Here is a 41,924-nt window from a genome sequence, read left to right on the forward strand (position 1 = left end):
AAACTGGAAAGGCTGCGTGAGCCGCTTTGACCGCCAGATCGACGTCTGTCGCATCTCCCAGCGCAATCTGGCTGCACGGCCGTTCTGTTGCCGGGTTAATGACGTCAATAACGTGTGTTCCGTGAGGCTTGACCCACTGACCGTTGATATAGAATTCGAGAGAGTGTGACATGGACGCAGGAACTCCTTGTGGATCGTGATTCAAACCGGGTTTCAGCTTTGGGAAAAAATATGCCTCATCAGGCCCGACTGTGCGCTTTACTCACAAAATGGCGAACGATTGCAATCACAAGCATGATCCCCATCGTAAGCGTGCTGATGACCAGTTCGTGACGGGTATGGGGCACGAGCGCCATAGCGATCAGAGCGCCGAGCAAAAGTAGAAATGTGAGGATCGGAGTGATACCCAATCCACAGAGACGGACACGTGTGAAAACGATCAGAGCATTGTGAAAAATGACGAGGGCGCCCGTTGCACTGAGCAGAAACGCAAAGACCGCATTGGGCGACAATATGGCGACTGCCGCAATTATGAGAGCCGCCGCCGAGCTGAAAAGAACGGCAATCCGGGGAGCCTGAGTGCTGGGATGCAGCCGCATGAACGCCTTGGGCGCATCATCAACATCGGCCAGTTCAAAAAGAATGCGGGACGTTGCGTACAGCCCTGAATTCAGCGTGGAGAGCATGGCAGAAACAATCACGACTTCCATGGCTGCACTGGCAAAAGGAATGTGAAGCTGATTAAGAACGAACAGAAAGGGAGACTCTCCCGGTGTGAGAGAACTCCAGGGGACAAGACAGAGAATGAGTGCAACGGAAGTGAGATAAAAACCCACGATCCGTAGGCCAACCGAACGCGTCGCTTTTGCGATGTTTTTATCTGGAGTTTCAGACTCAAGAGCTGCGATCGTGATCACTTCGCTACCGGACATGGAAAACATGATCGCCGGGATTGCCGCCAGAAGCGCCAGCCATCCATGCGGCAGAAGTCCGCCCCCAAAAACGTTCTGCCGAATGGGGATGTGGCCTTGAAAAAGGGTTACAACACCAATCAGAATGAAAGCAGCGATGGCGCCAACCTTCAGCATAGAAAACCAGTATTCAAACTCGCCATAAGCACGGACAGCCATAAGATTGGCTCCCGTCATGACGGCCAGGATAATGCACTCAACCAGTGCATAAGGAAGATGGACAAGCGGCGTTAGAAGGGACGCTGCTGCCATGATCTCGATCCCGAGGGTCGTGACCCAGACGAGCCAGTAAGTCCATCCCGTCATGAAACCGGCGTGTCCTCCGAGCGCATGGCGTATCTGATTGACGAAAGACCCATGTCCAGGGGCACTCAATGCAACATCCCGGAGCATGAGATTTACCAGATAGGTCATCAGCCCTGACAGGGCGTAAGACAGCAAGGCTCCTGGCCCTGCGACCGAAATAGGAGCAGAAGCTCCAATGAAAAACCCGGCCCCGACCACGCCGCCGATCGAAATCATAGCGATGTGGCGTGGTTTCAGGCTTTGAGCAAGAACTGTATCTTTCATGCACAGACGGCCTTGTTACGGCAGCAATCTGTATAATCCGGAGACGGACGAAAAGGGCGTGAATCATTCGCCGGAAACATGATCAATTGCTGTTTCATGCACTTTTCCCTTTTTCAATCCGAATGATGCGCCTTGAGGTTTATGGATCTGCCAGAAAAGAGATTACCCCTGGAAGCCCGTCTTACGTTTTGGCAGGAAGAGGCAGCTCTCCTGTAAGGAACTGGCCCCGACCATGACCAAATGACCAATGAGCGTCCCCATTCTCAACAACGGATACCATCACGTCAGATGGCAGAATTCCACATTCTGCTTCGAGACGTTCCGTCAGAAGACGATAAAAACCGGCAATCTGCTCCTCACCGCGTGGGCGGCTGAAAACCTGAAGAAGCACGACTTTTTCGGTACGAGGAATATCAAGTCCTGTATCCTCAACGATCATATGCGAAGGTTTATGTTCTGAGACGAGTTGATAACGGTCACGTCGAGGTACTTGAAACGCTTCGAGCATGGCCTCGTGGGCGGCATCCAGAAGCGTCTTGACCTCGCTTTCTGACCGGCCTTCAAGAATATGGAAGTGAAGAAGCGGCATCGTTGTCTCCTGAGTGACGGAAAAGGACAGAATGCAGATTACTGCGTAACAGAAACAATCAATCGACGAACCGTTTCGACCATGTCCTGCAATTGTTCTGTTGTCGAGATAAAGGGAGGACCAAAAGACACCGTATCCCCAGTACACCGTAAAAGAAGACCATTTTTCAGGCCTAGTTCAAAGAGCGGCAGCCCACGGGCACCCGGAGCGTCGGAGGCAGGAACCAGATCAATAGCTGCTGTCAGGCCGATATTGCGGATATCTTTGATACCCTCTAGATCAGCAAGGGAATGAATGGCCTCTTCCAGAATGATTTCTAGACTACGAGCCCGAGAAATCAGAGACTCTTCTTCCATAATGTCCAGAACGGCATGACCCACAGCCGCAGCCAGGGGATGTCCCGAATAGGTATAGCCGTGGGCAAATTCAACGGCATTTTTCGGACCAGTCATGAATGTGTCGTAAATGTCCGAGCTGACAATGACACCACCCATCGGGACGATACCGTTGGTGACGGCTTTGGCAAATGTAATCATATCCGGCTTCACGTTAAAACGCTGGGATGCAAAATTGTCACCCATGCGACCAAAGCCAGTGATGACTTCATCAAAAATCAGAAGAATACCGTGCTTAGTGCAAATTTCGCGTAACCGCTGAAGATACCCGACTGGAGGTACCAGAACGCCCGTTGATCCCTGAACAGGTTCAACGATGACTGCGGCGATTGTTGAAGCATCATGGAGCCCGATCAGACGCTCCAGATCTTCAGCATACTCACCACCCCAGGCCGGCTGCCCTTTGGAGAACGCCATGTGCGCTGAATCGTAAGTGTGGCGCAAATGGTCAACGCCATTCATCATTCCATTAGCAAACATCTTGCGATTGGGAACAATGCCGCCAACCGACATGCCACCAAAGCCAACCCCGTGATAGCCACGTTCCCGACCGATCATGCGGAAACGGCCGCCTTCACCTCTGAGGCGATGATACCCAAGGGCAATCTTGAGAGCCGTATCCACCGCTTCTGAGCCGGAATTGGCAAAGAAAACATGATCCAGACCATTTGGAGCCATACCCGCAATACGCTCAGCCAGGCGCACGGTCACAGGATTGGCCATCTGGAAGGCCGTGCAATAATCCAAGGTCTCAGCTTGCGTCTTCAATGCCTCCACGATCCGCGGATGACCATGCCCCAGAGGGGTGCACCACAACCCGGACAGCGTATCAAATAGCGGCTTGCCTTCAGCCGTGTAGTAATAGGCTCCCTTCGCAGACGTGATGATGCGGGATGCCGGATGTTCCTTGACACGGCGGTTCGCCGTGAATGGCATCCAGTAAGTGCCATTTTTCAAGGTTCGCTCACAATCGAATTCATTGAGCAACTGTGCCATTCCGCAACCTTTGTCATTAAACGCTGCCGCGCCCGGAGAGGTGGGAATGCGGCGTTTCATGAATATTCTTCGTTCGGAACGAGATTGCCTATATACAGTTCCCTGGTTTATGAGTGAACCTGTACCGGTCAATCGAGCAGTACAGGTTCTTTTGACTTGGAAAATAGCCATGACTGCCCTTTCGAGGGCACTGGTTTAAAAATTTTCAGTGGCTCGTGCATCGATATGCTCAAACTTTCTATGGCCTCCCACCAGCCGCTTGTTGCCCAGATTGTCACCCAGATTGCAGAGCGGATCCGCACTGGAGACTGGCCGGAAGGCATGAGACTCCCTTCTATTCGACGGCTTTCTGCAGATTCCGGCGTCAGTCCCCTCACGGTTTCCAATGCCTACAACCGACTTGTTGCGGATGGCCTCCTGGAGGCTCGAAGAGCAAGTGGCTACTTTGTTACCCGGCAGGAAGACAGTGGGCGTGTGCTTCCTCAGCGAACCGTGGCGACATCCGTAGATTCCCTTTGGCTCCTGCAACGCGCTTATGAAAGCACTCCGAATCATATTCAGGCGGGCTGTGGCTGGTTGCCTGACAGCTATCTGTTTGGCAGTGGCGTAAAGCAGGCTCTCAGCAGCCTCGGCCGCAAATCAGAACTGATAAATCTGGGATATGGAAATCCCTACGGGCATGAGGGCCTGCGGGAACAAATCTGTTTGATGCTTTCCAGACAAGGAATTGCCTGCAACACGTCTTCGATCATTATGACGCATGGTGCCAGTCAGGCGCTTGAGCTTGCCGTTCGCTGTCTGGCCCAAAATGGTGACACGATATTTGTCGAAGACCCGGGGTACTGCAACTTTTTCCCAGCGCTTCAGGCACTGGGGCTAAACATCGTTGGCATTCCTCGCCTGCAGGACGGCCCGTGCCTGGAAACCCTTCAGAAACTGGCTCAGGTAAAAGCTCCCAAAGTTTTTATCATCAACACCAGACTCCATAATCCCACCGGAACAAGTTGCAGTGCGCCTGTTCTTCATCAGGTTCTGAAACTGGCTGAACTTTATGGATTTACCCTGATTGAGGATGACATCTTTGGAGATCTTGCTGCAGAGAAAACACCAACACTGGCCTATCTGGGCCGACTGGAACAGGTCATACGTGTCAGCAGTTTTTCCAAGACAATCTCGCCAGGATTACGTGTTGGATATGTTGCGTGCTCACCGAGCATGGCTCACCATATCCTTAAACTCAAAATGGCAAGCAGCCTGACAAGCAATGGTATTTCAGAGGCAATTGTGCATCACATTCTAGCGGATGGTCGCTACCGACTTCATCTCGCAAGACTACGCGAAGCACTTTCAGAATTACAGAAAAGCGCAGGAAAAAAATTTCAAAAGTGTGGCCTTATCCCGTTTGAAAAACCTGATGGTGGGATGTTTTGCTTGATGCGCTTTCCTCACGAGATCGACCTGCTGGCATTAACCAAAGAGGCCGCTCTCGCTGGCATCATGCTCGCGCCGGGAAGTTACTTTTCCCCTAACAATGCACCTTCTCCCTGGCTGCGTTTCAACATCACTCATACAAATTCTCCACGCCTGTTTTCCTTTCTGAATCAAAGGGTTTTCCAGAAGCCGTAAAACGCGATCCATTTGAGGCGCAACAAAAGCTGCAACCGGAGTGATGTCGAAAGTTCGACGAGTCTACTGAAATTGAGGTGTTTTAAATCCTAAACACCCCTAGGCGTTTTATCAGCCTACTCAAGGACTTTTCAATCACCGAACAAAACCGTTGCGACTTCGATTTTATATTCATACACTTTGCAAAATGACGGCTATTGAAGCTCTCCAATGAGAAATTCCTTCTCTCGAAACGCTTTAATGATGCCTCAAGGAAAATGTGCTCTGGCGTCGATTGGCAACACCCTCGTCTCTTTGAGAGACTGATCGGGGGTCCGCAGTGGTTGTTACAGACACCCAAAGAGATGGAACAGAACTTGTGAGCAAAAGAACACCCCTCTCGGTCCATGTGAAGTGTCCTTCTCAGCGTCTTTCCTTTCAGAAAACCCTTTCATTATCCGCCCTTCTCTGCGTTCTTCCAGGCCAACTCTATGCTGCAGAAAGCTTGCCATCTTCCAGAAAAGCCGTCGCTCACTCAGCGCGAAAAGCATCCAACCCGGTAAAAAGAACGACGCATCGCGCCCCAACATCCGTTACTGGCGGCAACGAAACGATGAAGGTCAGCGCAAGCCGAGCAGTGTCACGGGGGGCTGAAAACGTTGTTTCAAAGGCGGTCATGGCGCAGTTCACGCCGGGAACAAGCGTCCTGAAAGCTGTAGACCGCCTGCCCGGCGTCAGCTTCAGTTCCACAGACCCCTTAGGTATCGATACATGGGGCAGTAGCATCTACGTTCGTGGATTTTTCATGGATCAGATCGGCGTAACGCTGGATGGTATCCCTCTGAATGATCAGACCTACGAGAGCAACAATGGACTGAACGTCATTCAGGCCTCGATTTCCGATGATATCGAGCGCTCTGTCCTGTCGGAGGGACCAGGAGGCGTAGACGTTCCATCTACCTCTACACTGGGCGCTACTCTTCAGTTTGAAACGTCCGATCCCAAGGATAAGGCTGGCGGAAAGATTTCTCAGGGTTTCGGCAGCTACAGTTCCTATCGTACCTATATCCGGGCGGATACCGGCAAGCTGAATGCCTCGGGAACCAAGGCTTATGTCGCTTATTCCCGAAGCCAGGAAGGCAAGTGGATGGGCGGCGGGGACCAGTTCCAGCAGCAGGTAGACGCAAAAATCGTTCAACCCATCGGCCATGACAGCGTTATCAAAGCTTTCTTTAACTGGAGCGACATGCAGGAATGGGGATATCAGGACACGTCCCTTGCAATGCTCAAGACACTTGGCTGGCGTGTTCCGCATCTTTATCCAAACTACGGTTTGGCAACGGCCTATGCCGCTGGAGAAGTCTCCCTTCCAACCTCTGATGCGATTGAGGCCAACGGTGATGAACCTTACCTGTACGATGGCGGCCAGGCAGAAGTTGATTACACGGGTGGCCTGAACCTGGATCTGGTGCTGACGGATCGGCTTCGCTGGAGAAGCACGATTTATGGAACAAGTCAGACGGGTTATTACACCTATTCCGATTATGAAACGCCATCAGCGGACACCGGCGCCCCCTTCTCGGAAGAGGTCTGGCAGAACCGGCAGGAGCGCTATGGTTTCACGACGTCCCTGAACTATCATATTGCCCATCATACAATCGACACAGGCGTCTGGTTCGAAAACAACAACCAGCAGGCAGATCTTTTCTGGTATAATGAGCCACTTCTTGGAACAGGTGCACCACTAAAAACTGTTGGCCCGTACAATACTTATGGAAAAGCCTTCATGCAGGGCTATGGTTTCGTATGGCATACCAACAACTTCACATATCATCTTGAAGATACGTGGCGTCCGTTGGAAAACGTCCGCATTTCTGCTGGCTTCAAGTCCATGATTTCCACTACGGCAGGTGGTGCGAACTACAACAACTCGGATTATACTGGCGCGGATGCTCTTCCAAACGGCAGTATGACCGCTTCGGCTGCATTCCTTCCACATGTGGGAGGAAGCTGGCACTTCCTTAGCCATCATGAGCTTTATTTTGATCTTGCCGAGAATATGCGTTCTTATCAGGTGCTCCCGAATGGTGTGGGCAACTCCTTATGGTCCGTTCAGGATCAGGAAACTTTTCAGCAACTTCGCCATACTGTGAAGCCGGAGCGTGACTGGGTTTATGCGGTTGGATATCGCTACACGGACAAATATGTTCAGGCCAGCCTAGCAGGCTACCATGCCGACGCCAGCCACCGCCTCCAGTCTGCGACGGAAGGTACAATTACGAACCCGGTTTCAAGTGTAACACAGACAAGCGTTCATACGAACGGAGTTGATGCCTCTCTGACACTCACTCCCTTCAAAGGACTGACACTCTATAACAGCGTCAGTTACAACCATTCGACTTATGGCGGGAACATTACAACAGCCGATGGCATTTATTACACCAAAGGGAAGAAAGTCGTGAACTATCCTCAGTTCATGTACAAGGCGAATCTTTCCTATCGCTGGAAAGGCCTCGAAACACACTTCGATGTTCATTACTACTCAAAAAGGTACTTCAGCTACACGAACGACACGTCGGTTCCAGGCTACTGGCTAGCCAGCGCAGGTGCGAGATACAATGCCGGAAACTGGGGACTTGCCAAGAACATCACTTTTGACTTCAACGTCTATAACCTCTTCAATTCAAAATATATTTCCATGATGGGTGAAAACGGCAACCCGATGTCCGGCGATTATCAGTCGCTTGAGCGCGGCTCGCCACGCCAGTTCTTTGGCACTGTCAGCACGGAATTCTGAAGACATGCTGGAATCGTGCCTGTCGCATGATAATAGCCGGACAATGGAGAGGGCGCTTCCGCTCTCACCCATCCTCCTCGTGCAAATGCCGTATGAATATTCAGGATGACCGCTCTCCCCGCAGATCTTTACATTGACACCACACGCATCCCGCAAGGATCAATCAAAACGGAAATGGATCTTTGCGAAACCATAACAAAATGCCATCATCCTTTTCCATATTGCTCATAAGGATATGAATTATATGCGTAAACTCCCAACGACATTAGCGACCATGACAGCGTTTCTGCTGGCAACCGTCGCTTCAGGAGCGTGTGGGAACGCATATGCCGACGATCCTGTCCTTCAGACGGAGGAGAGCGATATTATCAAGCTTTCCCCAGTGACCGATCATCGCATCCTAGTTCAGGATGCCGTCGGACATCATGCAAAAGACGGGCGTGTCTATGTTGTGGATGCAGACAAGGGCAAGCTCCTTGGCATGGTCCAGGCTGCCTACAACGGAAACGTTGTACAGGACCCAAAAGGACGGGCGTTCTATGTGGGTGAAACGGTCTGGTCCCGCGGCAACCGTGGGGACCGCGCTGATCTGTTGGCGTCCTACGATCCGCAAACCCTTGAGATCGTGAATGACCACCTCCTTCCTGGACGGGCACTCGTTACACCCAAGAAAAATGATCTGACCATCAGCAGCGATGGCAGCCGCGTGTATGTCTATGACATGGTACCCACCAATGCGGTGCATGTCATAGATACTGCAAGCCACAAGCTCAGTCTGAATGTTGATCTTCCAGGCTGTGCCCTGACTTATCCATGGGGCAACGCCGGGTTCACGTCCATCTGTGCCGATGGCAGTCTTGCCAATGTCAGTCTCAATGCTGGGAAGGCAGACGTCACCCACACGAAGCCGTTCTTTGACCCGGAGAAGGATGCTGTCTTCGAACACAGTCCAACACGCCGGACTGACGGCAAAACCTGGTTCATTTCCTATAGTGGCCTCGTTTACCCTACGGCACTGTCTGCACAAACGAAGATCGACACAGCCTGGTCCATTCAGGAAGCCGCCGGAATGAAAGCTGCTCCAGCGGCTGACAGTCCTTTCACGGTAACCTGGCGCCCCGGCGGTTGGCAGCTCTCAGCCTTGCATTACGCAACAGGGCATCTCTTCGTAGCGATGCATCAGGGCACGTTCTGGACGCACAAGACAGCCGGAACGGAAGTCTGGGAACTTGATGTAGCAACCCACAAGCTGATCCGGCGCATCAAACTGCCGAAGCCAAGCTCCATGGTCGGTGTAACGCAGGATGCCAAGCCACTGATGTTCACCTCGGATGAAGCCGGAGATCTCTTCATCTGGGATGCAACAACCGGGAAGATGTTACGCAAGATGCCTCATCTGGGTGACGACCTGTATTTTACAGTCGCGCTGGGGGAATAATGACCAGTTTCGTCATGCAAATGGCTGGTGCAGTGACTGCCGACACAACAGGTGTTCTGTTTCTGGCATCCGCAGGGTCCAAGGCTTTGGATATCCCACGGTTTGCATCCGATATTGCTGCATATCGTCTCATCCCGCTCGATCTGGCCTTCCCGGTTGCCTATGGGCTGATTGCTATTCAGGCTGCTTTGGGTGCGTGGCTATGGAGTGGCTGGCTTGCGGCTATGGCAGGAATTGTAGCGTCGCTCCTGCTGTTATTCTTTGCCTTCGTGATGGGCATCAATGTCGCGCGAGGACGTACAACCCTATCATGCGGATGCCTTCCGGGAAGCAACAGCCAACTCTCATGGAGAGCTGTGGGGCGGAATATCGGCTTGGCCCTCATGGTGCTTCTCACTGGTTTTCTACCAAGGCCCAGTGGTGCTTTCCTGAACGCTGAGGCTCTCCTTGCAGGCATCAGCATTCTGTTGATTGCACTGGCTTCTGTTCATCTACGCCAGCCGGAACAGCACATATGATGCTCCTCCTCACGATCTCCACTATTCTGCTGACCTGCCTGACGGTCGGGCTGGCAGTGATCGTCTTTGCGTTGGCACGTCAGATCGGCGTTCTCCATGAGCGGACAGCTCCCATCGGGCAGCAGCCTGTTCTTGCAGGGTTGCAGGTTGGTCAGGCTCTTCCCCGCATTACGGCACGGCTGTTGGATGATAGCCCCTTCCCGCTTGGAGGAATGCATACGACCGACCGATCAAACGTGCTGATGTTCATGTCCGCAGATTGTCCCGTCTGCAAAAAAACGCTGCCTCTCGTACAGGCCCTGGCGGTGGCTCATGACGTTGACCTGACCCTTATAGGAGAAGGAGATATTGCTGCACTGCGGGCGATGACTGACAGGATGCACCTTGGACACACACCGCTTGTGACCAGTCAGGAATTGCTGCTGCTCCTTCAGGTTGGTCGCTTGCCAACACTCGTTGCACTCGACAGCCGCGGTGTCATTACGGCGCGGGATGTCGCCAGCACACGCGCACAGGTCGAAGCCATTCTTGGCACCCTGCCTGTCCCAGTTTCTTCTTCCTTTGAAACCAAGGAGCTTCTGCATGACGCAGTCTGATCCCACTTCTGGACGCGAGATGCGTGCCAATCCGCTGGATCGCGTCACGGAACGCCTGATCCGACATGTTGCCGGTCATAGCTCTCGGCGAAGCCTGCTCGGCCGTCTGGGAGCATGGGCAACATTTGGCGCACTGGTGCCAGTTCTCCCAATAGAACGCGTGTCTGCCGCAACGCCGGCGAAGGCAGCATCGCTTCCAAAGGCGCCCTCGCCTTTTGCTGCGAAAGCACAGACTACCGATCCTACAGTATGCAATTACTGGCGGTATTGCGCGATCGATGGGTTCCTTTGCGCGTCCTGTGGAGGAGGCATCCATAGCTGCCCCCCGGGAACACGTCCTTCTCCTACATCCTGGATTGGAACCTGTTTCAATCCAGGTTACGGTCAATCCTACCTTGTCGCCTATCGCGATTGCTGTGGTCAGGATGCCTGTAGCCAACCTGCCTGCCTTGGAACTGACGGAGATCAGCCAAGCTATCGTCCGCAGGCCAATAACGACATCATCTGGTGCTTCGGGACAGGTGCCCTTGTCTATAACTGTTCAACATCCGTTATCGTCGGGAATGCTTCATGATCAAACGTACAGCTTTTCTTTTCACCTGCATCCTGGCCGCGACACCCGTAGCCTATGCTGAAGATGGCCAGTCTGTTTACAATAGCAACTGCAGCGTCTGCCATCAAGCTGGCGGAATTGGTTCCCCGGGCCAGTTTCCACCCCTTACTGGACGCGTTGGCAAGATTGCAGCCTCCCCGGAAGGCAAGACCTATATTGCGGATGTTCTGTTGAATGGGCTGCATGGCGCCATTCAGGTCTCCGGCGCGAGCTATATGGGCTTCATGCCGTCTTTCAAGGCACTCAGCGACGATCAGATTGCCGCAGTCCTGAGCTATGTGTCGTCCCTGAACACGCCGGGAGCACCGGCTTTTACGGCTGATGACATCAAGACTGCCCGGGCAACGCCCAAAAAGGCGAAGGATCTCATTGCTGAACGGAAAGCCCTTGATGCCGCGCACCCCCTTCCCTGAGATCCTTGCAACCCTGGCTCTGACATTGTGTGGAACGTCAGCGGCCCAGGCGGCCGTGCAGACCCATACCGTGACCAATTACCTGACTCACTGCGGGGGATGTCACGGTATTGAAGGCATCTCTGGGCGGACGTTTATCCCGGTACTGCGCGATCAGGTCGGTATCTTTACCTGCTCCGCAGAAGGGCGAGCCTATCTTGCCCGTGTGCCGGGCATTTCAATGTCCCTGATCCGGGATGATCAGGAACTGGCGGATGTCCTCAATTTCGTTCTGTTCCAGCTTGGAGGAAAGAGCACTCCGGCTGGAACAACTCGCTATTCAGCGTCCGAAGTGCATGAATTAAGAGCTCATCCCATTTCAACGACAGATCTTTTATCCCTAAGAGCGGAAGTTCTAAGCCGGGCTCAGGCGAGCTGCCCTCACTAGGATGCAAGGGCGCCCGGATTTGCAGTCATGAAGGATTGCAAAGACGAATGGCCCGTTTCCTGAACTCTTAGCAAACTTTCCAGATGCTCAAGACTGTTGACCAGTCCGCGTACTACGACATGCCCATTGGCATTTAGCAGGACCGCAAAAGGCACACGGTCCACGCCCAGCTGCCGCCCGATCGTGGCTTCGTTGACGAACGAGCGTGCCGGAATACCCAGCATGGAAATCGCGCTCTTCTGGGCATCCAAAGCGTCGTCCCCGCAAAAAAGCAGCTCCAGCTTTTCCCGACGGGTGAAGTCCACGGCGATAGGAACCATCTTGCGTGAGATGGGGCATGAGCCCGAGACAAACAGTAAAAGCTGGCTTTTCCCGTTAGAATTCATACCGCCGATAGAAATGAGATCTCCTGAGAGGGTCTCCAACTCGGTCGCGTCGAGCTCATTAACTGCGGACAGGGTCGGCGCGAGGGCCCCTAAAGGGGCAATACGCCGGTAAAAATATCGCACCTGGCCGAGTAAGGCGATCACCACACAGACCATTGCAATCAGTACGAGCCATAGAAGCGCCTGAGCGCCCAATAATGCAGATGGATCAACCATATTATTCGTCCCGCTCAGGAAAATATTGGAACACTAACTTTGCATCTGATCGCTTAAGATCGAAAAGATTATTCAGGGGACTTCAATCGTTTCCAGACACGGCGCTTCAGTATCCCGAGCAACACCGCAAGACCGGCAAGATAAGCCAGAACGAAGATCCCCGTCTGATGTCTGGCCTTAAGGTGAGGTCGTGCTGTCCAGTTAAGGAACGCCGTGACGTCATTGGCCATCTGGGGGATCGTTGCAGTGGTGCCGTCGGCATATTTCACCTGTCCGTCATGCAGCGGTTGTGGCATGGCGATATGGAGGTGTGGCATGGCCGTATTGTAGAATGCGCCCAGTGGTAATTTGGTGCCTGCAGGAGGCGCCGTATAAGACTTCAGAATGTGAATGATCCTCTGAGGACCACCCTCCTGTGTCAGGGCCAGCCTGGAGAAATCAGGCGGAAGACCACCATGATTGGCCATCCGCGCCATGCTCTCGCTGGGATATGGCGAACCGATATGATCTGACGGATGCGCAGGGCGTGTCTTTGGATCGCCATCCTCATCCAGACCATCGGGCACCTGATGCTGACTGGCATAGCTCTTGATATCCGGCACGGATACGCCGAGGCCCGTCAGATCCGAATACGTCACGTAATTCAAGCTATGGCATGAGCTACAGATCTGTCGAAAAACCTGAAACCCGCGCTGCTCCGGCGTCGAGGCATGGGCTGAGCCCCCTGCCAGAAGAAGCGTAGCGATGAAGAAACGTTTCATCCCCTGGGCTCCTGCAAGCTTGAGGGAAGAGGTTTCGGAATTTCCACGCGGGGAAGATAGGGAAGCAGGATCAGAAAATAGAGATACCAATATGTTACTGCGATCCGGCTAATCCAGAGCCAGAAACCCGTGGGAGGATGCATTCCTGCCGCTCCAAGCGCGATGAACGCCAGAAAGAGAATGGGCAGTGCAATGCGCAGAATAGGTCTGTAACGGGCAGAGCGCACTGGCGATGCGTCCAGCCAAGGTACGGCGAAGAGAACACCAAGACTTCCTGCCGCCAGCAGAAGGCCACCAAGCTTTGAAGGGACGGCGCGCAGAATTGCGTAGAACGGCGCGAAGTACCATTCGGGCGTAATATCCCTTGGCGTTACAAGAGGGTTAGCCTGAGCATAATTGTCGGCCAGCGTCAGGATATCAGGCGCGAAGAAAATCAGCCCGGCATAAACCATCAGAAAGAGGCAAAGGCCCAGCCCGTCCTTGGTTGTGTAATACGGATGAAAAGGAACCGTATCATCGGGCTTGGCTGGCTCGATACCTGTTGGATTGTTGGAACCCGCGACATGTAAGGCCGCGACGTGCAAAACGACAAACCCGACAATGGAAAAAGCCGTCACGAAATGCAGGACATAAATACGATGAAGCGCTGTGTTTCCCAGCCCTTCTCCCCCTAACAGCCATGCAGCGAGGGGTTTTCCGATCACTGGAAGGGAGTTCAGTGCGTTGATGACGACTGTTGCCCCCCAATACGACATCTGCCCCCATGGAAGGATATAGCCTGCAAAAGCTGTCGTCATAACGAGCAGGAGCAGGCCGAGCCCCGTTAGCCAAAGCAGTTCACGGGGGGCTTTGTAAGAGCCATAGTAGAGGCCACGCCCGATATGCACATACAGAGATGCGAACAACATGGAGACACCCCCCATGTGAATTGCCCGGACAAGCCATCCTGACGAAACCTGACGATCGATCATCTCGATACTGGCAAAGGCCTCTGTCACGGTCGGGGTATAATTCAGCGCAAGAAAGATGCCGCTCAGGATCAGAAGACCCAAGGCAATCGTCGCGAAAGCACCGAAATTCCAGAGATAATTGAGATTCCGCGGCATCGCGAAATCAACATATTCCCGCCGGAAAGCCGAGATCACAGGCAGCCGGGCTTCAAGCCATTCTGACAGAGAATTGGAGCGTTCAGTCATAGTGGCCGCTCAGATCTGCTGGATGTTGGCAATATCGAAATCGGGATCACCTTTGCTCAGCCCGATACGAAGATGGGTTTCCGAAACCATGGTGACAGGCGGAACCGGTAGGTTATACGGCGCGGGAGCATTCTTGTAGGCCCGTCCGGCAATATCAAACTGCGATCCGTGACAGGGACAGGCATATTTCCCCGACTGATCCGCTGGGGATGGCGTATCGTAGGAAGGCACACAGCCCAGATGGGTACATATTCCAATCAGCACACCAATTTCAGGCACGACAGACCGATGCCAGTTGGTTGCATCCTTGGGCTGCTGAAGGATTTTAGACTCCGGGTCCCGCAAACGTTGCGCTGCGCCAGGAGCCTGCAAAGACGCAAGCATAGCGGCCGTTCGGCGTTGCACAAAAACAGGCCAGCCCCGCCATGTCACGACGGTCTGCTGTCCAGGCGGAATTGCAGAAAGATCAACATCGACCGTGTCATCTTCCCCTACCCGACTGTTCCGCGTTCCGTTCAGACTATCCAGAAAGGGATAGGCCAGAGCACAGGCACCCGCACATCCCACTCCTGCTGTCACGGTCGCAAGTACGTCACGTCGGCGGGTCCCGCCTTTGCCTGATGAACACTGAGTACTGGAAGAAGTCGGTGCGCCGTCCTGGGTCATCGGATCCTACTCGAATAAGCTGTTATGATCATCCAAGGGCAACGAAATGGTGTCAATCTTAAACAACTGTTTTATTCGCCTCCCAGCAATGTTCTTGCAATCCGATCATTTGCTGGGGATGGTAGGAAAGTCATATCTGTTCAGAATCAATTGAAATTCACGGAACGGGGATTGGGTCAAGATGATAACGATCCGGATTAACAACGAGTCACATCAGCTTGATGTGACCGATGACATGCCCCTTCTCTGGGTACTACGGGACATCCTCGGTCTGACAGGCACCAAATATGGATGCGGTGTCGCTCAATGCGGAGCGTGCACGATCCACATCGATGGAATTCCGACCAGAGCATGCCAGCTTCCCGTCTCGCTGATTGGTGACCGTCACATCACGACAATTGAAGCTATTGGCAACACACGGGAAGGAGCCCGCATACAGGCAGTCTGGTTACAGAATCAGGTTATCCAGTGCGGCTACTGCCAGTCCGGACAGATCATGGCGGCTACAGCGCTGCTTCGGGACAACCCGAACCCTACAGACGACGATATTGACGATGCCATGTCCGGGAATATCTGCCGGTGCGGGACTTATGTCCGTATTCGGGAAGCCATCCATCAGGCCGCCAACAATGCGTAAGCCACGCGATATCGGAGCGATATTGAACCGCCGTGCTTTTTTCCGAGGGACGCTTGCTTTTGGCGGAGGAATGCTTCTCTCCGGAATGATCCCAGGGTTGCCTGGTGCGCAGGCTGATACAAAGGGCGTTTTCATTCCCAACGCATTCATTCGGATTGATCGTAGTGGTGGGATCACTCTCATCATGCGTCATGCCGAAATGGGACAGGGCATTTACACCGGGATCGCGATGCTCATCGCGGAAGAACTGGAAGTCGACCTAGAACAGGTCACACTTGAAGCCGCCCCTGCCGATCCTTCCCGTTATACGGACAGTGCCGCGGGCGAGGAAGTAACGGGAGGATCAGCCTCTACACGGGATAGCTGGCTCCCCTTGAGGCAGGCAGGCGCCGCCGCACGGATCATGCTGGTGGCAGCGGCTGCGTCACGCTGGAACGTTCCACCTGAGAGTTGTGCCGCGCAGCACGGACAGATCATTCACGTGCCAACCGGCCGGACCTTATCTTACGGAGATCTGGCGGAGGAAGCCGCCCTTCAAAAGGTGCCTGAAAAAATCATTTTGAAAGATCCTTCAACATTCCGCCTTATTGGAACAAGCCCTCAAAGACTTGATACCAAGCCAAAAAGTAATGGCACTGCCATTTTCGGGATGGACGTGCGCGTTCCCGGTATGAAGATCGGCCGCATCATGGCCAGCCCGATTCAGAGAGGACGGCTGATCAGTTATGACAGCGTCGCAGCACGCGCTATCCCGGGAGTTGTGGATATCATAACGCTTCAAGATGTTATTGCGGTCATTGGTGATCATAGCTGGGCTGCGATCAAAGGTCTGGAAGCAGCAAATCCGCAATGGGATTCCGGCCCGCACGCTGCGGTCTCTACAAAAACTCTCATGGATGACCTGCGAAGGGCTTCAGACAGAACGGGACTGGTTGCGAAGAATACCGGAGACGTTGACGCTGCGTTAGCAGCCTGTTCGCACCGAATTGACGCCGTCTATGAACTCCCATTCCTCGCTCATGCGGCACTGGAACCTATCAATACAACCCTTCATATCCGGCCAAACGGCGCAGATGTATGGGTTGGGACACAGGTTCCTGTTCGGGCACGGCAGGAAGTTGCTAACGCGACCGGCTTGCCTCCAGAAAAAATCGCCATTCATAACCACGTTATTGGTGGAGGGTTCGGGCGCAGACTGGATTCAGGATCGATTGGCCAAGCTGCCAGGCTCGCGAAGCAGATGCCCTACCCCGTAAAACTGTTCTGGACACGTGAAGAAGACATCCAGCAGGACCAGTTTCGCCCTTTTTACTACGACCGAATTTCTGCGGGGTTAAACAAACAGGGGCGCATCGCAGCCTGGAAACACCGCACAACCGGGTCATACGTAACGGCAAGATGGGCACCGGAGGGACTTCAAAACGGGCTTGATACAGATACGGTCGATGGAGCTGTTGAAACGCCCTACGACATTCCCGTCCAGAGAAATGAGTCCGTTCAGTGCGAACCTGAAGGTCTGACGACCTTATGGTGGCGCGGCGTTGGCCCGACGCATAACGTATTCGTTGTGGAAAGCATGATGGATGAACTGGCGCATCTTGCCGAAAACGACCCTCTTGATTTCCGCCGGTCCATGCTTGGCCATTCACCACGAGGCCTGAAAGTTCTGAACGAAGCAGCAAGAAAATCGGGTTGGGGCACGCCACTTCCTTCTGGTCATGGGCGAGGAATTGCCCTGCATTATTCATTTCAGACCTGGGCAGCGACGGTACTGGAAGTGCAAGTTACAGATGATAATGCAATCCGCTTGGTCCGGGCCGATACGGCTGTAGATTGCGGCCCAGTCGTTTTTCCAGATGCTGTTAGAGCTCAGATCCAGGGTGGACTGATCTTTGGCCTGACAATGGCCCTTTACAACGAGATTACTGTAACAAATGGCCGGGTAGATCAGAGTAATTTTCACGACTATCGCATGATGCGCATCAATGAGGCACCCGATATCAGAGTGCATCTGGTACCAGACCTCTCGGCTGACATTGGAGGTATCGGAGAAGTCGGCACAGTGGCCGCAGCTCCAGCATTGGCTAACGCTATTTTTGCCGCCACCGGCCATCGTCTGCGTAAAATTCCGTTTCTTTCTCAGATGGCTGGGAAGAGCGCATGAAGTACTTTCTGCTTGTCTTCGCAGTCATTATGGCAATCTCCGCTCGATCAGCACAGGCACAAACTGACCTGATTGAACGGGGAAAAACTCTGTTTCGGGCGGCTGACTGTGCGGCCTGTCACCTTTCCAGCGATGGTCAGACCTTGTCAGGAGGAAAGGCTTTTCCTCTCCCTTTCGGCACAGTTTATGCCGTGAATATTACGCCTGATCGCGAGACAGGCATCGGGGCTTATACGGACGAGCAATGGCTTAGAATGATGCGCACCGGTGTCGATCGGAACGGGCGGCATCTCTATCCCGTCATGCCTTACACATCTTATACATTCCTGAACGACGCTGACACGTTGGCAATCAAGGCCTATCTCTTCACTCTCAAGCCCGTTCAGGCCAAGGCACCAGAAAACCGCTTACCCTTTCCTTTCAACCAACGTTGGGTAATGACTTTCTGGAATTGGTTCAACAATCCAGACCGAAGGATGACTACGGATCCGCACCGAACGCCGGAATGGAACCGAGGGGCCTATCTTGTGGAAGCACTCGGGCATTGCGATCAATGCCATACGCCGCGCAACTTCATGTTCGGACTGAGCGGCAAGGCTTATGCCGGAACAGTCCAGGTCGGGTGGAGAGCCTATAATCTGACATCAGATACCGAACACGGGCTTGGTGGTTGGAGCGACAGTGAGCTTTTCGAATATCTTTCTACGGGTTATGCCCCTCACCGCGGACCGGCCTCCGGTCCGATGGCCGAAGCAATCGAAAATAGCCTGCGATATCTGCCTGCAGAAGATATCCGTGCCATGATTGTTTACCTGCGAAGCATCCCTGCCCGTCCCAACGGACCACAACGTGGAAAACGCGTGCCAGGTGCAAGCGGCGAGAATGAGGACGTGGGCCGGCATATTTTTCAACAGGCGTGCATGGGATGCCATCTTGAAAATGGGGCCGGGCGACAGTCTGACTGGGGAGCTTTGAAAGGTGCGCACAGTTTGAGCGATCCTGCGGCCACCAACATCATAGGTGTTCTTCGAACTGGCACATCAATCAAGACTGAACATGGGAAAATGGCAATGCCCTCGTTTACAAAGGCTTATACACCCCAGGAATTGGCGGCAATATCAGAGTACGTACTCGGCCATTTCGGAGGCGTTAAAGCTCAGATCGAACCTGACAGGTTCAAAAACTAGGGGGCGTAGACGCACTTATCAAGTGACAGGGCTCGTTGCCTATGTTCCGGAAACGATGGGGGATGTTGCTGTCAAAATAGTAAGCATCTCCTGGCCCGAGGATCGCGCGCTGATCTCCCGCCGTGACTTCCAGCTCCCCGCGGACAATCACGCCCCCTTCTTCACCTTTATGCTGAAGCATGGTCTTTCCGGTGTCCGTCCGAGGCGCATAGGTCTCGTTTAAAATCTGCAATGCACGATTGTTCATGGAGGTTCCGACCTGCCGCAACGAAATGCCTCGACCACCAATATCCCGCAATTCGACGGCCTTGTAGAAAAGCTTACGCTCTTCTGCCTGCTCGAAGGCAAAAAATTCTGAAAGTGACATTGGAAATGCATCGACGATCTGTCGCAGCAACCCGACTGATGGATTTATTGCATTCGATTCAATGAGAGAAATTGTTCCATTTGCGACACCACACCGCCGGGCCAACTCGCGCTGGGAAAGGCCGCGTCGCGTTCGAAGCTCATAGAGCGTTCCGCCAATATCCATTGCATACCATCACTTATATCGTGTGCACTATCTTAAACAGGATATCATTTTCAATGCACCAGAAAATTGGACCGCTTTGTTAACAGGGTTTGTGCCCAATTTTTGAGCGAGTATAACATTCCCCGAGGCGAAATTCCGACAGGATGCGATTGATTGATGGAAAGCTGAAGCCGGATGCACTGGCATAGAAGCTCTATATGCTTCAGACCATGAAGGCAGCAGGCGCTTAAAAAGAGGGTAATGACCTTTTTCCAGGAAGGTGATGGTTGTTGCCCCAGTCAGCAGATTTCTGATGAAAGAGGATTTTTTGACTGCCAGTGTTCGGTTGGGCCTAATCAGCAGCACATTAAGGGACGAAAAACCGTTAATCGATCCTTTCCACTGCTGTGCGTGCGGGCAATCGCCGGGCCCGGCAATGTCCATGGCGCGGCGCGTTTCCTGAACACAAGGCAGTTTGCCGTCAACCGCTCTCCGGTTGGCGCTGGCCCGACCGTGTTCGGCCGGGAATTCGTTGTCTGGACCCAGACGATTCTGGATAACGTGGCTGGCATTAACGCTCGCATGGGTGACCGGGCAAAGGCGAGAATGGCCAGATCTCCATTGGCATCCAGACCTGCATCCGTCTGGACGCCTCTCGGCCTTCACGGCGGAGTTCCGTGCTACACATCCCGATATCATCTTTCGCTCCTCCGAAGGCACAGAAAAAAGACTGCTGCGTCGGCTCCAGCGGGGGCAAATTGAACTCACGGTCGCCAGCCGCCGCAATCCGGTAACTGCCTTGCAGGTCACGCCTCTGTGGCGCAACCGCATCGTGGCGGCGCTCTCCACCGATCACCCTCTGGCGACATGACGGGAAGCCTTATGGCAAGATTTGCGTCATGAAACATTCCTGGTCGGACGTGATAATGCCGGTCAGGATTTCAAGGAACTTATCCAGAGAAAACTCGGTGAAACCAATATCCATCACCTGGCCCTGCCCGGTCGTGAATCCGCGGCCATCCCAAACATGGCGCCCCATGAGGTCAGCAAGGGCCGGATCGTGCTCTGGCACGATTAACAGCGACCGCCAGTCCGCCCGCAAGGCTCTGACCGCCACGAAGCCGCTTGCGGCTCCGCAGTCGTGACCTGACACATACCCCTTTGACTAACCATCCCAAGAAAAACTGACATGCACGCTATCGTAATGCACGAACCCGGTGCCCCGAGGTTCTTGAACTGGTGGAAAGGCCCGACCCGATGCCGGGTCCCGGCGAGGTTCTGGTCGATATGGCCGCGGTCGGCGTCAACTTCATGAATACCGGCGTCCGGCGCGGGATGTTCTGAACGGAAGCCGATCCTCGGCGTCGAAGGCGCGGGCCGTGTCCTGTCCGTCGGCGAAGGTGTCGAAGACTTCCAGGCGGGCGAACGCGTAGTCTGGGTTTACGCCCCCGGCAGCTATGCCAGCCGGGCCGTCATTCCGCCGGCGGCACTCGTGCCCGTTCCTGATGCGATTGACGACCGGACAGCCGCGTCTGTCATGATGCAAGGCCTGACGGCCAGCCATTTTGCGACGGATTTCCACCCCGTCCAACCGGGCGAGTTTGCCCTCGTCCACGCGGCAGCTGGCGGGCTCGGCCTGCTTCTGACGCAGATCATCAAGATCCGGGGCAGCAAGGTTATCGGCCCGGTATCCTCGCAGGAGAAGGTCGGGATCGCGCGTGAGGCCGGTGCCAATCATGTCATCGTGGATGCTGGCAGCAATTTTGCCGAAGAAGTCGTGCGCCTGGCTGACGGCGAAGGCGTGCATGTCGCCTATGACGGCACGGGTCCCGTGTCGTGGAAGGCATCGCTCGATGCGCTGCGTCGTTGCGGCACACTCTGCTGGTTCGGCCCGATACTGGGCGGCCCCGGCCCGGTCGAGATCACCAGCATCCCGAAGAGCATCAAGATCGGCTATGCGGTCTTCGCGGCATCTACGCGCTGGCCGACATCGCCCGTGCCCATGCCGACATGGAAAGCCGCAAGACGACCGGTAAACTCCTGCTGATTTCCTAAAAAAACCGGAAATCCGGGATTGCCCGGGGCACGCAGCCGTGCAGCCCATAACCAATTTTTGCGGGTTTGTGCATTATATTGCTTATTTGTGCGGTATTTGTTAGAGACCGTACATGAGCAAACTTTCACGGCAACATCGCCTTCTCGCCATGCTGACCGACACGGGCGAACTGCTCGTATCAGAAGCTGCGGCGGCTCTGGGCGTGTCGGATGACACCATCCGGCGCGACCTGTGTGCGTTGGAAAAGCAAGGCTGCCTTCACAAGACACACGGCGGGGCCGTGTCGATTGATCTTGGCGGCATGGCCCGCACGACACGCTCCAGCCTGCTTCCCGAGCAGAAAAAACGGATTGGTGAAGCTGCGGCTGCGGCGGTTCCGGCGGGGGCCACGCTGTTCCTTGACGCTGGCAGCACGACGCTTGCAATGGCAGAAGCTCTGGCAGTACCGGCAACGGTCATCACCAATTCGCTCGACATTGCCAACCGGATAGAGGGACGGCCAGCACTCCGGTTGATCCTGGCAGGTGGGGAATGGGATTCCCGACAACGGCTGTTCTCCGGTGCAGCAGCCCGGTCCGTTCTGCGCCTGTATCGCGCCGACATTGCCATCCTCGGGGCCCCGCGGAGCGGTGACAGCAGGCGAGGAACGCGACGCCGACATGAAACGGAGCATGATGGACACTGCCAGCGAAGCCTGGCTGCTCGCCGATCATCTCAAATTCGGCCACATCGAACCGCATCACGTAGCAGACCTGGCGCAATTCTGCCGTGTCTATTCGGAGCGCTCCCATGTTGGCCCCGACATGGAGCACGCGGGACCAGAATTCATCGTAGCATCCTGAAGGGGCATCGGATCATGAACCAGTTTCCTCCCGTCATCCGCGTCGGCCTGATTGGCTACGGATTTGCGGGTAAGACATTCCACAAGCCCCTGCTGATGGCCGAACCGCGCATGCGGATTACCCGTGTCGCATCAAGCGACAGCGGGAAGGTGCATGCTGATCTGCCTGACGTTGCGGTTGACGCCGAGCCTGCAGCCCTCCTGACGAACGAGGATGTCGATCTTGTCGTTATCGCAACGCCGAACGAGTACCATGCCCCCCTGGCACGACAGGCGCTGCTTGCTGGCAGGAACGTCGTCGTGGACAAACCCTTCACGCTAACCCTGGCGCAGGCGCGTGAACTGGTGGCGCTGGCAGCCCGGCAGGACAGATTGCTGTCCGTCTTCCATAACCGGCGCTGGGATAGTGATTTCCTGAGCGTGAAGAATGCGATTGCAGGCGGACTGATCGGCCGGGTGACGCATTTTGAATCCCATTTCGACCGCTTCCGACCCGTGGTTCGCAAACGCTGGCGCGAAGGCAACGAGCCGGGGGCCGGCCTGTGGTTCGACCTTGGCCCGCATCTGGTCGATCAGGCGCTGTGCCTGTTTGGCCTGCCCCGCTCCGTGCATGGCGACCTGATGATGCAGCGTGAAGGCGCCCTATCGGACGACTGGGCGCATGTCGCGCTGGAATATGACCGGCATCGCGTGATCCTGCACGGCAGTATGCTGGTTGCAGGCGGGGTGCCGCGTTTCCTCGTACATGGCGAGAGAGGCAGCATCCTCAAACGCAGGCCGGACGGTCAGGAAGCCCAGCTTCTTGCAGGCATGACCCCTGGCGATGCTGGCTGGGGGCATGATCCCGACCCGCTTCTTGCCTATGACGGAAATGGATCGGAGCAAGAGATTCCGGCACTCATGGGCGATCAGCGACGTTACTACGCCGGCATCGTGGACGCACTGACAGGTATTGGTCCGAACCCTGTCCCGCCGATTCAGGCACTGGCCGTGATGGCCGTGATCGAAGCTGCAAACCGGTCCGCCCGTGAGAAAGCATCTGTAGGGCTGGATCTCACCAATGAGGAAATCGCCGCATGGCCATAGCAGATGACCTGCGCATGATCGCGCAGCAGGAGCGCGAACTTGCCTTTGCAAAATTCGATGAGGCCGATGCATGGCAACTGGGCCAGTTCCTGCGGGAATGGGGACAGACGAACCGGGCGCCGATCGCCATAGATGTCCGGACCTTCAACCGTCCTCTGTTCTTTGCCGCCCTACCCGGATCGACGCCGGACAATACCGACTGGATCCGGCGCAAATGCAACGTGGTCGATCGTTATCGGCGGAGCAGTTACGCAATCGGGCTTGAAATGAAAGCGAAGGGCGCGACGCTTGAGGAACGCTATGGTCTGCCGCTCCTTGATTATGCCCCTTATGGCGGCGCCTTCCCGATCGTGCTGGACAAAACCGGCGTGATTGGCTCCGTGACCGTCTCGGGACTGGATCAGCGCGAGGACCATATGCTAGTTGTCACGGCGCTCTGCACGGTTCTCGGGCTGGCCGCGAAGGAATACACCTTCGAAGCAGTCACGACCTGACTACTTATCACTCCAAATATGGGCATCCATGATGCCGGTCCCATTTTTTTCGGGTGGCCGCTCCCCTGACGGCATCAGTCCGTCATGAGCGCGGCATATGTCATCTCAGAACCGATCCAAAAGAAATGAGCCGGGTGCCTCCGGTTTGCACCCCATTCATTCGGCGACGTTACCGGAAACACGCCACACAACACCGCCCACATCGTCTGCCACCAGCAATGCGCCCGAACTGTCAATCGCGAGGCCGACCGGTCGACCATGCACATGCGCTTCGTCGGCCGTCAGGAAACCCGTCAGCACATCAACCGGCGGCCCGGACGGCTTCCCATCAGCGAACGGCACATAGATGACCTTGTAGCCGCTTTTGGGGCGGCGGTTCCATGATCCATGCTGTGCGACGAACAGTCCATGACGCCAGGCATCCGGAAGCCGGGTGGCATCCTGGGAAAACGCAATGCCGAGGGAGGCCGTATGCGGGCCAAGCGCGTAATCCGGCGCAATGGCCTGCGCGACGAGATCTGGTCGCTGCGGCGAGACCCGTGCATCAACATGCTGGCCATAATAGCTGTAAGGCCAGCCGTAGAATGCGCCTTCCTTGACCGAAGTAATGTAGTCGGGGACGAGATCACTACCGATTTCATCGCGCTCGTTGACCACCACCCACAGGGCACCGCTCTCCGGCTCAAAAGCCAGACCGTTCGGATTACGCAGCCCCGTCGCATAGGGCGTCAGCTTTCCCGTGTTCAGATCAAGCCTGTCGATCCGCGCCCGCCCTTCCTCGACATTCATCCCGTTGTCAGCGACGTTGCTGTTGGACCCGACGGTCACATACAGGAAACGTCCGTCCGGGCTGGCGAGCAGGTTTTTCGTCCAGTGATGATTGTAGCCGGCCGGCAGATCCGCGACCTTGGTTCCCGGCGTATCAATCCGCGTGTCCCCTTCATGATAGGAAAAGCGCAAGATTGCATTGGCGTTGGCAACGTAGAGATCATTGCCTACCAGCGCCATTCCAAACGGCGAATAGAGATGATCGAGGAACACCATGCGGGTATCTGCGATCCCCTTGCCGGTAGTATCGCGCAGAAGAATGATCTGGTTCGGGCTGTCTCCGCCTGCGCCAACCTCTCCCATCACCAGTCCTGCGACGCGATTTTTGAGGGTCGAAATATCCGTTTTCGGCGAATTGCTCTCAGCCACCAGAATATCGCCATTGGGTAACCGATAAAGCCATCGGGGATGATCGAGACCTTTTGCATAGGGCGTAACCGCGAGCCCCTGAGCGGGTGTGGGTACCTTCCCCTGCGCCCAGCCCACAGGCGTCGCAATATTTACGGTCGGAAACAGGGTATGGTTTGGCTGCGGCAGATCGGGATGGGAGCCTGTTCCGGCCGTCACGGGAAGAGAAGCGGCTTCGGGATGCAGGACAATCCTCCATGTCACTGTACCAAGCACAGCCAGTCCGATTATTCCGACACTCCCCAAACGTATCCACGTTTTCATACTATTCTCTCGGTTCGATGTTGCCCGGAAGATCCTGCAATTCCCATTACGATTCAACGCCACCCTTCGGTCGGACGAAGCCCAGAACCTCGGCCAGATGGTCGCGATAGCGCGCGATCGTCTCGTCAACGTGCGGCTCCTTGATGACGTTCGTCGCGAGATATGTTGGAAGCGGTGCCATACCGAGGAACTCGTTGGCCTTATGGAAGGGGAAGTAAACCCCGTCGATGCCCTTGCCTTCGAAGAACTGCGCCGGATCGACAAAGGCCTCTTCCGGGGCGTTCCATGTCAGGGAGAGCATGTAATGCTTTCCTTCCAGCAGGCCACCTGAACCATATTTACGTTCAGGATGGACGCGGCTACGCCCGTCATTGGCGTAAAGCGAGCCATGACCGGCTGTGAAGACTTCATCCACATACTTTTTGACGGTCCACGGTGCACCCATCCACCAGCCCGGCATCTGATAGATGACCAGGTCAGCCCACTGAATATTTTCGACTTCCGTCTCAATATCGTACCCTGCGTCGATCTTTGTCTGCCGCGTGTGGAAACCCGCGTTCGACAGGAGTTCAAAAGCGACGCCGTGCAGCGTATCGTTCAGACGACCATGAGAATGGGCGAAAGCCTTTCCGCCGTTCAGAAGAAGAATGTTTTTCATCGCAATAGTGTCCTGCAAAAAGCATCCTGGATAAGCCTGACCAGAATTCAGAGCCTTGTCCGGAAGCATTTTCAATATGAGAATGTCTCGGCGCATCAGCGGCGCGAGCGGCAAAACAGACCATGGCTACAATCCCTCGTGTCCCTTACGAAGATTTTCATGCCTTGGTCTTGTTCGCAGGCCCCTAGTCCCAAGCGGGCGCAAGACCTGCCGGACTGACAAGACGCCCATCTGGCCGAACCAGCGCCGCAATCTGGGCAAGTTCAGTGTCACTCAGGACAAAATCAAAAATCGCGATATTCTCCTGAAGTCGTTCCGGCGTACTGGTCTTGCTGAGCACAATGGCACCCTGCTGTAGCAACCAGCGCAGGGTTACTTGCGCTGCCGTCTTTCCATGCCTGCGACCAATTTCCTGAAGCACCGGATCGTGAACAACCTTTCCATCTGCCATCCCATAATAGGCCGTAAGTGGAATGCCGAGATCCCGAGCGGCAGCAAAGAGCGCCGACTGGTTGAGATAGGGATGAAGTTCGACCTGATTGGTCACGATCGGCGCAGTGCTCAACCGTGCAGACTCCCGCATCTGGGCAATATTCTGGTTACTGACCCCAATATGGCGGGTCTTACCTGTGTCTTTCACAGCATCCAGCCACTCGATCTGCTGAGACATCGGCACGGTGTCACCGGGCCAATGCAGCAAAAGCAGATCAACGTAATCCAGCTTCAGCTTTTCGAGGCTTTCCTCAACCGAGCGTGCGAAACGTTCCGGCGTATAATTATCCACCCAGACTTTGGTGGTCAGGAAGAAGTCGTTGCGGCTTATGCCGCTGGCCTGGAGCGCATCCCCAAGAACTGCCTCATTGCCATAAATCTGCGCCGTGTCGAAATGACGAAACCCCGCCTCCAGAGCCGCCGGCACGATGCGCGCAACCTGTTCGTTGTTCATACGGAAAATACCAAGACCCAGGGCCGGTATCGACGCGCCGCCTGTTTCAATCGTCAGCATATTCATTTCCCTTCTGTTCCCTACGGAACATGATGAACTTGACAGGCTTTGATAATCCGTCGCTTCTCCATGGAACTTGTGAACCTGTTTCATTAAAGGGGCGCTGATGGATAACCGGATTGGCGAAATGCAGATGTTTCTGCGTGTCGTGGAAAGCGGCAGTTTTTCGGAAGCGGCTCGCCTGTCGATGACAACGCCCTCAACGATAAGCAAACTGATCGCCCGCGTTGAGACACGGCTTGGCGTACGCCTGCTCGAACGTTCGACACGCCGCCTTTCCGTCACGCCGGAAGGGCAGCTTTACTACGAACGCGCTCAGGCACTGATCGGCGATCTTGACGACATGGAGCATGTGCTTACGACAGGATCGGTTCGGCCAGGCGGCATTATTCGCATCAACGCTTCGGTGGCCTTTGGAGCGCTGGCGGTCGAGCCTCTCCTTCCAGAATTCTGGTATGCCTATCCGGATATCGTCGTTGATCTGTCGCTCTCCGATGAACTGACGGATCTTTACCTTGATCGTACGGATATCGCTTTTCGGGTCGGAGCATTACAAGACTCGAATCTGACAGCCCGGCATATCGGCACGGCACGACGTAAGATTGTCGGATCGCCAGATTACCTGAGCCGGTTCGGCACGCCGCAAAGCATTGATGATCTGGACCGCCACAAATGCCTCGGCTTCAATTTCCGGCGTGCCGCCCCTGTCTGGCCGCTACAGGAGAAAGGCCGCATCGCCGATCGTATCGTCCGAGGCCCCCTGCTCGCCAATAACGGCGAAACAGTAAGACGCCTGACGCTGCGGGGTGCGGGACTGGCGAGGCTTGGCGATTACCATGTGCGCAATGACATCAAGGCCGGCCGCCTTGTTGAGGTTCTGGCTCAAACGGACGCGCAGGACGAAGAAGAGATCCATGCGCTCTATCTGGGCAGCAAACAAACGCCCCAGCGCGTGAAGGTATTTCTTGACTTCATCATCCCACGCCTCCAGGCATATATGCGTGCCTAACCTACGTTGGTTCACTTAATTTCGGCTGTTCTGGGCTCCAAAAGCCGACTTGTCCACGTCGCCTTTTCTTCTTTCGGAAATAGGAATTTTTTCCTATCCAGATCAACATAACATCAGGTGAAGAAAATAGTTTATCAGTATGGGTCGCTGGAAGATGTCATGCAGCTTATTCACTTAGGCAATTTTGCATCATGCGCCGAACGACAGATCAAGACGTAGCTTAGACATCAGAAATGGTTGCAAGCCTGCATGAGTTGAAATGCCTCTCGCAGAGAGCGCCAGAGATGATCGGACTGTCTTTCCCGGAGGCGCCTTTATACGTGGACGAGTGCCTGCGGTACATGCCTCGAAAAGACCTTTGCGGGTCTTTTTTGTACCCCTCTCCTATGTCCGATAATAAGAATTAACGGGCATAGGGTGCGATTTTTAGGAAAAGACAAAGAGTTACCTTTTCACAAATATAAGGTAAAATCCTCAATGAGAGCTGTCGAACCTCCACGTTAGCAAGAGTTCCTGTATATTTAGCCGTCGCTCCATCGCCATTGTTCTCGCGATCATCAGCACGGTACCCCAGAACACCGTTTCGCAGCCTTGCAGACAAACATAGTGCGTCTCATGCGGTCTATTAGGCTCTTGGAGCACCGCGGGCCCGAATGACACCTCTTGGCCAGGATGAGAGCGCGAGAATTCGAAACCAGCTGAACTGGCAGCGCGACATTCCTCAAGTCACAGTAAAACGTGCTATGGTTAGCCTTTAAAAAGACGACCTGTCATCACTCAGGCCCATATCCAGAATGCTTTTGCAGCAAGGCTCCCACACGCCTTGTTCAACCTAACGGCGAAACCGGACATAGACGGAGTTTCATTTGACGAAGCGCTAATGCATGCCCCGCCAGGAACCACCCGTCCGGAGGAAATGTAGCATGCCGTTACGGAATCGGAGATTGTCTTCAGACCGACGGGCCCAACGCCCGCGCTCAGAAGGAAGAACCGGGCCAATGATTGCCTATTCCTGATCGAGTGTATTTTTGACAACTCGGCATAGAAGATAGTTATTATATTCTTTTCGGAAAATAGGAAATTACCATATTACTTACTTTGTAGGTCCTTTATTTTCTTATATTCTAAAATATTAATCAATACATACCTTGGTATAATAGCCTTATTTTAGGTTGTCAGGATAATGCATCGTCGGTCTCTACACGTCGACACCGATCGTAGGCGGCGTAAACCAAGCGTATTGTGAAGACGATGATATCTGCTTCGGCCGATCATACGCCATCAGGTTTGCATCAGGCCAGGCCGCTAGATTATTGCAGGCTCCTTTTCAGACGGATTGGGGGCGGCTTCAGACACGATTAAACAAAGCTCGTTCAACCTGAATAGAACCCTTGTCCCGATGAAGCGTCTTATACTTTCTACCGTGATGACCTTTTTTATCATAGATATAGCCCGCCTGCCCCGAGCAATTGCGCAGGCCACATCGCATACAGTGGAAACACGAAAGGCATCGGGTGCACCATCCATTGTTCCGGTGCTGAAACATCCGATGCTGCGAAATCGGCACACACACTTGGCGCCTCCACCAACACCTGCAGAAAATATTATTGTTAAAATACACCGACGGCGTTCGGCTGACGGCGTCACCGGCCTGCAGCCTGGAGGGGGACTGATCAAACCCGAAACAGCAGCAAAATCTGTCAGCACAGTGAGCCGTGACTTCATTCAGAAACAGTCACCAGCTCAAAATCCACTTCAACTTGTTGAACTTCTCCCCGGTGTTGTCGTCGGCTCTGCCGACCCCTTCGGTCTAACGGGAGGCACAATCTCAATACGTGGGCTTGATCAATCCGAGATGGCCATGACCTGGGAAGGCGCACCGGCAACTGATATCGGGATATACACGATCGACACATCTGAATTCGCGAGCAATGAAGATCTGGAGGATGTGAGCGTTCAACAGGGATCACCAAATTCAGACACACCGACGATCAACGGGTCTGGGGGATTGGTATCGTTTCGTGACCGCGACCCATCGCGCAAAATGGGTGGGTTGGTGGCACTCGGCTATGGCTCGTTCAACTATCATCGCGAATTCGCACGATTTGATACAGGCGAGATCGGCCATAGCGGCATCCGAACCTACGTTTCATACGCCAACCAAAGGGATAATGCGTGGCGCGGCCCGGGGCACGACTCAATCTGGAATCTGGACTGGAAGGCAATCAAGGAGTGGGGTGCCAACAACAGGATCAGCTTGGTCGGTGCGTACCGCCATTCTATCGAGAATACATGGCCTTCTATGACAATGACTGACTGGAAGACCTATGGCCGTAGCTTCACGTGGGACCGTCGATACGCCTTCGGATCCGAAGGCGAGAATTACTGGCGTCTCAACCGCAATCCCTATGACAACATGCTGCTAAGCGCGCCATCACATTTTACTCTGACAGATCGCTGGCACGTTGATTTCACTCCTTATTTCTGGCACGGCGAAGGCAACAATTCGACCGGTGCCTTCGTAAATAATACAAACGGAAATTTCCTGGGAAACGAACCCCTCACACCGGTCCTTACCCTTCCTTACGCGCAACCAGCCAGCGACGGGACCGAAAACGCCATGACCCTTATGGCCTACCGGAACATACAGTACCGAGGCGGTTTCACGGCCAAAACAGACTACAGGATTGGCAATCATCATGATGTCTATCTTGGATGGTGGTTTGATTATTCAAATGACCACGACTCTGCAGTTCTTTCGCCAGTAAACTATAACGGTACGCCACTGGATATTTTCGGGACCACAGACAATATCAAGCTCTCTGACGGCCAGCTTCTGGCTTATCAGAACATTTCCACCATTACGACAGTCAATGCTCTTTTCGCTGGCGACCATGCGACTTTCCTCAAAGGAAAGCTGGTGATGGATGCGGGGATCAAACTTGCAATGATCAACCGGAACGGCACCAACGAGCTTCCCGGGCCGCAATACAAGGTGGTTCTCAACGATTTCCAACCGCTTCCGGCCCTCTCGATGCGCTATCAATTCAACAAGAGACATCAGATATTTGCAAGCGTTTCGACCAGCTTTCGCTCCCCCTCAACCCCTACACTTTACGATGCATATTATGGTCAGGGTATCTCGTACCAAGGCGTGAAAAACCCCAAGGACGAATATTCCATATCCGAAGAAATTGGATATCGTTATAATGGTCCAATTCTTGTCGCCAGCGCGACTTACTTCCATTATAATTTCACGAATAGGCAGATCCAAAGTGCAGTGACCGGCACGAATGGAGGCGTTACCGTCGATCTTAACGCTGGTGGCCAGAACTCCAACGGGGTGTCAGTCGAGCTAGGAACCCGACCAATTAACCACTTTCGACCCTATCTGTCTGGTCAGTATTTGCATGCCACGATCGACAATAATATTTCTGGTTTGCCAACGGCTGGGATGACTGCAGTACGATCCCCGCGCTGGACAGGGGCGCTCGGTGTCGACTGGGACAACGGAACGTTCTTCTGGAACTACAATATCAGGTATGTCTCGCATCAATATTCGACGCTGATAAACGACGAATATATGCCCGCTTATTATGATATGAATGCCGCTATCGGCGCACGACTTCCAAGTTACGGTCCCTTGAAAAGCTCCACAATCCAAGTGAATTTCATTAATCTGACCAACAATCATTACCTCTCTGGCATTCAGACCGTAACAACAAATGCCACCACGACCCATGGTGTTACGGGCACTGCACCAGACTATTTGGTAGCACCGGGACTTGCTGTGATCGCGACCCTGAAGGCAGGTTTCTGAGACCCAGCACCTCGAGCCGAACAATAACACTGATGGAGGTTCTAACTGTAAAGAACCATGCTCTTCCTGGTTAGGAAACGACGAACGCTTTGTAATAGGTAATCTATGTTTCCCCCTGGATGGGTCGAACAGAAGAAAGCGGCGCACTGCTCTTGGGTCCACCAGTATCAACGCACGGTTCCTGACTTGGCTGCGGCCATGATCGTCGGGGAGGCGGTCGGGCTCCTAGCGCTGATGACTATATGGTCAAGCAGATTGATCCTGTCGAACTGACCACGCTCGATCTGAATTAAAATTAGAAATCACTGCACCGGGAGCGTTCACTGTGAGACAAGCCGGGACCACATATTTATCCTTTCTCGTACGTGAGCTCGTGCACCTTGTCTGTATTACTCTGGCGTGCGCGATCACGGAGGTCGTCTGCTATCATGATGCTTCGCACGTCTATGCTGCCATTATGACCGGGAATACCATTGAGTTGGGTTGGGCTCTGGCAGAAGGAAACCTGTGTAGGGTGTTGCTCATTGCCATCGCACTCAGCTCTTTCTTTGTTGGGTGTATCATCGCCAGCATCTTTCGCAGTCAGTTAAAATCCGTCAGGCGTGTTTATTGGTTGATGGTATTATTACTTGCCGCGGCCATAGCGGCTCGCACCAACGCATCGTTGCGCATTCCGCTCGAACTTCCCCTGCTTGCCTTTGCCCTGGCCTTACAGGCAGAGGGCATTTCGCATTTTGCCAACGTTAATCTGCAAACAGTTGTCGTTACAAACAACCTCGTGAAATTCGCGAAAACCTTTACAGCGCGATATATTAATCCATCACAGGATATCTCCAGGATCCCGTCGCGCGAAGAAGTCCTTATTCCGGGAATTTGCTGGGTTGCGTTTTGTGCTGGTGCTGCCCTTGGAGGCTTACTGATTGTCCATCTTGCGTATCCATTGATTGTACCGCTTGGCCTCTTAATCTTCCTTGCCCTGAGGCCGGGCTAAACCCGATTAAACGAGAATTCCGACGCAAATACTTTGATACCCACAATGGTCAATACAATGCATCTGCACTTAATCAGTTAATTATAATCTTATAATAAACTATATATGAATCATTTTTATTATATATACATAGTTATAATACATATCCATCGTAATTATATAAGATATTTAAAGCGATCATACCAAAGTATGATCGCCGATAACGATGATTTATTCTATTCATTGTTGTTAATCTACCGTGATCGTCCAATTTCGGAGTATCGGTATCAATCGCGGTTATGAAAAAGGAGGGCATATAATGACTGATGACCTACCATGGGGTGTCTCTTCAGCCGACGAAAATCCGCAGCCACGCCGTGACAACCGTGGTGGCACGATACAGGGGCCACGCAATCTATCCCTGGAGCGCGAAAATCCTGACCTCCTAGCCTCTCCCGACACAGATGCCGGAACTATCCCGAATTTGAAATTTTCCTATGCGATGGCACGAAATCGCCTCGGAACAGGGGGATGGGCACGGGAAATCACGGTTCGTGAACTTCCAATAGCCACGACGTTGGCGGCAGTAAATATGCGTCTTAATCGGGGCGGATACCGCGAGCTTCATTATCACAAAGAAGCCGAATGGGGGCTGATGCTTTCGGGGCGAGCGCGCGTTACGGCGATTGACCCCCAAGGGCGTAACTTCATGGATGACGTCGAAGCGGGTGATATCTGGAATTTTCCCGCTGGAATTCCCCATTCCATCCAGGGGCTGGATGATGATGGCTGTGAATTCCTTCTGGTCTTCGATGACGGAAGTTTTTCCGAGAACGAGACTTTTCTCATAAGCGACTGGCTCGTTCATACGCCGCCTCACATTCTGGCCAAGAATTTCGGAGTACCGGAGAGCAAATTCAAAGATTTGCCTCGCGACGTAGAACATACGCGCTGGATTTTTTCTGGAAAAGTTCCCGGTCCTATCGAGCAGGATAAAGTGCATGCGCCGCAAGGGGAAACGCCAGTCAGGTATACCCACAAATTCATGCAACAGATACCCATCCGCACAGCAGGCGGAAAGGTCAGAATCGTTGACTCCAGAAATTTCCCGGCAGCAAGCACGATTGCTGCGGCGCTTGTTGTTGTTGAACCGGGCAAACTTCGCGAGCTTCACTGGCATAGCAGCAACGATGAGTGGCAATATTTTATCCGCGGAAAAGCCAGGATGACCGTCTTCGCTTCCGGGGGAAAGGCGAGGACCTTCGATTATAGCGCCGGAGATGTTGGCTATGTGCCTTTTGGCATGGGCCATTATCTTGAAAATATTGGGAACGAGCCTCTTGTCTTTCTGGAAGCCTTTAAAAGTTCTGTTTTCACGGACTTTTCTGCCAACCAGTGGCTTGCTCTCTCTCCTCCCGAGATGGTGAAGGCGCATCTCAATGTTGATGATGAAACGGTGGAAGCACTTTCAAAGGCGAAGCCTCTGATCGTTTGATGCCAGCTAAAGATCTCAGGGGAAATGGCTGCTACAAAGCGTCCTGCATGATAGCATAATGACGTCCCATTCGTCGGCAGTCCCTCCTCTGCATCCGCGCAGGTCGATAAAAAGGGAAAAGGCGAACTGAAAGGAACGACCGTGCCTGTATTGATACGTGGCAACGAGCCGGGACAGTTTCAAATGTACTGGCTTCGACTGGCAGCCGGGGGCATCGCGTTATTCATTTTTTTGATAAACACGATGACACCGCTACGCGATGCGTTCGCCGTGCTCTATGTACTAGTCGTTCTCCTGATCGCCAATACCTGTGGTTTACGCACCATAATCATTACTGGGTGTGCCTGCATTGTCCTGACCTTCGTTTCCTTTTTGATCAAACATTTTGGCGAGCCGTTTAATGGCGCCTATCTACGGCTCGCGGTCAGTATCACTGCGATCGGGGTGGCAACGATGCTCTCCGTGCGAGATCGACGGACACGCGACGCGTTGTCCGAACAGGTTCGTATGTTGGCGTTTACCCATGATACAGTTATCGTGCGTGATGCTGAAGATACTATTATCGGCTGGAATGATGGTGCTACCAAACTGTATGGCTGGCGCTCTGACGAAGCAATCGGAAGCAAAGGTGCAGTTCTTCTTCATGGCAGGAATATTTCCTCGCGTGCGACAGAAGAACTCCAGGCTACCGGCCAGTGGAGTGGCGAAATTACAAGAAAACGCCGCGACGGACAGTGGATCGTCCTCGATGCCCGCTGGATTGCGCGGCTCGATAGCAGCGGCAGGGCCTGCGGTGTCATAGAATTCGGCGCGGACTTAACAGAACAGAAGCAGGCAACTGCCGAGCGGGAGCGTTCTGAGCAGCAATATAGCGCAATTTTTCAGGCTGTCGGGTTTGCTATTTATGAAGTTGACTGCTCGATCATCAATATTCTGGCACATGATGCAACCGGATTGTCCGTAGATACCCTTCAGAAACGTCTCGAACAGCTTTCCGACAAGCCTTATATCCGCGATGCAAACCATGCGGGGGCAGAACTGGCAGGTCAGCCCACCCCGCGCGATATGGCAGGAAAATCGATATCCGCACTGTTCATCGATCAGAAAGTCTGGATCGACATTCTATGCAGCATCGTAAGGGGGAAGATCGATTACACAGTTGAAACAACATTTACCGGTCCTGAAGGGCGTCAGGTTGATGTGGTCCTGCGTGTCACACGTCCAACGGCCGACATTGGGTTTCGCAGGATCCTCGTCATGGCACTCGACGTAACGGAGCGTAACGATGTGCAGATGAAACTACGGGCTGCCCACGCTGAACTGGCACATGCCGACCGAATTACAACGCTTGGACAACTGGCTGTCTCGATTGCACATGAGGTGAACCAGCCCTTATCCGCCATTACAACCTTCGCAAATTCAGGGCAACGCTGGCTGTCTCGAACCCCGCCAAATATCAGCGAAGCTCTCGCCTGCTTCGATCAGATCGCAGCTAACAGCAGCCGGGCGGCAGAAGTCATTACACGCGTACGTGCCCTGACCACAAAGGAAACAAGCTTTCACACGGAGTTGGATCTCGGAGACTTGGCAAAAGAAGTGACGCTTCTTCTTCGCCAGGAAAGTGCCGGAAAGCAGGTTGAGATCAGAACATATTATGACCCGGCCACCTCTCTGGTTTCGGGAGATCGGATACAACTCCAGCAGATTATCATGAACGTCATGATGAACGCCATCCAGGCAATGAGTGCTATCACGGATCGGGCACGGATTCTTGAAATCCACATCAAGCCAGCCCTTTTTCCCAAGACTGGTGCGCTGATGAGTTTCCAAGACACAGGGCCAGGATTCAACAGTTCCACCGAAGCGGATCTTTTCGAACCTTTTGTAACGACAAAGGCACAAGGGATGGGCATGGGACTTTCGATCTGCCGTGAGATAGCCTGTATGCACGGCGGAGCCATCGAGGCGGCAAACCACCTTCCGTACGGAGCTGTAGTAACGGTTACTCTCCCCCTCCCCGCGACATCCAATGACAGGCCAAATGATGCAATTCGCTCCTGAAAGAGATGCGACTATAATTGTTGTCGACGATGATCCAGGCATACGGGCCTCATTGGACAGTCTTTTTCGGTCTCTGGATCTACGTGTGAAGACTTATTCGGACCCATCCGAATTTCTGGCTTCGGACTTACCATCTGGTGACTGCTGCCTTATACTCGACGTACGTCTCAAGGCTAGCGACGGCCTTGAATTCCAGGCATCACTTGGACAGTCCGGGATAAATATCCCGATTATTATTATTACGGGCCACGGGGATATACCGATGACTGTCAAAGGAATGAAGGCAGGCGCAGTCGACTTTCTGGCCAAACCGTTCACAGATGAAGCCATTCTCCACGCTATGGGCAATGCTCTCAAAGCATCGCGTCGCATGCGCCAGATTGCTCAGGAACGCACTGAAATCGAACAACGGTACGAACGGCTTTCAGCACGCGAACGAGAGGTCATGGCGCTGGTTGCGAGCGGCCTGATGAACAAACAAATCGCGGGGCGACTTGAGCTTAGCCTGATTACCGTCAAAATCCATCGGGCAAGCGCCATGAAAAAGATGGAGGCTGAGTCCCTGGCCGAATTCGTAAGAATTGCCGAATTTCTCGGCATCAGGGATGAATCCATTACGCGCTACCATAAGAATGGATGAATAGGCCGCCATGTAGTGGCTTCCCCTGATAAATCAGGGACGAAAACCTGACTGCGGATTGTGGCAGATAGAACCTAAACGACCTATATTAACTGACGGACTAGAAAATGTTCTTGGGGGATTCTTTTTGTGAGAAACAATAACGAGTCCTGATTAGATAATAATCCTGTGTTGAGCGGAAGACGCCAGAGACATGTGAGCCGTAAGTAACTCTGCACCAATACTGTTCGTTGGATTTAGAGTTTTTCGATAGGCGCGGCACGCTAATATGACACGTACTCGCTTGGCGTCTTTTCTACCGCTCCTCCCGCCCTACAGCCGTGTTTCGGGCCCTAAGGCCGAAACCTAAACGAATGTCCGCCTGGCGCATTAAACCAAAGTACAATAGTCCTTCTTTTAGGAAACACTCATTGTCAGGGGGTGCAATAAAGGAAATGACAATGAGTTCAATGCAACGTCGAGGTTTTCTTTCTGCCGCAGGTGCTCTCGGATTTGCGGGAGCAGCCCACGCCGCAACGTTTGGAAACCCGGATCGTCCAGCCCAAGGGGCACAAAACGCTCGCTCGCCCTCCAGTACGTCTGACCCAGGCCCTAAAAATCCTGCCCTCGCGTCTCAGTTCCCGAACTTTCAGTCTCCCCCCGCTACGGATGTGGACGGAATGCCCCTGTTCTGGGCTTCATTCAACAATGCACATCGACGTATCCAGAATGGTGGCTGGGCCCGGGAAGTCACGCAGGATGACTTCGCAATCTCGGAAGATATTTCCGGCGTTAACATGCGCCTCAGTGCTGGTGGAATCCGGGAGATGCACTGGCATCAACAGGCCGAATGGGCGATCATGCTCTATGGAAAATGCCGGATTACAACGCTCGATGAACAGGGCCGCCCCAGTGTAGAGGACGTTGAGGCAGGCGATCTCTGGTATTTCCCTCCCGGTCTTCCACATTCCCTTCAAGGGCTAGGTCCTGACGGCGCCGAATTCGTGCTTGCCTTCGACAACGGAAAATCGTCGGAATTCAATACGCTTCTCGTAACCGACTGGATCGCCCACACCCCACCTGAAGTCCTTGCGAAGAATTTCGGCGTGCCGGCGGAAGCGTTCAAGGGTATCCCGCTCGACAATCTCTGGATTTTCCAAGGCGATACCCCCCCTGACCTCTCTATGGACCAGAAAAGTTCCCGGGTGGGACCTGGCACCGAAAAGGTCATCTATCGTCTGGCCAAATCCAAGCCAATTTCACGTACTCGTGGTGGGCAGGCTCAAATTGCCGACAGCCGGAATTTCCCGATTTCAAAAACTGTTGCGGCGGCACTGGAAACGATTGAAGCGGGGGGAATGCGTGAGATGCATTGGCACCCAAACGCTGACGAATGGGCCTTCGTGATCAAAGGCAAAGTGCGGGTGACCGTCTTCAACACAGGGCCCAAGGCACAGACGACTGATTTCAACCCTGGTGACGTCTGGTATATCAAAAAAAGTCTTGGGCACTACGTTGAAAATGTCGGGGATGAAGAAGCCCAGGTGATTTCGGTCTTCAAGTCAGACCGTTTTGCTGAGGTTTCACTGTCTGACTGGCTCACCCATGTCCCGCCGGAAATGGTGCGTCAGACCTTAAATATTTCTGCAGAAACACTTGCCAAGTTCCCGGTCAGCCGACCGGATTTTACCCCCATCTGACTGTTTGGACCCCTTCGATGATTCCGTCGAAGGGGCACTATCAAGAAACGTAGTTGAGGAAAATTATGGGCTCTTTAAGTGTCTGGCACTGGGCAATCGTTCTCGGGGTCATGCTCGTTCTTTTTGGCGGAGGAAAACGTCTTTCCTCCACCATGGGAGATCTCGGAAGAGGTTTGAAAACATTCCGGAAGGAAATCAGTGATTTCGGCTCCGAAGACGCGCCGCCCACTATTGAAGACAAGCGCGTGCCCGTTGCAATACATTCCGTAGAAACCGTTTCTAATCCGTTACGGGAACCCGAATCTGTGCCTCACCATGAAGTTGTGGTCGAGATATAATAAGGCTTCATGATTGTGTATCGAATGGTTTCCTTTTGCCCCATATTGAGGCGAGGTTTTTTATCTGCTGCCTATCCAGTCTTGAGGTTTCTCACTCCAAAGCAGAGATTATCACTAGTTTTCGCAGTAAGTCCTTCATGCACAAGGACAGCAGATCACACATGCCTTCCTACAATCGCAGGAGGGCTAGATAGACCCTCGCCGAGTTCGCAGCAGAACTGTTCTATGGAGGAGAATATGTCGGTGCACATATCCGTGGGCCACAATGGATACTTAGCGACGAATCTGAAACGTGCAAATCACTAAAAGAAAATCTCGAAAAAAAATGGCCGAATAGCTTCAGAATTTAGGGAATAAAGAAGAAGAAATGAACATCACCCCCGAAAATACAAATTTATGAAGGTTTCATCTAGTCCGCCTCCCTTTTTATGCACAACGCACAACTCTTCCCTATATTGTAAATATATCTGCCATTCGACCAAACCGGTCAATATCTAAGTGTATCAAGAGACGGAAGAGCGTCCACTTATCCGAATTACTGTAAGTACTATACTTCCTCATCGTTCATGGTTGGCCTCCCCATTCATAACTGCGCCGAGAGCAGGTATTTGTAAGACGCGCCTATATCCGGGACGACCCATGATTACGATTGGGCACGCATGAATGCGCCCTCTCGTATTGCAGATTTCCCTTAAAATAACAGTCATCTGTCCGGATCGTGTGTCTGTTTTCCTTGCCTTGCGGTCGGAAGAGAGCAACGATGACAGACAGACCCAGCCAGTCCGTTGCCCCGGCGTATCGGCCGCCGGAGTCCGAATTACGGCTTGTCATAGGACCCAATACCCCCGACCCGCGCCTAGTGGCATTCGTCCACTTCATGGGCCGCCGCGGGGCACGGGATTGGTTCCGGTCGCAACAACAGGAGCAGCGCCGCCGTCCTGGACCGTAAGGGATACCCTATCATGAAGGCCGTGCTTTATGCCCGCTATTCGCCCGAAACCAGCCTGATGCCTCGATCGAGGATCAGTGACGGCCTCTACCGGCTTCATGCAGAGAAGCAGTCGACAGCTACACTGACCGGGCGATCTCCGGCGCCTCCCTGCTCTGCCCCGGCATTCAGGAACTGATCCAGGACGCCACGCGCAGCCGCTTCACGATCGTACTAGCCGAAGCCATGGACCGGTTTTCGCACGACCAGGAAGATATCACGGGCCTGTTCAAGCGGATGACCTTCTCCGGCGCGCAGATTCCGAGGGAGACGCCCCACATCTGCATATCGGGCTCAAGGGCACCATGAACGCCCTGTTCCTCAAGGATCAGGCCGAGAAGGTCCGGCGAGGGCTACGCGGACGCGTCGAGGACGGCAAGTCCGGCGGTGGCAATTCCTATGGCTATGATGTCGTGCGCCAGTTTGACGTCAGGGGTAAGCGCATTCGCGGCGACCGGACCATCAACGAGGACGAGGCCCGCACAGTCTGGCGGATCTTCACCGATTACACGCGGGGCAAGTCGTCGCGCACGATCGCCATGGAGTTGAACCGTGACGGCGTTCCGGGGCCACAGGGACGCGAATGGGGGCCATCCACCATTCACGGCAATCGGGAACGCGGCACCGGTATCCTCAACAACGAGATGTATGTCGGGCGCCTGGTCTGGAACGGGCTGCGCTATCTGAAGGATCCGGATACCGGCAAGCGCGTTTCACGCCTCAATCCTGAATCCGAATGGGTGTTTCAGGACGTGCCGGAACTGCGGATCGTCGAGCAGGATCTGTGGGATGCCGTGAAGGCGCGCCAGGCCGAGACAACCTTCAGCCGGCCGGAACGGGGAAATGAGGCCCTCAGTGAGCGGCGGCGTCCGCGCCATCTTTTTGCCGGGCTGATCCGCTGCGGCTGCTGTGGCGGTGGTTATAGCATGATCTCGAAGGATCTGCTCGGTTGCTCGATGGCGCGTAACAAGGGCACCTGCGACAACCGCCTCAACATCCGTCGCGACGCACTGGAGGCCTCGGTGCTGAGCGGCCTGCGGACGCACCTGATGGAACCTGACCTGTTCAAGGAATTCTGCAATGAGTTCACCCGCGAGGTGAACCGCATGCGCATGGAACTGGGTGCCGACCTTGCAGCGATGCGGAATGAAATTCCTCGCATAGACAGGGATTTGGATAAACTGCTGAATCTTATCCTTGCCTCAGATGACATTGAGGCCTCCAAGCGGGTCATGAAGAAAATGACGGCACTGGAAGCCCGCAAAGAGGAGTTGGAGCAGAAGGTTGCCAACACGGAGGAACCGCCTCCCCTGCTGCATCCGAACATGGCGGATATCTACCAGCAGCGGATCGCATCTCTCTATGAGAGCCTTCAGGCCGACGAGACGAAGACCGAGGCAGCCGAGCGCCTGCGCACACTCGTCTCGCAGATCACGCTGCAGCCGGGGCCGACGGCGAACTGGCGATCATCCTTCGCGGCGACCTGGCGGCGATCCTGCAGTTCGCGGCGCACAAGAAAAACGCCACGGTCCATCCGGACAGTGGCGTTCTTGATGCGTTCGTATCGCAAGTATCGTTGGTTGCGGGGAACCGCACACTACGATCCCGGCGAAATGTGGCGAATGGTCATT

At 53.9% G+C, this 41,924-nt stretch carries 37 protein-coding genes and 1 pseudogene (1 of these 38 cut by a window edge); 25 read left to right on the top strand and 13 right to left on the bottom strand.

The window, feature by feature from the left end:
* From GFR01_RS10620 to GFR01_RS10635, 4 genes are all read right to left on the bottom strand, one after another.
* Positions 1 to 172: the start of an aldehyde dehydrogenase family protein gene (locus tag GFR01_RS10620; protein ID WP_099182438.1), read on the bottom strand. 1,256 nt of this gene lie to the left of the window's left edge; 172 of the gene's 1,428 nt are visible here — the first part of the coding sequence; the start codon lies at positions 170 to 172; its stop codon lies off the left edge, out of view.
* A gap of 67 nt (positions 173 to 239) precedes the next feature.
* A complete protein-coding gene (locus GFR01_RS10625) occupies positions 240 to 1,541 on the bottom strand; it encodes an amino acid permease (RefSeq protein ID WP_099182439.1) in 1,302 nt (433 codons plus the stop codon).
* Positions 1,542 to 1,722: 181 nt separating this feature from the next.
* A complete protein-coding gene (locus GFR01_RS10630) occupies positions 1,723 to 2,130 on the bottom strand; it encodes a tautomerase family protein (protein ID WP_099182440.1) in 408 nt (135 codons plus the stop codon).
* A 38-nt stretch (positions 2,131 to 2,168) separates the two neighbouring features.
* Positions 2,169 to 3,521 carry an aspartate aminotransferase family protein gene (locus GFR01_RS10635; RefSeq protein ID WP_099182499.1) on the bottom strand — a complete coding sequence of 451 codons (1,353 nt, stop codon included), beginning with the start codon at positions 3,519 to 3,521 and terminating at the stop codon, positions 2,169 to 2,171.
* A 225-nt stretch (positions 3,522 to 3,746) separates the two neighbouring features.
* Here GFR01_RS10635 and GFR01_RS10640 point away from each other — a divergent pair, with 225 nt between their 5' ends.
* From GFR01_RS10640 to GFR01_RS16005, 8 genes are all read left to right on the top strand, one after another.
* Positions 3,747 to 5,147 (top strand): aminotransferase-like domain-containing protein, encoded by a 1,401-nt coding sequence (locus tag GFR01_RS10640; RefSeq protein ID WP_167384240.1) that lies wholly within the window; start codon positions 3,747 to 3,749, stop codon positions 5,145 to 5,147.
* Between the two features lie 592 nt (positions 5,148 to 5,739).
* Positions 5,740 to 7,923, top strand: coding sequence for a TonB-dependent receptor (locus tag GFR01_RS10645; protein ID WP_408870386.1), 2,184 nt, complete (start codon positions 5,740 to 5,742; stop codon positions 7,921 to 7,923).
* A 235-nt stretch (positions 7,924 to 8,158) separates the two neighbouring features.
* A complete protein-coding gene (locus GFR01_RS10650) occupies positions 8,159 to 9,361 on the top strand; it encodes an amine dehydrogenase large subunit (protein WP_099182442.1) in 1,203 nt (400 codons plus the stop codon).
* Positions 9,361 to 9,879, top strand: a complete 519-nt coding sequence (locus GFR01_RS10655; RefSeq protein WP_244902257.1) for a MauE/DoxX family redox-associated membrane protein — start codon at positions 9,361 to 9,363, stop codon at positions 9,877 to 9,879. Before GFR01_RS10650 ends, GFR01_RS10655 begins: the two co-directional genes overlap by 1 nt.
* Positions 9,876 to 10,475, top strand: coding sequence for a thioredoxin domain-containing protein (locus GFR01_RS10660; RefSeq protein WP_099182443.1), 600 nt, complete (start codon positions 9,876 to 9,878; stop codon positions 10,473 to 10,475). Before GFR01_RS10655 ends, GFR01_RS10660 begins: the two co-directional genes overlap by 4 nt.
* Positions 10,462 to 11,049 (top strand): methylamine dehydrogenase (amicyanin) small subunit, encoded by a 588-nt coding sequence (gene mauA, locus GFR01_RS10665; RefSeq protein WP_373317621.1) that lies wholly within the window; start codon positions 10,462 to 10,464, stop codon positions 11,047 to 11,049. Before GFR01_RS10660 ends, mauA begins: the two co-directional genes overlap by 14 nt.
* Positions 11,046 to 11,501: a c-type cytochrome gene (locus GFR01_RS10670; protein WP_099182444.1), complete on the top strand. Its 456-nt coding sequence runs from the start codon at positions 11,046 to 11,048 to the stop codon at positions 11,499 to 11,501. Before mauA ends, GFR01_RS10670 begins: the two co-directional genes overlap by 4 nt.
* A complete protein-coding gene (locus GFR01_RS16005) occupies positions 11,479 to 11,928 on the top strand; it encodes a c-type cytochrome (RefSeq protein WP_099182445.1) in 450 nt (149 codons plus the stop codon). The genes GFR01_RS10670 and GFR01_RS16005 overlap by 23 nt, the downstream gene beginning before the upstream one ends.
* On the opposite strand, the gene GFR01_RS10680 is transcribed toward GFR01_RS16005, so the two are convergent.
* The 4 genes from GFR01_RS10680 to petA all read right to left on the bottom strand — a co-directional run bounded on the left by GFR01_RS10680 (position 11,925) and on the right by petA (position 15,153).
* Positions 11,925 to 12,530: a thioredoxin domain-containing protein gene (locus tag GFR01_RS10680; protein WP_099182446.1), complete on the bottom strand. Its 606-nt coding sequence runs from the start codon at positions 12,528 to 12,530 to the stop codon at positions 11,925 to 11,927. The two genes, GFR01_RS16005 and GFR01_RS10680, sit on opposite strands and share 4 nt — an antisense overlap.
* 68 nt (positions 12,531 to 12,598) lie before the next feature.
* Complete coding sequence (locus GFR01_RS10685) at positions 12,599 to 13,291, bottom strand: cytochrome c1 (RefSeq protein WP_099182447.1); 693 nt, start codon at positions 13,289 to 13,291, stop codon at positions 12,599 to 12,601.
* Positions 13,288 to 14,487, bottom strand: coding sequence for a cytochrome b (locus GFR01_RS10690; RefSeq protein WP_099182448.1), 1,200 nt, complete (start codon positions 14,485 to 14,487; stop codon positions 13,288 to 13,290). Before GFR01_RS10690 ends, GFR01_RS10685 begins: the two co-directional genes overlap by 4 nt.
* A 9-nt stretch (positions 14,488 to 14,496) precedes the next feature.
* Positions 14,497 to 15,153 carry a ubiquinol-cytochrome c reductase iron-sulfur subunit gene (gene petA, locus GFR01_RS10695; RefSeq protein ID WP_099182449.1) on the bottom strand — a complete coding sequence of 219 codons (657 nt, stop codon included), beginning with the start codon at positions 15,151 to 15,153 and terminating at the stop codon, positions 14,497 to 14,499.
* 181 nt (positions 15,154 to 15,334) lie between these two features.
* On the opposite strand from petA, the gene GFR01_RS10700 reads away from it, so the two are divergent.
* From GFR01_RS10700 to GFR01_RS10710, 3 genes are read left to right on the top strand one after another with little or no spacing between them, the layout of a single operon-like run.
* Positions 15,335 to 15,790: a (2Fe-2S)-binding protein gene (locus GFR01_RS10700; protein ID WP_099182450.1), complete on the top strand. Its 456-nt coding sequence runs from the start codon at positions 15,335 to 15,337 to the stop codon at positions 15,788 to 15,790.
* Positions 15,783 to 17,954 (top strand): xanthine dehydrogenase family protein molybdopterin-binding subunit, encoded by a 2,172-nt coding sequence (locus GFR01_RS10705; protein WP_099182451.1) that lies wholly within the window; start codon positions 15,783 to 15,785, stop codon positions 17,952 to 17,954. Before GFR01_RS10700 ends, GFR01_RS10705 begins: the two co-directional genes overlap by 8 nt.
* Positions 17,951 to 19,141: a cytochrome c gene (locus GFR01_RS10710; RefSeq protein WP_099182452.1), complete on the top strand. Its 1,191-nt coding sequence runs from the start codon at positions 17,951 to 17,953 to the stop codon at positions 19,139 to 19,141. Before GFR01_RS10705 ends, GFR01_RS10710 begins: the two co-directional genes overlap by 4 nt.
* Here GFR01_RS10710 and GFR01_RS10715 read toward each other — a convergent pair.
* Together GFR01_RS10715 and GFR01_RS16010 are read right to left on the bottom strand one after the other, a co-directional pair.
* Positions 19,131 to 19,673, bottom strand: coding sequence for a cupin domain-containing protein (locus GFR01_RS10715; protein WP_007283959.1), 543 nt, complete (start codon positions 19,671 to 19,673; stop codon positions 19,131 to 19,133). The two genes, GFR01_RS10710 and GFR01_RS10715, sit on opposite strands and share 11 nt — an antisense overlap.
* 27 nt (positions 19,674 to 19,700) lie before the next feature.
* Positions 19,701 to 20,096 carry a hypothetical protein gene (locus GFR01_RS16010; protein WP_244902265.1) on the bottom strand — a complete coding sequence of 132 codons (396 nt, stop codon included), beginning with the start codon at positions 20,094 to 20,096 and terminating at the stop codon, positions 19,701 to 19,703.
* A gap of 69 nt (positions 20,097 to 20,165) precedes the next feature.
* Here GFR01_RS16010 and GFR01_RS16015 point away from each other — a divergent pair.
* The 4 genes and pseudogenes from GFR01_RS16015 to GFR01_RS10740 form a co-directional block, all read left to right on the top strand.
* Positions 20,166 to 20,715: pseudogene (locus tag GFR01_RS16015) on the top strand (LysR substrate-binding domain-containing protein); the annotation flags it as partial.
* Positions 20,716 to 21,006: 291 nt separating this feature from the next.
* Positions 21,007 to 21,699 carry a zinc-binding dehydrogenase gene (locus GFR01_RS15855; protein ID WP_456303674.1) on the top strand — a complete coding sequence of 231 codons (693 nt, stop codon included), beginning with the start codon at positions 21,007 to 21,009 and terminating at the stop codon, positions 21,697 to 21,699.
* 121 nt (positions 21,700 to 21,820) lie between these two features.
* Positions 21,821 to 23,635 (top strand): oxidoreductase, encoded by a 1,815-nt coding sequence (locus tag GFR01_RS15860; protein ID WP_218016660.1) that lies wholly within the window; start codon positions 21,821 to 21,823, stop codon positions 23,633 to 23,635.
* Complete coding sequence (locus GFR01_RS10740) at positions 23,626 to 24,129, top strand: heme-degrading domain-containing protein (protein ID WP_099182454.1); 504 nt, start codon at positions 23,626 to 23,628, stop codon at positions 24,127 to 24,129. Before GFR01_RS15860 ends, GFR01_RS10740 begins: the two co-directional genes overlap by 10 nt.
* Positions 24,130 to 24,285: 156 nt before the next feature.
* Here GFR01_RS10740 and GFR01_RS10745 read toward each other — a convergent pair whose 3' ends face one another.
* The 3 genes from GFR01_RS10745 to GFR01_RS10755 form a co-directional block, all read right to left on the bottom strand.
* Entirely contained in the window at positions 24,286 to 25,629 is a 1,344-nt protein-coding gene (locus GFR01_RS10745; protein WP_099182455.1) for a PQQ-dependent sugar dehydrogenase, read from the bottom strand.
* A gap of 46 nt (positions 25,630 to 25,675) precedes the next feature.
* Complete coding sequence (locus GFR01_RS10750; protein ID WP_099182503.1) at positions 25,676 to 26,287, bottom strand: NAD(P)H-dependent oxidoreductase; 612 nt, start codon at positions 26,285 to 26,287, stop codon at positions 25,676 to 25,678.
* 184 nt (positions 26,288 to 26,471) lie between these two features.
* Entirely contained in the window at positions 26,472 to 27,293 is an 822-nt protein-coding gene (locus GFR01_RS10755; protein WP_099182456.1) for an aldo/keto reductase, read from the bottom strand.
* Positions 27,294 to 27,399: 106 nt separating this feature from the next.
* Between GFR01_RS10755 and GFR01_RS10760 the strand changes: the two genes are divergently transcribed.
* The 10 genes from GFR01_RS10760 to GFR01_RS10815 form a co-directional block, all read left to right on the top strand.
* Positions 27,400 to 28,302, top strand: a complete 903-nt coding sequence (locus GFR01_RS10760) for a LysR family transcriptional regulator (protein WP_099182457.1) — start codon at positions 27,400 to 27,402, stop codon at positions 28,300 to 28,302.
* 1,399 nt (positions 28,303 to 29,701) lie between these two features.
* A complete protein-coding gene (locus GFR01_RS10770) occupies positions 29,702 to 32,122 on the top strand; it encodes a TonB-dependent receptor (RefSeq protein ID WP_244902258.1) in 2,421 nt (806 codons plus the stop codon).
* A 373-nt stretch (positions 32,123 to 32,495) separates the two neighbouring features.
* Entirely contained in the window at positions 32,496 to 33,113 is a 618-nt protein-coding gene (locus GFR01_RS10775) for a DUF1275 family protein (protein ID WP_244902263.1), read from the top strand.
* A gap of 298 nt (positions 33,114 to 33,411) precedes the next feature.
* The gene (locus tag GFR01_RS10780) at positions 33,412 to 34,587 is read left to right on the top strand and encodes an oxalate decarboxylase family bicupin (RefSeq protein ID WP_099182458.1); all 1,176 of its coding nucleotides are present in this window, start codon (positions 33,412 to 33,414) and stop codon (positions 34,585 to 34,587) included.
* Positions 34,588 to 34,830: 243 nt separating this feature from the next.
* Positions 34,831 to 36,648 carry a PAS domain-containing sensor histidine kinase gene (locus tag GFR01_RS10785; protein WP_099182506.1) on the top strand — a complete coding sequence of 606 codons (1,818 nt, stop codon included), beginning with the start codon at positions 34,831 to 34,833 and terminating at the stop codon, positions 36,646 to 36,648.
* Positions 36,632 to 37,288: a response regulator transcription factor gene (locus GFR01_RS10790; protein ID WP_244902264.1), complete on the top strand. Its 657-nt coding sequence runs from the start codon at positions 36,632 to 36,634 to the stop codon at positions 37,286 to 37,288. The genes GFR01_RS10785 and GFR01_RS10790 overlap by 17 nt, the downstream gene beginning before the upstream one ends.
* Before the next feature lie 440 nt (positions 37,289 to 37,728).
* Complete coding sequence (locus tag GFR01_RS10795) at positions 37,729 to 38,967, top strand: cupin domain-containing protein (protein WP_167384242.1); 1,239 nt, start codon at positions 37,729 to 37,731, stop codon at positions 38,965 to 38,967.
* Between the two features lie 65 nt (positions 38,968 to 39,032).
* Positions 39,033 to 39,305: a twin-arginine translocase TatA/TatE family subunit gene (tatA, locus tag GFR01_RS10800; protein WP_099182460.1), complete on the top strand. Its 273-nt coding sequence runs from the start codon at positions 39,033 to 39,035 to the stop codon at positions 39,303 to 39,305.
* A gap of 1,099 nt (positions 39,306 to 40,404) precedes the next feature.
* Complete coding sequence (locus tag GFR01_RS16235) at positions 40,405 to 40,602, top strand: hypothetical protein (RefSeq protein ID WP_373317625.1); 198 nt, start codon at positions 40,405 to 40,407, stop codon at positions 40,600 to 40,602.
* Positions 40,599 to 41,924, top strand: a 1,326-nt coding sequence (locus GFR01_RS10815) for a recombinase family protein (RefSeq protein ID WP_408870384.1), incomplete at its 3' end; no start/stop codon positions are given. The genes GFR01_RS16235 and GFR01_RS10815, both read left to right, overlap by 4 nt.

The sequence above is a fragment of the Gluconobacter frateurii genome (genome assembly GCF_002723955.1).
GTDB lineage: Bacteria > Pseudomonadota > Alphaproteobacteria > Acetobacterales > Acetobacteraceae > Gluconobacter > Gluconobacter frateurii.

Excerpts from the sequence above, each read along its gene's own strand:
- GFR01_RS10625 (WP_099182439.1), bottom strand. The coding sequence starts at position 1,541 with ATGAAAGATACAGTTCTTGCTCAAAGCCTGAAACCACGCCACATCGCT.
- GFR01_RS10630 (WP_099182440.1), bottom strand. The coding sequence starts at position 2,130 with ATGCCGCTTCTTCACTTCCATATTCTTGAAGGCCGGTCAGAAAGCGAG.
- GFR01_RS10635 (WP_099182499.1), bottom strand. The coding sequence starts at position 3,521 with ATGGCACAGTTGCTCAATGAATTCGATTGTGAGCGAACCTTGAAAAAT.
- GFR01_RS10640 (WP_167384240.1), top strand. The coding sequence starts at position 3,747 with ATGCTCAAACTTTCTATGGCCTCCCACCAGCCGCTTGTTGCCCAGATT.
- GFR01_RS10645 (WP_408870386.1), top strand. The coding sequence starts at position 5,740 with ATGAAGGTCAGCGCAAGCCGAGCAGTGTCACGGGGGGCTGAAAACGTT.
- GFR01_RS10650 (WP_099182442.1), top strand. The coding sequence starts at position 8,159 with ATGAATTATATGCGTAAACTCCCAACGACATTAGCGACCATGACAGCG.
- GFR01_RS10655 (WP_244902257.1), top strand. The coding sequence starts at position 9,361 with ATGACCAGTTTCGTCATGCAAATGGCTGGTGCAGTGACTGCCGACACA.
- GFR01_RS10660 (WP_099182443.1), top strand. The coding sequence starts at position 9,876 with ATGATGCTCCTCCTCACGATCTCCACTATTCTGCTGACCTGCCTGACG.
- mauA (WP_373317621.1), top strand. The coding sequence starts at position 10,462 with ATGACGCAGTCTGATCCCACTTCTGGACGCGAGATGCGTGCCAATCCG.
- GFR01_RS10670 (WP_099182444.1), top strand. The coding sequence starts at position 11,046 with ATGATCAAACGTACAGCTTTTCTTTTCACCTGCATCCTGGCCGCGACA.
- GFR01_RS16005 (WP_099182445.1), top strand. The coding sequence starts at position 11,479 with ATGCCGCGCACCCCCTTCCCTGAGATCCTTGCAACCCTGGCTCTGACA.
- GFR01_RS10680 (WP_099182446.1), bottom strand. The coding sequence starts at position 12,530 with ATGGTTGATCCATCTGCATTATTGGGCGCTCAGGCGCTTCTATGGCTC.
- GFR01_RS10685 (WP_099182447.1), bottom strand. The coding sequence starts at position 13,291 with ATGAAACGTTTCTTCATCGCTACGCTTCTTCTGGCAGGGGGCTCAGCC.
- GFR01_RS10690 (WP_099182448.1), bottom strand. The coding sequence starts at position 14,487 with ATGACTGAACGCTCCAATTCTCTGTCAGAATGGCTTGAAGCCCGGCTG.
- petA (WP_099182449.1), bottom strand. The coding sequence starts at position 15,153 with ATGACCCAGGACGGCGCACCGACTTCTTCCAGTACTCAGTGTTCATCA.
- GFR01_RS10700 (WP_099182450.1), top strand. The coding sequence starts at position 15,335 with ATGATAACGATCCGGATTAACAACGAGTCACATCAGCTTGATGTGACC.
- GFR01_RS10705 (WP_099182451.1), top strand. The coding sequence starts at position 15,783 with ATGCGTAAGCCACGCGATATCGGAGCGATATTGAACCGCCGTGCTTTT.
- GFR01_RS10710 (WP_099182452.1), top strand. The coding sequence starts at position 17,951 with ATGAAGTACTTTCTGCTTGTCTTCGCAGTCATTATGGCAATCTCCGCT.
- GFR01_RS10715 (WP_007283959.1), bottom strand. The coding sequence starts at position 19,673 with ATGGATATTGGCGGAACGCTCTATGAGCTTCGAACGCGACGCGGCCTT.
- GFR01_RS16010 (WP_244902265.1), bottom strand. The coding sequence starts at position 20,096 with ATGGACATTGCCGGGCCCGGCGATTGCCCGCACGCACAGCAGTGGAAA.
- GFR01_RS15860 (WP_218016660.1), top strand. The coding sequence starts at position 21,821 with ATGAGCAAACTTTCACGGCAACATCGCCTTCTCGCCATGCTGACCGAC.
- GFR01_RS10740 (WP_099182454.1), top strand. The coding sequence starts at position 23,626 with ATGGCCATAGCAGATGACCTGCGCATGATCGCGCAGCAGGAGCGCGAA.
- GFR01_RS10745 (WP_099182455.1), bottom strand. The coding sequence starts at position 25,629 with ATGAAAACGTGGATACGTTTGGGGAGTGTCGGAATAATCGGACTGGCT.
- GFR01_RS10750 (WP_099182503.1), bottom strand. The coding sequence starts at position 26,287 with ATGAAAAACATTCTTCTTCTGAACGGCGGAAAGGCTTTCGCCCATTCT.
- GFR01_RS10755 (WP_099182456.1), bottom strand. The coding sequence starts at position 27,293 with ATGCTGACGATTGAAACAGGCGGCGCGTCGATACCGGCCCTGGGTCTT.
- GFR01_RS10760 (WP_099182457.1), top strand. The coding sequence starts at position 27,400 with ATGGATAACCGGATTGGCGAAATGCAGATGTTTCTGCGTGTCGTGGAA.
- GFR01_RS10770 (WP_244902258.1), top strand. The coding sequence starts at position 29,702 with ATGAAGCGTCTTATACTTTCTACCGTGATGACCTTTTTTATCATAGAT.
- GFR01_RS10780 (WP_099182458.1), top strand. The coding sequence starts at position 33,412 with ATGACTGATGACCTACCATGGGGTGTCTCTTCAGCCGACGAAAATCCG.
- GFR01_RS10785 (WP_099182506.1), top strand. The coding sequence starts at position 34,831 with ATGACACCGCTACGCGATGCGTTCGCCGTGCTCTATGTACTAGTCGTT.
- GFR01_RS10790 (WP_244902264.1), top strand. The coding sequence starts at position 36,632 with ATGCAATTCGCTCCTGAAAGAGATGCGACTATAATTGTTGTCGACGAT.
- GFR01_RS10795 (WP_167384242.1), top strand. The coding sequence starts at position 37,729 with ATGAGTTCAATGCAACGTCGAGGTTTTCTTTCTGCCGCAGGTGCTCTC.
- tatA (WP_099182460.1), top strand. The coding sequence starts at position 39,033 with ATGGGCTCTTTAAGTGTCTGGCACTGGGCAATCGTTCTCGGGGTCATG.